Source organism: Paraburkholderia sp. 31.1 (assembly GCF_014397645.1).
In the GTDB taxonomy this organism is placed as follows: domain Bacteria; phylum Pseudomonadota; class Gammaproteobacteria; order Burkholderiales; family Burkholderiaceae; genus Paraburkholderia; species Paraburkholderia tuberum.
In genome coordinates this window covers 1-57,671 of sequence record NZ_VZQN01000018.1, presented here as the reverse complement: position 1 = coordinate 57,671, position 57,671 = coordinate 1, and the positions used below count along the sequence as shown (strand labels likewise).

Below are 57,671 nucleotides of genomic sequence, written 5' to 3'. Positions count from 1 at the left end.
GAGTGTCAGATTGTTTTTCACGGTTGTCACGCCCGGCACGGCTTCGGCAACCCCGGCCGCCCTGTCGATCTGCGCTGCATCGGGCACCGTGCCAAACAGCGTCACCGCGCCACCTCTCGCACGGACACTGATGTTTGAAGCACTGATCTCCTTGTCCTTCATGAGCGCAGCGCGTACCTTCCTGCCGAGCGCGCGATCAGCCTGTCTGGAGCTCGCCGAAGCGCCGCTGCCCGGCGACGCCATGACGGTTGACGCTGGCCCACTGCCCGATTCGCCAGGCTGGGACCATGCATTGATCCATGTCGTCACGATCAGTGCGCCGACCGCCAGTTTGAGTGCCCTGATTACCTTCATTGCTTTCTCCAGTCTTCCTAAGTCTTGCGGGATCCCCGTTGGAATCGCTGTTCTGCTACCGCGTGGCGAGCCGGCACGCTTCACCGGCCAGAGGTCTTCATTTCGAGCCCAATACGGAGGATCCCTAGAAGTAGTGGCGTATCCCGAGCATGACCGCCGTCGTCCCGAGGCCCGGCGCGACGGGCTGGCCGTACGTAATCGTCTGCGTCATATCTCCGTGGTTGTTCACCCAACCCACCTGGCCATAGAGCAAAGTGGCCTTGGACAGACTGTATTCGGCGCCTCCGGCGACCTCGAGCGATTTGTTGGCCGAATTGTTCGCGTCCTTCAGGTAATACACGCCACTGGTGAGCTTGAATGCCGGTGAGAACTGATAGCCGAGGCCGGCCGAATACAGGTCGAGGTTGACCAGATTCGCGTGCGCCGGATTCCTGCCGTTGGAATATGACGCGGAAATGGAGAAGGCGTGATAGGTGTACAGCGCCCCGAGGTAGTAGAGGCGGTTGTTGGCGAGTCCGGTGGGCACCGTCGTCGGTCCGGGATTGGTGTCGTGACCGTTGTAGTAGACGGCTCTCAGATTGAGGCCATAGTTCGAGTATTTGAGCACGGCGGACTCGCGCGTGCCGCCCTGGAAGCTGCCTGCCACACCGCCGGGCGCATATTCGAGCGCTGCGGACACGCCGGCGAATGTCGGCGACTCGTAGACGATCGCATTGCTGTCGTACAGCGCGCCGATCGGTCCGTTGGTGCTGGTGCCGGACCAGCCTGCGGCCTGGTTCATGCCCAGCCATGCCGTCAGGATGCTGCCGAAATACTGGCCCGCCCGCACGTCGGTATCGGCCATCGCGTAGGCCATCGGCACGATCTGGCGACCGAAGTTCACCGTACCGAACGGTCCCGACACGCCGAGCGTCGCGAACTGGTTGAACTGCGCCACCGCGCCCGGCGTATCCGCCAGGCCGAACTTGCCGGTGCCGCTGTCGAACGACCCCTGCAGCTTGAAGTTGACGTGATAGCCGCCGCCAATGTCCTCGGAACCCTTGAGCCCCCAGATACTCGCGTAGATCCCGCCGTCCTTGTAGCGATATACCTTGCCCAGATTCTTCGCCGTCGGGCTGAACGAGGCCGCCGAGGTACTTTGATATAGCAGACCGGAATCCACGACGCCGTACAGCGTCACCGACGACTGCGCATAGGCCGGACTTCCAAGGACGGCCACCGCGGCCGCAGCTACCCATTTCAGTTTCATTGCGTCTCCAGTTTTGTTGCTTTAATCCACCCGTAACGACGTACGTTCAAGACGTACGTTCAATACTCAACACGCCAGGCCACCTGCTTCCTTAAGTCGGCAACAGATAGTCCTGAAACGCTTCGCGCAGCTGGTTCTTCAGCACCTTGCCGGTAGCGCCAAGCGGCACCGCATCGACAAATACGACTGCATCCGGCGTCCACCATTTCGCGATCTTTCCTTCGAAGAACGCCAGCAATTCTTCGGCTGTGACCTGTGCACCGGGCTGTTTCACGGCGACAAGCAGTGGCCGCTCGTCCCACTTCATATGCTTCGCCGCAATGCAGGCCGCGCTCGCTATCGCGGGATGCGCGGCTGCGAGGTTCTCGATCTCGATCGAGCTGATCCACTCGCCGCCGGACTTGATCACGTCCTTGCTGCGATCGGTGATCTGCATGAAGCCGTCGGCGTCGATGGTCGCGATATCGCCGGTCGGGAACCAGCCATGCGCGTCGGCATCGATCCGCAGCGGGTTGCCACCTTCATTGCGGAAGTAGTTGCGCACCACCCATGGGCCACGCACCAGCAGATCGCCCGAGCTCACGCCGTCCCATGGCAGTTCCTGGCCGTTCTCACCGAGGATCTTCATATCGACGCCAAATACCGCGCGCCCCTGTTTGGATTGCAGGGCGCAACGGTCTTCCGGACCCAGTGCGAGGTGCCTTGCTTTCAACGCGCCGATGGTCCCGAGCGGACTCAGTTCGGTCATGCCCCATGCGTGCAGGACCTCCACGCCATACCCATCCTGGAACGTGTGAAGCATTGCGGGCGGGCAGGCTGCGCCGCCAATGACGGTGCGCTTCAGGGTCGAGAAGTTCAGGCCACCTTGCTCGAGCCAGGTCAGCAGGCCTTGCCATACTGTCGGCACACCAGCCGCGAAGGTGACCTGCTCGGCTTCGACGAGCTCGTAGAGCGCTTGGCCGTCCAACCCGGGGCCGGGGAAAACCAGCTTGGCCCCGACCATGCACGCGACATACGGAATGCCCCACGCATTGACATGGAACATCGGCACGACCGGCAGGATCACGTCGCGCGCCGAGCAGTTCAGCGCATCCGGCAGTGCGGCAGCGAAGGTGTGAAGCAGCGACGAGCGATGCGAGTAGAGGACGCCCTTCGGGTTGCCGGTGGTACCGGACGTGTAGCACAGCGCACAGGCGGTATCCTCGTCAAAATTCGGCCACACGTAGGTCGACGAGCTGCGCTCGAGCAGATCTTCGTAGCACAGCAGGTTGGCAATGCCGGTATCCAGCGGCATATGCGCGAGGTCGGTCATCGCGATAAACGCCTTGACAGTCTTGCAGCGGCCGGCAATGGCCTTGACCAGCGGCAGGAACGTCAGATCGAAGAACAGGACCTGATCTTCCGCATGGTCGACGATGTAGGCGATCTGGTCTGCGTGCAGGCGCGGATTGATCGTATGCATCACTGCGCCCATGCCGGATATGCCGTAGTACAGCTCCATGTGGCGATAGCCGTTCCAGGCGAGGGTGCCGACACGGTCGGACGGCCTGATGCCCAGACTCGTGAGCGCATTGGCCATCTGTCGCGCGCGCCGGTGACAGTCGCGGAAGGTGTAGCGATGGATGTCACCCTCTACCCGCCGCGACACGATCTCCGTATCCCCATGATGGCGATCGGCATGCACGATCAGCGAGGAAATCAGCAACTGCTTTTGCAGCATCAAACCGTTCATTTCGTCCGTCCATTCTTTAATGCAGAGTCACGAGCCGACATCGCCCACGGCAGCATTCGAGCCATTGGGCACCTGCGGTCTTTTACCGCCGGTCAGTCGTCTTTTGTCAAAGCCGATCTCCAGAAGCGTTCACAATCCTATTCGCAGAACTGATTGTTATGGCAGATGCTGAAGAGGTCGATGCAAGGATTTTCAGGCGTGATCGCTTCAGGTCACGCGGCGCATCCGGTCATATCACCACGCCGCCATTCGGGCTGATCACCTGGCCGACCAGGTAGTGGTCGCCGGCCAGATAGGTCACCGTCGAGGCGTATTCCTCCATCGTGCCCAGGCGTCCGGCTGGCACCACTTGCCAGAACTGGTTGCGCCTTTCCTCACCGGCGGCTTCGAAGTATTCCGTGAATTCGGGAGTGGCCACCCCCCCTGGCGCCATCGCGTTGACGAAGATATTGGCACCCGCGACTTCGGCTGCGACCGACTTCGTGAAGGCAACCACCGCGCCCTTGGTGGCGCTGTAGTGCGGGCTATGGGCGCTCATGGCCGAGATGCCCGCAATCGACGCGATGTTGATGATCCTGCCGTCGCGCTGCGGCTGCATCAGCCTGAGCGCTTCGCGGGTGCAGTAAAAGAGGCCGTGCACGTTGACGTCCCAGTAACGATGCCACTCCTCGTCGCTGATGCTGCTGGTGAAAGCCAGCGATTGCCGCTGCACGGGCGTGGTGAGATAGGCGTAATGCCTGTTGCGGCGCGCCGTATCGATCGGCGTGTTCGGCACGAGCGCGGCGTTGTTGACGAGAACGTGCAACGTCCCAAAACGCTCGACGATCGCGGCGAACAGGTTGGCGACTTCGCTGCTGGACGAGACGTCGCAGCGCAGCGCCAGACACGGCGCGCCGGCCGCTTCCACGGCAGCGCGCGTTTCTTCGAGGGCCGGCATGTCGATATCGCAGATCGCGACCCGTGCACCGGCGCGCGCCAGATCCACGGCGATGGCACCGCCCATCCCGCGACCGGCACCGGTGACGAGGGCGACACGCCCTTCCAGATTCCGACGTTGGTCTTGCATGTCCATTACCTCACAGGTTGTATGTTGTGCAGCGCGAGCGCACGCTGCCTGCGCGAGGCGCGCGCCGCGAGGGCGAAAAACAGCGCTGAACTGATCGTCAGCACGTCAGTGGCGATCAGGACACCCGTCAGCGGAGCGGTGGCGCCAGCCTTGATGAAATGGTCGGCGGCCATCCCGATGACCACGGTGCCGATGGCAAGGGCGAATACGTTGATCGAGAGCATCGTGAAACCGAAGATCGTCGAGCGCATCTTCTGGGGTGCCATGCTCATGATCGCCGCCGCCCCCGGGCCGTACACCGCCAGCGGCAGGAAGAATCCCGCGCACATGCCGATGTAGAACAGCGGCGAACTGACCGGGACGAAACGACAGGCCAGCATCAACGGTGCGCAGATCACGACAAGGAGCGCCATGAAGCTGGCGTGTCCGCCGCGCAGTTTGCTCGCCACACGATCGCCCATGACGCCACCCATCACCGCGCCCAGCGTGCCGAACACCAGTTGTAGCGCGCCGATCCTGGTGGCAATGCCAGCCGCGTTCATGCCGCGCTCGTTGACGAGCCACAACTGCGAGAAGGAAAAGCTGGCAAAAACGAGGTGTACCAGTACGAAACCAACGATCACGAAGCCCAGCGCACGGTTGCTGCCGACGGTGCGCAACACCGCGAGCGCCTGGGCTACGAACGGTGCGCCGCGTTCCTGCGGTGCGAGCTGGCTACGGTCTTCCTTGAGCAGCGCGAGCGGCAAGGCAACGGCGACGCCGATGATGCCAAGGACATAGAACGTGGTCCGCCAGCCATGCGTGGCGCCAAAGCTGCCGGCGAGCAGGAAACTGCAGCCGACGCCCATGGGTATCCCCATGAAGAACAGCCCCATTGCCGTGCCTCGTCGCTTCTCCGAGAAGAGTTCAGCCAGCAGGGCCACCGCGGCAGGTACCAGCGCCGCCTCGCCGCTGGCAACGAAAAAGCGCGCCACCACCATCTGCTCAAAGCTCTGGGCATGGCCCGAGGCCAGCGTGCAGGCGCTCCAGATCAGCACGCCGGCGGCGATGACCCGGGTGCGGCTGAAGCGGTCCGCAAGGGTGCCCATGAACATCGCCATCACGCCGAAGCTCAGCACCCATACCGCGCCGACCAGAAAGCCGTATTGCGTGTTGCTGAGTGCCAGGTCTTTAATGATCTGCGGCGAGAAACCGAGCAACATATTGCGGTCGATGTGGGCCAGCAGGTGGATCACCAGTAGCGATGCCAGAACCGCAGAGGGGCTTTTCTTCCAGAACATCATCTGTCTCCATGCCTGAGAGGGTTCAGAGCGAGGCGCAACGCCATACGCTGCCGCGTTGCGCCCCGTTATCCCCGCTCAGGCGACCTTGCGTGCCGGCACGTCGCGCCGGCCGGACGTGCGATTAGGTACCATGCGCAGGTTGTCCAGCGTCTCGTCGACCGAACCCCACCGGGTGCCGATCTGGTAGATGCGGTGGGCATCCTCGCCGCTCGCGATGTCGCGATTGAGCTCGCGCGCAATGCGCACCATCTGCTCGATCTGCTGCACTGAAGTCGCCCGCTCGCCGTTCGGGCCGAACAGCGTGTCTTCGATACCGACCCGTACATGCAGGCCCAGCGCAATCGCCAGCGTATTCATCGGCACCACGTTCCGGTTCAGCGTTTCGAACGTAAGCACCGCGCCCTCCGGGGTGCGGCGGGCAAACTCGATCATGTCGGCGGGATGCAACCCGGCCGCGCCGCCGCCAATTGCCACGTAATTGATATTCAGCGGACCGCTATACGCACCGTTGCGAATCAGACGCTCGACCGTTTCGAGTTGCGTCAGATTCCCCAGCATGAACTGCGGCTGGATGCCGTTGGCGACGAGACGCCTGATGTGTTCGACGTGCCATGAGGGATTGGACGGCACGATCATGTCGCGATAGGCAGCCTGCAGCGCCGGGTTCATGAGCGAGGTACCCGCGATGTCGGCCTCGGTCATCAACTCCATCACGTTCATCTGGCTGGTGTTGATTGCGACGGTGACCTGATCCGGACGGGGGTTCAACTCCGCGAGCATGTGACGTGTGTCATCGTTTTGCCATTGGGCCGCTTCGCCTTCATTCTCCGGCGCGAATGAGATCGAGCCGCCGACCTGCAGCACCATCTTCGGCACCGCATCGCGCAGACGGGCAAGCATGTCGTTGAACTTCGACAGGCGCTTGCTGCCCTTGCCGTCCTCCTCGCGCACGTGCACGTGCAGCACAGTCGCGCCTGCGTTGTAGCAGTCGACGGCCTTCTGCACCTGCTCGTCCATCGTGACCGGGATATCGTCCGAATCGCCGGGGATCCATTGCGGCCCATAGGGCGCCACCTGGATCACGAGTTTTTCCTGGTTTTCAGGCAGCAGGGAGTCGTCAAGGAAATGCATGGTCTGTGTTCCTCTTTGAAAATTAATGAAGTGACGGCGCTGACGTCAGGCAACGGCCTGCGCAGCGTCGACGTTTGCCTTCTCGAAGGCGGCCAGTTCTTCCAGCAGGATCGGCGCGCCGAGACTGGAGGAATGAATGCCGAGGACGCTGACCGCCTGTAAGACCGCAGCGATTTCTTCCCTGGTGGCGCCCAGTTCGAGCGCGCGGCGGATGTGACGGCGTGTGCCCGGCGCATACATATGAGTGCAGGACGCGTCGACCGCGATGGCGAGGAACTCCAACACCTTCGGTTCCAGCACACCCGACATCACGGTGTGCATGCCCATCGCCATGAATTTCTCGGCCCAGACAGGATCGAGTTCTGCAATCGCATCCCAGGCGGGATTCCAGTTGCCGGTTGCGCGCAGCTGATCGCAGACCGGGGTCGCGCTGCGGCTCGTCTCATTGCTCATTGTTTCGCCTCCTCTCGAACTTCTCGAATTCCGTACGCGTTGGTCATCACGCGTCTCTGGAGGCAAGTATCGGATACTGGCAAATAGCGGTTTGACAGATTGAGGCAAAAAATTTACATTTTGATGCACGAGGGAAAACCATATGTCCTATCTGCTTCGCAGTGCCTCCCTGACCAGTTACGTCGAAGTGGCCCGATCGGTGGGCCTTGATCCTTACCAGCAGTTAAGTGATGCCGGCATTGACCGTTCCGCGTTGCTGAACCCCGACATCATGATTCCGGCCGAGGCAGTGGCGCGGTTGCTGGAAACCTCCGCCCGGGCCGCTGCCGTCGAGGATTTCGCGCTGCGCATGGCCGAGACCCGCCACCTCTCCAACCTTGGCCCTCTCGGTTTCGCGATGCGGGAACAGCCGACGTTGCGCCGCGCGCTCGAATCGATGGCGCACTATCTGCGCCTGCAGAACGAAGCGGTGGTGATGCGCGTCGAGGAAACGGCAGGACTCGCCATCATCCGCGAAGACCTCATGGGCGGCATGCCTGGCTCGATGCGCCAGGCAACGGAGTTGATACTGGGCGTCCTGTACCGGACGCTGGGCCTGGTGCTGGGCGCCGCCTGGAAGCCGCGCACCATCTGTCTCACGTACAGCGCTCCAGCCAGCCTCGCCATGCATGCGCGTGTATTTGGCGCGCCCGTTGAGTTCAACCAGGATTTCGACGGCATCGTGTGCCTCGCAGCGGATCTCGACGCCGCGATTCCAGCTTACGATCCGGTCATGGCGCAGCAGGTGCGCCAGTATCTGGATTCGATGCTGCTTCAGTCCAACGCAACCATGTCCGACAAGGTCAGGAAACTGGTCATTGCGCTTTTGCCGTCTGGCACCTGCTCGGCCGACCGGATCGCGCAGCATCTGGGCGTGGATCGCACGACCGTGAATCGCCACCTCGCCCGTCAGGGTGACAGCTTTCTGTCGATTGTCGATGCGGTGCGGGTTGAACAGGTGATGCGGTATGTCAGTAGCGGCGACCGGCCGCTGTCTGAAGTGGCTACGCTGGTAGGCTTCTCATCGCTGAGCGCGTTTTCCCGCTGGTTCAACGGCCGCTTCGGCTGCAGCGTTTCGACGTGGCGCCGCAAAAATGCACAACGAAGTGCTGGGGCCCGCGATGCATCGCCTGGCTAGCCAGCGCGTTGGGCCGCTGATTCTCTACCCTTGCGCCCCAGTGCCAGCGATCGTGACTATCGTTTGCGATTGCGCCCATGCCGCACAGGGCATGGCCAGAAGGATGATCCAGGCAGACTGGATAAGCCTCGCGCGAATGGAGCAATTCATCGCCGACCTCCCGGAGTTGTCCCGCCCAAATGATTTTCACGACAGCATCTGCGTCGTGTCGAGTTCCACCCTGTCGACAAGCCTTCGCCATCTACTGACCCAGTTGCCACCGCAGCACGGGGTGCGTTGCTCCGGCGGGCATGGCCCATACCCCGCCAGGTCCGAAGTCGTATGTGGGACCGAAGCTGACGGGGTTGCTCATCTGAGCGGTGGTCAGGCCCTGGGCGTTGCCAACCTGGGCGCCATGAGCCACACTCACTACAGCGACGGTGGCGCCGGTCGTCTGTGTATTCCAGAACACGTCGCTGCTTATGGTCACTGGCCCGTAGTTGAAGCCCGCGATGCCACCTCCGCCTCCCTGCCCTTGAACGCTGCCAGTGGCAAATGATTGCTCAACACTGCTATATAGATTCACTCCCACTAGCGCTCCCGCGGCTGCATCAGTCGCGCTGACTGCACCCGTCGCGTACGACTGCGTGATCGTTCCTGCGTTTTGACCGGCCAGCCCGCCGGCATAGGCCGAAGTGCCCACAACGCTCCCCGATGCGAAAGACTGCCTGATGACTCCCCCGTTGTAGCCGACGAGTCCACCATCGGAGAAACCTTGAGACGACGACACGTCAGCATTGCTGGAGGACCGTGTGATAGTGCCATCGGACCAGCCGACGAGGCCGCCCGCCTCTTGAGCGTTCTCGACCGCGACCGTACCACTGGTGTGGACGGACGCAATGGTGCTGGTGTTGAGCCCAGTTTCCAACAGGCCGGCCAGAATCCCATAGTAGCCGGCGTTAGCCGTGCCACTGACCTCGCCTTGCACCGTCAGGTCGCGTACGACACCGCCAGATCCTATGGCGGAAAACAAACCTACGCCCGGGTCGATGTCCGACGGTGATGCCTGAATCTTGAGGTTGGATATCGTATGGCCCATGCCATCGAACTGTCCGGTGAAAGGACTCGCTGGGAAAGCGCCAATCGGCGCATTGAACGTGCCCGACGGCGGCGTTGCATCCACGTCCTTGCCTAGCGCGTAGATGCCCGAAAGGTCCTGGTTGATTTTCTGGAGGTCGGCGAGCGAGTTGATAAGTTCATAGGCGGTCGACTGCGTGACGAGACCGCTGTCAGGTGGCGCCGTCCACGCCTGATTCAACAGAATGGTTCCCGCGCTGTAGTTGCCCCCGATGTCGTACAGCGCACTGACGATACCCGTGCTTGCCGACCAGTCGATGATGCCGTTATTCGCGATGCTGCCTCCATTGTCGCTGCCCGTTGCGTCGGCGCGCACGGTCAGATTGCCGGTACCGCGGTTCGCTATCGTCGTGCCCGTCGTCACTGAGACGTTGTGGTACGCGGCAAGCGTCAGCGAAGCCGCTCCCTCCCAGATAAGGCTGGATGCAATGCTCAGGTCGCCCGTTGCGCCATTGACGCCCGTCGTCGTGACCGCGACCGATGTGCCCGAATTCAGGCTCTGCTGCAACGCCCGGGTGGCCGCACTATCGATTGTGAATGTGGGTGTCAACAGGTTCCATTGGCCCGCGTGAACGGCTGCATGCCTGCCGAATGCGAGTTGTGCCGCTTGCGTGTCGACCGTTCCGCCGCTGCCATCCGCGTTGCTCGCGGAGATCTTGCCGAGTTGACTGACACGGCCGCCATCGGCGACGAGCCACACGTGACCGTCACGATCCGCCGTGCCCGTCGCGCGGATGCGCGTGCCGCCGCCAGCAAGCGCATAGACGTTCCCATCGGCGGCCTGCAGGCTGATCTGCGCGGCGTTTATGCGCCCTTTGTTGACCACGGTACCCTGGCCGCCCGTCTGCACGAACACCTGTCTGCTGCTGCCCGAATCCTGTAACAACACCTGTTCGCCTGCAGCCAGTTCGGCCGTACCGTTGGGCGCTGTGATAGTGCCCGCGTTGATCACGGCGTGTCGCGCAATCAGGAACACATCGCCGCTGCTCGAACTGATCTTGCCCAGGTTGATCACGCTTGCGTTCGGGTCGCCCGACAACGTAAGGGAACCACCGCCCTGCATGAACGCGTCGTTGCAGACATCGAGCGTTGACGCGACGAAACGGCCACCGGTGCTGATCACGCCCGATGGCCCCACGACGATGCCTTGCGGATTGATCACATACAGACTCCCCGTTGCACTGAGCCTGCCGAAGATGGCGGACGGCGAGCCGCCCGTCACGCGGTTCAGCGTCGCGCCCGAGCCGTTGTCGAACGTCACACTGTTGTTCCTGCCGATCGAAAAACTGTTCCACTCGATCACGCCGCGCGTCGAACCCGGTTGCGTGATCACGAGGCCGTTGGCCTGGCTTGCTATTGCGCCCGTGCCGGCCACGTAAGTGCCGCCTTGTGGAAGTTTGCCCGCCGCGAGCGTCGCATGGGCAAAGCACAGTCCGGTGAGCGCGCTGCCGATGACGAGCCACCGGCGTCCGGCTGACTGCCGACGACGCAGTGCGCGTCGCGCGGGCCGAGGTAGTTCTGGACGTGACATACACCCCCCTTTCCGCGTGGGGCGCGGAATGGCTGACGACGACCCGCAGAGCCGACCTGAAACGCGTTAGTCGAAGCGTCTGAAGAATAGCCGCTGGAGTGGCGGATGCATGCCGATACCTCTGCTTTTTGCGCCTTTTTGACCGGGCGTTTGTGGCCGCTCGTCCTGTGGGGACCCTTCTGACGCGCTTCTTCTATCCCTCAGGTTGTGCGTTGTTCAAGTGCCCAGGACTAATATTTTCCCGATGAAATATAAACGGTCTCGTAAGCGATTCTTGAACTGGACTCTAAGGCTTGCTAAATTTCAGGGACACTTCCAATGTAAGTTGATGCGGCGATCGATAAGCAAAGGGGAAAGATCTATGGCTGTCGTCGTTCACAACATCGCTGTGGGTCATTCGAGCTGGAGCGTGGCGTGATGCCGAACCAGCCAGCGCCCGGTACGTGCGCCTATCAGCATATCGTGCGCGCCCAAGGTATCAGCCTGTCCTACGGCAAGATACGGGCGCTGTCCGGCATCGATCTGGCCATTGGGCGGAACGAGATCGTCGGCCTGATCGGCGATAACGGCGCGGGTAAGTCGACGCTCATCAAGGTACTGACTGGTGTCGTGCGGCCGAGCACGGGCAAGCTGTTCATCCGGGACAAGGAGGTCGACTGGAACCGCTTTTCGGTGCGCGAGGCGCACCGACTGCGCTTCGAGACGGTCTATCAGGAAAAATCGCTGGGCGAGAAGCAGCCGCTGTGGCGTAATTTTTTTGTCGGCCGGCAGATCACCAACCGGTTCGGCTTCATCAAAGTTGCCGAACAGCGGCGCATTGCCAACGATATTTTGAAGCGCCAGCTCGGTTTCCGCGGCGTGGGGATCGACGCGGATTCGCTGATTGCGAAACTCTCCGGTGGCGAGCGCCAGGGCATCGCGATCGGACGGGCGATGTATTTCGACAGCGATCTGATCATTCTCGATGAACCAACGGTTGCGCTTGCCATTAGCGAGGTACGTAAGGTTCTCGACTTCGTACGGTCGATCAAGGAGTCCGGCCGCGCCTGCATCTACATCGAACATAACCTCGCCCATGTGCACGAGCTCGCCGATCGGCTCGTCGTGCTCGATCGTGGCCGGATCGTCGCGGATATGAAGTCGGGTGAGATGAGCCTCGAGGAACTCACCCGGTTCTTGATTTCGCTACAGCAGAGCGGGCACGGGCCGGCGCCGGCTGCGGGGCAAGGACGTGAGTGATCCGATAAAAGACGAACAGCCGGCGCGGCTGGTGCGTTTTCGCCTGCCGGATTTTGCACGCATCGAGGGAGTGCCGAGCCTGGTCGTGTTCGCGTTGGTGGTCGGCCTGTTCATGGCAACCGCACCGCGCGTCTTTTTAGGCTGGCCAATCTACTTCTCCTTCCTGACCACCGTGCCACCGCTGGCGGTGTTGGCGATCGGGCTCACTCTGGTGGTTGCGGCGGGGGAAATTGATCTGTCCTTCCCCTCCGTGATGGCATTCTCGGGCTTCCTGTTCGCCTGGTGCGTGAACACCACCGGATCAGCCTGGTTAGCCGGGATCGCGGCATTGGCGGGCGGCGCGCTGGTCGGCGTGGTGAACGGGGTGCTGGTCGCGGTGGTCGGTGTGCCTTCGATCATCGTGACAATCGGCACGCAGTTCCTCTGGGCTGGGGTTGCTTCGATCCTGTCCGGCGGGCTCTCCAATGCGCTACAGGAGCTCGCCAACGGTTCAGCCTATGCAGTATTCGCGGGCACGTTGTTCGGTGTGATCCCGATGCAAGCGCTCTGGGCGCTCGGGCTCGCAGTGTTCATGTGGTTCATCCTCAATCGTCACCGTTTTGGCGAGCACCTGCTGTTCATCGGAGACAACCGAAACGTGGCGAAGGTCGTGGGCATCAATGTCGTGCGTGAGACGGTGAAATTGTTCACGCTGATGGGTGTGCTGGCCGGTTTCGCCACGGTGCTGCTCACGCTCGAGAATCTGAACTATTTTTCAACCCAGGGGCAGGGCTATCTGCTGCCGGCGCTGGCCGGCGTGTTCATCGGCGGAACCTCGGTGTTTGGTGGCACGGCGACGATCGTGGGTACCTTCTTCGGCACTTTCGTGATAGGCATGCTGGAGGCCGGAATCGTTGCGACAGGTATCGCCGGCTTCTGGGTACAGGCGATCGAAGGGGTGGTGTTCATCGTCGCTGTGACGCTGCATCTGTTGGTAGAGAATCCCGCCAAGCTGCGCGTGTTGCGCGAAAGATTCAGGCTTGGGGGGCGATAAAGCCGTTAAATCAGGAGAAAGGAGCAGAAATGATCAAGATCATGACGGGATCCCTCCTGGGGGCGAGTATTCTCGCGTTTGGCCTCGCGCAGACGGCCGCTGCCACTGAGCCGACCACGACGGGGCCGCTCGGCGCCGGTATGACAATGTATATGCAGATGGGCGGAAACCCTGGCGACGGCGCGACGCTGCCACGTCAGACCGGGGCTGCGGACGCGGGGCATGCCTTAGGCATCAAGGTGATCGAGCAGTTCTCGGCCTGGAGCCCGGAGACAATGCTTGCGCAGTTTCGCCAGGCGATGGCGGCGCATCCGACGTGCATCGGCATCATGGGCCATCCGGGCGATCCAGCCTTCGCGCCACTGATCAAGCAGGCGGTAGACCAGGGCATCATCGTTACCGTCGGCAACACACCGCTACCCGAGAACCAGAAACTTTACGACGCGAAGGGCTTCGGCTACGCCGGCGTCGAACTCTACGTCGGCGGGCAGATCACCGCGCAGGCGATGCTCAACGCTGGGATCAAGAAGGGCGACGAGGCGCTGGAATACGGTGTGTTCAACGAGAGTGTGCGCAGTCAGTCTGACCGTGGTCTTGCCGAAACGCTGGAGAAGGCCGGCGTAAAGGTGACCAGGCTCAATATCTCACCTCAGGTGGATTCCGATTCATCGCTCGCCGTGCCGATCCTGGTCGCCTTTATCCAGGCGCACCCTAATCTGAAGGCGATTGGGACTCAGCACGGCGGTGTAACCGGGTTCATTCCGCAGGCGCTCCAGCAGGCTGGCAAGAAGCCGGGGCAAATCATCATTGGTGGCATCGATCTGGCACCGGCCACGATTTCGGGGCTGCAGAGCAAATACATTACCGCGACGCTCGACCAGCAACTTTATCTGCAAGGCTTCCTGCCGGTCACGCAATGCGTGCTCTCGGCTGCCTATCATTTCGCGGGACTGACCATCAACACCGGCGCGGGTGTCCAAACACCTGCGACGATCGACTCGCTCATTCCGTTGATCAAACGCGGAATTCGCTAAGGTCGGATGATGCGAGATGGAATGGCGTGTGCGTTGCCGTCACACACGGATCAGGGTTGGCGTTTGCCGCGGTCACCAGCGGGTTTGCCAGCCGGCTTACGTGAACCCGCAACTGGCTTGCTGGCCGGTTTGCTGCGTGGCTTTTGCACGCTGAACGGGCTACCGCTGGACAAGCTTGTGCCTTTACCCGCGGCCACAGCGCGTTGCGCTGCAGGCTTGCGTTTGTTTTCGCCACTTTGCGGGCGCGGTTTTTTGCTGAGCACCTGCATGGCGCCCGGCGCAGCTTGCGGCACTTCGGGCTTCTTAGGCTTTTTGGGTTTCTTGATGATCTGGCCCGTCGCGCTAGTTTGCGGCACGCGGTGTTCGGCTTCAAAACCCGGCTCTTCTTCACGGCGCAGCGTTTGCCGGATCAGCGCTTCAATCGCGGCCAGTTGCGGGGCTTCATCGGCGCACACAAGGGACACCGCCACGCCGCTGGCGCCCGCTCGACCGGTACGGCCAATACGGTGCACATAGTCTTGCGCCACGATCGGCAGATCAACGTTGATCACCAGCGGCAGATCGTCGATATCCAGCCCGCGCGCAGCCACATCGGTAGCGACCAGCATATGTACTTCGCCCGTCTTGAAGCGCTCCAGCGCACGCAGGCGCGCGGGTTGCGGTTTGTCGCCGTGGATGGTGTCGACCGCATAGCCCGCTTCATCCAGCATGGCCGCCAGGTAATCCACGCCATTGCGGGTTTTGACGAACACCAGCGCGTGCTTCCAGTCGTTCTCAGCCACAAGATGCATGAAGAGGTCGGGCTTGTTCTTTTTATCCACCGGCACCACCCACTGCTTGATCTTGCTGGCCGTGGCATTGGGCGGGCTGACGCTGATATTGACCGGGCCGCGCAGAATGCCCGCCGCCATGGCGCGGATCTCATCGGTAAACGTGGCAGAGAACAGCAGGGTCTGGCGCTGAGCGGGCAAGGCAGCAAAGACGGCGTTGAGCTCGCGCGCAAAGCCCAGATCCAGCATGCGGTCGGCTTCATCCAGCACCAGCGTTTGTACCTGATCAAACTGCACTGCGTTCTGGCGATGGAGATCTAGCAAACGGCCCGGCGTGGCGACGAGCACGTCCACGCCTTTGCGCAACTTCATCATCTGCGGGTTGATACTCACACCGCCGTAGGCGGCCAGAAATCGTAAGTCGAGGCCTTTGCCGTAAGCGATAAAGCTTTGCAGCACTTGTTCAGCCAGTTCACGCGTGGGCACCAGCACCAGAACACGCGCGCGGTTGCTGGACACCGCAGGGCCGTGTTGCACCAGCCGTTGCAACAGCGGCAGCGCAAAACCCGCCGTTTTGCCAGTGCCGGTCTGTGCCCCAGCCATGACGTCCTTGCCACTGAGCACAGCAGGAATCGCCTTGGCCTGCACCGGCGTAGGTGTCTGGTAATTGAGGTCCTGCACATTGCGCAGCAAGGGATCGATCAGGCCAAGCGAGGCAAAAGACATTGGCGTATTCCGGGCTAAAGCCGCAATTCTAGCGGTTACCGCCTGAACCGTCGGTCTCTGGATGGCCCCTGCAAATCCCGCCGGAATGATATATGATAGTCATCATGAAAAATCCACCCATCACCCGGAAGCCAGCCAGCCGCAAGGAAATCACGCATGAGCGCATCGTCGAGGTCGCCGCACGCGCGATTCGGCGCAGCGGCTACGACGGCACGGGCGTGGCTGACATCATGAAGGAGGCAGGTCTGACGCATGGCGGCTTCTATGCCCATTTCCCGTCGCGCGAGGTGCTGCTTGCCGAAGCCGCTGACCGCGCCGGAGCTGAATCCGTGGCGCTGTCGGAGCGTATCGCCGCGTCCGTGCCGCCGGAACAGGCGTTGCCGGCGATGATGCGCGCCTATCTGTCGAAGGAGCATTGCGAGAGCATCGAGACAGGTTGCCCGATCTCTGCCCTCGGCTCGGAGATGCCGCGCCAGGCGCCGGCCGTACGGCGCGCGGCCACCCGCCGCATCAAGGAGATGATCGATGTCGTTGCGCGCCAATTGCCCGATTGGGGTCAGCCAGGCGCGCACGAACAGGCGCTTTTGATGGTCGCCACAATGGTTGGCACGATGGTGATGGCGCGTGCCGTCGACGACCCCAAACTATCGGAGAGTTTTCTTGAAGCGGCATTGAAAAAACTCGCACCGACTGATGCGTAAATACGCCGGCCCTGTGCCGGTTTTCGTTGGACCGCAAATATGACTGTCATCATATTTGAGTGAAACGAATGCTCAACCACCCACGCAAAGACATCTTGGGAAGAACATCATGCAAACCAAAATAGCGCTCGTGACGGGCGCCTCGTCAGGAATCGGCGAAGCCACGGCAAAGCGGCTTGCGAAGGCCGGATACAAGGTCTACGGCACCAGTCGGCGCGGCCAACGAGCCGGCCAACAGTCGTTCGACATGCTGCCGCTCGATGTGACCAGCGATGCATCCGTTGCAGCCGCCGTCAGCGAAGTGCTGCGCCTGCAGGGCCGCATCGACCTGCTGGTGAACAATGCCGGTTTCGGCGTCGCCCCTGCCGCCGCGGAAGAGAGTTCGATCGACCAGGCACGTACGATCTTCGATACGAACTTCTTCGGGATCATCCGCATGACGCGTGCTGTCGTGCCTCATATGCGGCGACAACGCAGCGGCCGCATCATCAACATCGGTTCCGTGCTCGGTTTTCTGCCAATGCCCTATATGGCGCTGTATTCCGCCACCAAGCACGCGGTGGAAGGTTATTCGGAGTCGCTCGACCATGAGTTGCGTACGCTGGGCATCCGCGTATCGGTCATTGAACCTGCCTACATCAAGACGCCTTTCGACGCGAACTTCATCGCGCCCGACGCCCCTCTCGACGAATACCGCGAGGTGCGCTCGGCCGTGGACAAGCGGGTGAAGGAAGTGGTCGAGGGCGCCGACGGTCCCGAGGTCGTGGCCGAAACCGTACTGCAGGCCGCCATCGCGGCTCGTCCGAAACTCCGCTATACCGCTGGCGGACTCGCCGCCCGTCTGCGATTGCTGCGCAGATTTGCGCCCGCTGGACTGGTGGACGCCGGTATCCGCAAAGATCTGCGGCTGGCAACGTAGACGACGTGACTGTCTCCTCCCTGTTCAAAGGCTCTGCATCCGTGCTATTGCCAGCGAAACAACCAGACTTAACGAGCCACTGACAAGGAACCATGATGCAAGCATTCGTCGTCGATCGATATGGACGCAAGAATGGCTTACGATCCGACGATATGCCGGCTCCAGAGCCGCGCGAGGACGACGTATTGATCCAGATCCACGCCGCGGGCGTGAACCCGCTCGATGCCAAAATCAGAGACGGAGAGTTCAAGCTCATTTTGCCCTATCGTTTGCCGCTGATTTTGGGCAACGATCTGGCCGGGGTTGTCGTGCGCGTCGGCTCGCGCGTGCGGCGATTCAAGCCCGGCGACGAGGTCTACGCGCGCCCGCACAAGGATCGCATCGGCACTTTCGCGGAATTCATTGCGGTCAAAGAGGATGGCGTGGCCCTCAAGCCGACAGCGCTCACGATGGAGGAAGCGGCTTCAATCCCGCTGGTGGGATTGACCGCCTGGCAGGCGCTGATCGAAAAAGGGCAATTGAAGAAAGGGCAGAAAGTGCTGATACATGCCGGCTCGGGCGGTGTCGGCAGCTTCGCCATTCAACTGGCGAAGCATGTGGGCGCGACCGTCGCGACAACAGCGAGCGCGCGGAATATCGAACTGGTGAAGCAACTCGGTGCGGATATCGTCATCGATTACACGAAAGACGACTTTGCGACCATCCTGAAGGACTACGACCTGGTACTGGATACGCAAGGCGGCAATGCGCTCGAGAAGCCGCTGCGTGTGCTCAAGGCCGGCGGCAAGCTCATTGGGATCGCCGGTCCGCCTGATGCCGAATTTGCGAAAGAGATCGGTGCGTCGTGGTTCCTGAAAACGGTGATGCGCTTTCTGAGTTATCGCATCAGGAAGGCCGCGAAACGTCATGACGTCAGCTATACATTTCTCTTTATGCGGGCCAGCGGAGAACAGCTCAGCCGGATTGCCGCACTGATCGACGCGCGAGCGATACGACCCGTCATCGATCGGGTCTTTCCGTTTGAGTCGACCCAGCAGGCTTTGGCTTATGTCGAAACCGGACGTACCAAGGGTAAGGTTGTCATCAAGATCCGATAGTCAGCGTGAAGCAGGGCAAATGGCAAAAGAGGCGCGATCAAAAAGATCGCGCCTCTTTTTTCAGCGGACCCCGATCGCCATCACGTCAATCGATCGCCCTACCCGCGGTCTCTCGCATGAACGGCAACGGCAGCAACGACACGACGCTGCAACCGATCAGATACCACGCCGGCGCGAGATTGCTGCCCGAAATCTGGATCAGCCAGGTCGCGAAAAACTGCGCGAAGCCGCCGAAGACCGACACGCCGAGGCAGTACACGATCGACATGCCGGTCGCGCGGATCGCGCGCGGAAACAGTTCGGGCAGCATCACGATATTGGGCACCGCGGTGAACGTGACGAGCAGCGCGAGGCCCGCGACCACCGCAAGCAGCACCGGCACCGTCGGCGACGCGTTGATCGTCATGAAGGCCGGGTAGACGGCGAGAATCAGCAGCACGCGCGATACCCACAGCACGCGCTTGCGGCCGACCCGATCCGACAGCGCGCCCGCGAACGGCGAGCAGATCACCGTGACCACCGCGCCGGTCCACGCGGCCCACAGCGCGGTCGCCATCGGCAGATGCAGGATGCGGATCGCGTACGTCGACAGGTAGAACAGCACGATGTAGTTCGCCGCGGTGCCGCCGATCGTCGTCAGCACGCCGGTCGTGATCGAGCGCGCGTGGTCGCGGAACAGGTCGCGCACAGGTAGCGACGGAACTTGCGCAGCGGGCTTCGCAACGGTATCCGAAGCAGCCTGCGCAACAGTGCCGCCAGACGCTGCCGTGCCATCTTCAACACCCGGCAGCGTCTCGTCGAGATGCCGCCGGATATAGATGCCGACCGGCCCCATCGCCATGCCGATCACGAACGGCACGCGCCAGCCCCAGCTTTCGAGCGCGGCCGGCGACAGCGTCGCGGCCAGGGCAACGCCGAGCAGCGACCCCACCACCGTGTTCATCCCCTGGCTCACGAACTGCCAGCTGCCGTAGAAGCCGCGCGTGCGATCGCTGCCGTATTCGAGCAGCAGCGCCGTCGAAGCGCCCACCTCGCCGCCCAGCGCGAAACCCTGGATCAGCCGCGCGAGAATCACGAGCAGCGGCGCCGCGACGCCGATCGCCGCATAGGTCGGCGCGAACGCGATGATCGCGGAACCGAGCGTCATCAGCCACAGCGTCAGGCTCATCGCGGCCTTGCGTCCGGCGCGGTCCGCGTAGCCGCCCAGCACGATGCCGCCCACCGGCCGCATGATGAAGCCGACGCCGAACGTGCCTACCGCGAGCATCAGCTGCACGAGCTGACCTTCGACCGGGAAATACAGCTTGCCGATGATCGTCGCGAAGAAGCTGTAAATCGTGAAGTCGAAAAACTCGAGGCCGTTGCCGAGCGTGATCGCGGCGATCGCCTTCGCGTGGCCGACGCGCTTTTTAGGTTCACCGGCGAGGCGCTGCGCATCGAGCGCATCGAGCCCATTGGCGCTCGCGGACCGCGGTGTGGCTGAATAGTCCATCTGTGTCTCCGTCATTATCTTGTGGCTGCTACGGCAAGGCGCTCGCGCGCCGCCGCCGCGTCAAACGAGGAACGTCTGCGCGAGCTTGGTCCAGTAGGCCGCGCCGGTCGCGAGGCAAGCGTCGTTGAAGTCGTAGCCGGGGTTGTGGACCATGCAACCGCCCTCGCCGTCGCCATTGCCGATGATCAGATAGCTGCCCGCGCAGCGTTCGAGCAGGAACGCGAAGTCCTCGCTGCCGGTCAGCGGTTGCATGTCGTGAATCAGCCCGTCGACGCCCAGCCAGTCGAGCGCGACCTGGCGCGCGAGCGCGGTCATGGCCGCATCGTTGACGAGCACCGGGTAGCGGCGCTGATAGTCGACCTCGGCACGCGCGCCGAACACGGTCGCCTGCCCGGTCGCGACCTCGGTGATGCGCTGCTGCAGATGGTCACGCACTTCGGGCCGCAGCGCGCGCACCGACAGGCGCATCTCGGCGGTTTCGGGGATCACGTTCGGCGCTTCGCCCGCGTGAATCGCGCCGACCGTGATGATCGCCATATCGAGCGGCGCGATGTTGCGCGACACGATCGACTGCAGCGCGAGCACGATCTGCGCGCACACGACGACCGGATCGACCGCCTTGTGCGGCACCGCGCCATGGCCGCCGCGGCCGATCACCTTGATGATCACCGTATCCGACGACGCCATGAACGACCCCGGCATGAAGCCCAGCTTGGCCGTAGGAAAGCCCGGCATGTTGTGCATCGCGAACACGGCGTCGCAGGGAAACTGTTCGAACAAGCCGTCGTCGAGCATTTTCTTCGCGCCGGCGAGCCCTTCCTCGGCCGGCTGGAAGATCAGGTTCAGCGTGCCGTCGAAGCTTTTTTCGCGCGCCAGATGCCTGGCGGCGGCGAGCAGCATCGCCGTATGGCCGTCGTGACCGCATGCGTGCATCTTGCCGGGCAGCTTGCTCGCGTACGGCAGGCCAGTGGTTTCGTGGATCGGCAGCGCGTCCATGTCGGCGCGCAGGCCGAGCCGGCGCGTGCCGTGGCCGAGCTTCAGTTGCCCGACCACGCCGGTCTGCCCCAAGCCGCGATGGACGCTGTAGCCCCACTCCCGCAGGCGGTCGGCGACCAGATCGCCGGTTGCGAACTCCTCGTAGGCCAGCTCCGGATGCGCGTGGATGCTGCGTCGCAGCGCGATCATTTCCTGTTCGACTTCGGCGATGCCCGCCGGAATGACCATCGTGTTCATGCCATCTCCTGTCGATCGGACCTGGCGCTTCAGCGCTTGGTCCGATCCCATGCAACTGGTTGCGCCCCTGTCAGCGTGAACCCAGCATAGCGGCGCCGATATTCGGGCGGCAGGCGTAGAATCGTTGCGGTGCCAACCCTTGGTTGCCCCCGTCTCGCCTCTCATTCGAATGAAACTGCATCAGCTCAATACCTTGGCGGCGATCGCCGATACCGGAAGTATCCGGGCGGCCGCCCGCTCGCTGGGGCTTTCCCCGGCCGCCGTGACCAAGGCGATGCGCGAGCTCGAAGCCGATCTGCACGCGCCGCTCGTCGTGCGCAGCGCGAGCGGTGTCGCGTTCACCGAGTTCGGCCGCGCGCTCGTCGTGCATGCGCGGCTCGTGCTCGGCCAGTTGCAGCGCGCGCAAGCCGAGATCGAGGCGTTGCGCGGAGCCGCCGCCGGCAAGCTGTCGATTGGCGTCACGCCGTGGGTCGCGCTGACTTTTCTGCCGCCTGCCGTGCGGCGTTTTCGCGAGCGGATGCCGGAGGTGCAACTGGAATTTTTCGAAGGCCTGCTCGCGGTCGTGCAGCCGCGTCTGCGCGACGGCAGCCTCGATTTTTCGATCGGTCGGCCGCCGCCCGCGTCGCCGCAGTCGGAGTTTCAGAACGCGCCGCTCTTTTCGACGCATGCGGCGGTGGTCGCGCGGCGCGACCATCCGAAGGCCGGTTGCCGCACGTTGCTCGACCTTCAAGACGCGGAATGGATACTGAACTGGGACCCGGCGAGCCGCGAGTCGATGTCGAACAATCTGTTCGTCAAGCGCGGCATGCCGGTGCCGCACACGATCGTGCTCGCGCATTCGCTCGCGATCGTGCTGGGCCTGCTCGCGCACACGGATATGGTCAGCATCTTTCCGTGGCCGCTCGTCGAGGTGATACGCGCGAAGGAAAACCTGTGGGCGCTGCCGCTGCGTGAAACGCTGGACGAAACCATCATCAGCATCACGTCGCGGCGTGGCGCGCCCACGAGCCCGGCGGCCGCCTGCTTTCTCGACTGCCTGCGCGAGACGATCGACGAAGGCGCGCGCTCGCAGGACCCGGAACAGCGCCGCCTGTTTCATTCGATTGAGCTGTTGCTGTAACGGCTGGCGCGGTTTTTCATGCGGCCCGCCGCGTGGTCAATCGAGAAACTCGCCCGCCCGCTTTCTAAGCATCGCGCTGAAATCGTCGAGCCAGCCGATCGACAGACGCCAGCTCTGCCAGTACAGATCGACGTCGATATGCTTGCCCGGCGCGATCTCGACCAGTTCGCCGCGCTGCAGATGCCCGGCGATCATCCGCTCGGGACACATGCCCCAGCCGAGGCTCATCACGCACGCGCGCAAAAAACCGGCGACGTGCGGAATCCAGTGCAGCGGCGGATCGAGCTCCGCGCGCGTAATGCGCCGCATGAAGCGCTTTTGCAGCTGATCCTTTGGATTGAAGTCGACGCACGGCGTGCGCCGCAGGCTGTCGCGCGTGACGCCGTCGGCGAAATAGCGCGCGAAAAACGCCGGCGAGCACACCGCCAGGTATCGCATGCGGCCGAGGCGCGTCGAGCGACAGCCCTGCACCGGTTCGGCCTGCGTCGTGATCGCGCCCTGCACGCTGCCGTCGCGAATGCGCTGCGCGGTGTAGTCCTGGTCGTCGATCACGAGGTCGAGCAGCATTTCGCGTTCGACGCAGAACGGCGCGACCGCGTCGACGAACCAGGTGCCGACGCTGTCGTCGTTGACCGCGACGCGCAGTGCCGGCCACTGCTCGACGAGCGCGCCGGGCAGTGCCGGCATGCGGCCGTTCAGCTCCGCTTCGAGCAGTTGCACGCGTTCGGTATGGCGGCATAGCAGCGCGCCCGAGGTGGTCGCGACGCACGGCTGCCCGCGCTTCACGAGCACGCTGCCGACGCGCTCCTCGAGCAGCTTGACCCGCTGCGACACCGCGGACGGCGTGATATTGAGCTCGCTCGCGGCACGGTCGAACGAGCCGTGGCGGACCACGGCGGCCAGCGCGTCGAGCAAGGCGTAGTCGAGCATTAGCGTTCCTTAATCGGCATTAAGCAAATTAGCTTCTCTTATGAGATGCCAACCCGCAGACTAGCGCTGTTGGATTTTCCCGTCTATCCCCGCTGCTTTCCTTTTTCCGGACCATTTATGAACTGGTTGTCTTTTTCCCATGGCGCGGCGCTGTGCGCGTCGCTGATCGTTACGATCGGCGCGCAGAACGCGTTCGTGCTGCGGCAGGGCATCATGCGCTCGCATGTCGGCAAGATCGTGCTGTTGTGTACGTTGTCCGATTTCATTCTGATCGGCGCGGGCGTCGGCGGCGCCGCGGTGCTGATGGAGCGTTTCCCGCGCTTCGTGCACGCGATGCTCTATGTTGGGCTCGCGTATCTCGCCTGGTTCGGCATCAGCGCGCTGCGCCGCGCGGTGCGGCCCGGACACGCGGTGCTCGATGGCTCGGCCGGCGCGTCCCGCGATCGGGCGCCGCCTGCGCAACGCGCACTGCCGATCATCCTGATGGCGCTTGCGTTCACGTGGCTCAACCCGCACGTCTATCTGGACACGTTTCTGTTGATCGGCACGGCCGGCGCGCGTGAACCGGAAGGCGCGCGAGTCGCCTTCGCGCTCGGCGCGATGACGGTCAGCGCGGTGTGGTTCGTCGCGCTCGGCTATGGCGCTCGCATGCTCGCGCCGCTGTTTCGCCGCGCAACTGCGTGGCGCGTGCTGGATGGCGCGATCGGCAGCATGGTGTTGCTGCTCGCGTTCACGCAATTGCGTTGAGCGTTCGACGCGGGCCTGATTTCAGCGCGGATTCTTGCGGCTCGCCTCGCGCGGCGGGCGCTTCGGCTTCGTCGCGCGGCACGAGGTTCATCAGCCGCGCGAGCATCGGCCACTTCAGCAGCGACTGCTGGTCAGCCTCCTTCGCCTGGGCATCGGAATAGCGCCCCGTCTCGACCTCCGGCAGACGCAGCGCGAGGCCGCCGATGTCGTCGACGGGCCAGCCGCCGCGCGCGGCGGACCGCTGCGCTTGGCGGGCGGCGCTCGTCGGCTATCTGATCGTGAATCGCTGGAACGTCGGCGGCAATCAAGCGATGGCACATCTATTGCTGAAATCCGCTCGCCGGCATCTCACCCGTGAAGCCGCGTGACGTACGCAACGGGGCGCCGTTCAAACGTCATTTCAACAATCCACCGGTGGAGGCACCATGCTTCGATACGCTGTGATTTTCTTCATCATCGCCATCATCGCCGCGGTGTTCGGCTTTGGAGGCATTGCCGCGGGCGCAACCGAAATCGCCAAGGTGTTGTTCTTCATCTTCCTGGTGATCTTCCTCGTCACCCTGCTGATGGGCGTGATCCGACGCTGACGGCTGCATACAGCGTTCGGTGAATTCACGCCTCGCCCGATGCGAACTGGCCACGCTGCGTGGGTCCCGCGTCGAGGATTGCGCGGCCGCTGTCGCCGTTGCAATACTTGCCGCAGCATATTGCAATAGTTGCCGAAGCATCGGGCGCTTCAATTCTGCTTTCCTTCCGCTTCTTCTTTCCGTATGCCAGAGGCGTATGCGGCATCGCTTCAGGCCGCATACGCGATCTGCGGCGTCATGGAACGCGATCAGTAACGTGCCGATGCCGCGCCCCTGCCATGCGGGATCGACCGCGAACTGACGCAGGATCGCGACATCGCCGTGCCGGTATAGCTCGCACGATGCTTCGCCATCCGAAGCATAAAGCGTCATCGAGCCATAGCGGACCGGAACGGATTGCGGATGGCTTGCGCGACGCTTCACGTTGAGCACCTCGTACTGACTGGATGCCCGAAGTGTAGGGTTGGCCCTGTCGTTCACGAGATGTTTTCGGCCTCGTACAGACGACGGCCCGCCGCATCCTTGCTGCCGAGGATGGGCTGAAAGTCGATCGGCCACTGGATGCCGATGTCGGGATCGGACCACAGCAGGCAGCGCTCGAGTTCGGGGAACCAGTACTCGGTGGTCTTCCACATGCATTCGGCGACATCGGACAGCACGACGAAGCCGTGCGCGAAACCGGGCGGCACCCAGATCTGCCGATGGTTGGCTTCGCTCAGATACTCGCCGCTCCATTTGCCGAAGTTCGGTGAGTTCAGGCGCACGTCGACCGAGACGTCGAAGATCTCCCCGCGCACGACGCGCAGCAGCCGCCCCTGGGGACGCTGCACCTGGTAGTGCAAGCCGCGCAGCACGCCATGCACGGCGCGCAGATGGCGGTCCTGCACGAAGTTGAAACCTTGCGCGACGTCGTCCGAAAACTCGTCCGCGCTGAAACTCTCGAAGCAGAAGCCGAACTCGTCGATGAACACTTCCGGCTCGATGAGTTTCACCTCCGGCAATGCCGTCGCCATGACCCTGTTGCCCATCGCCACTGTGCTCGTAAAAAGGCTGGCCAGCGAACATACGGCCGCTCTCGCGACCGCGTCCGACAGACGAGGTGCGCCCGCAACGCGGGCGCCCTAACGCATGCTAAAGATACATGCTACGCCTCACTGGCCGCCCGGCTGCGGGCGCGATACTCGGTTGGCGACAAAGCCATACGCTTGCGGAAAATTTTCGCGAGACGATCGCCGTTGCCGGTGCCGCTGCGACGCGCGATCTTGTCGACCGGCAATTCGGTCTCGGTCAGGAAGTTGCACGCGATACGCAGCCGCACCTGCAGCAGGTAGTCCGACGGCGTGATCTGCATCTCGTGCTTGAAACGGCGCAGGAAATTGCGCTCGCTCATTGCGGCGACCTGCGCGGCATCGGCGACCGAGACCGGACGGTCGCAGTTGGCCTCCATCCAGCGCGCGGCCGCGCGAATCTTTTCGGCGACGCTCAGCGTGCCGCCCTCGGCCGGCAGCGGCACCCACGTCGCAGCCATGCCGGGCATCACGCGATCGGCGACGCTGCGCGCAAGCTCGGCGCCCAGGTCGCGCTTGATGAACATCAGCGCGCTGCGGGCGCAGTCGTGACGGTCGTTGGCCGCGCTGAACGCGCCTTCGCTGGCGCTCGCGCCCGGATAGCGGCTCATCAGGCCGTCATGCTCAGTCGGGCCGGCCGCTTCGAGCACGAGGCGCCCCTCGCCGATCGTTTCGATCGCGCGTGTGCGCGATTGCACGGCGCGCAGCCAGTTCAGCAGGCGTTCGTCGCGCGCGGCCACGTGGGCGCCGTAGCCGCCAGCGATGAACAGCACGTCGAAACCGCCGCCAAAGCGCGTGTCGATGTGGTCAGTCCAGATGCGCGCCGACGACGAACTGGCGACATTGCCGCCGTCCATCGACAGGAACTGCACTTCGTAGGGCGGATCTTCGCCCGCTCGCGTGCCCGCGAACTCATTGGCGGTCTGGAACATTTCCACGACGGTACCGGGGCCGAGCAGCCAGAAGCCGTCGAACAGCAGAATGCCGATTCGCCGCGCTGCAGTACGGACGTTCAAAGCGGGCGTGTGTAGCCACGTAATTCTCGTTGTATCAAGGTGCATGTGCGGCATGATCTTCCCCAAACGGTCATACGTTGCGGACCCCGATTTGCCCCGCCATCAGACGGAACGAGAGAATGCGTTATTACGGCGAAAAAACAGACACACGCCGCATAAAGGATTAAGCGTGATGTTAGCGGAATGGATCGCTATAGTAAATTTGAAAAACGAGTTTCATCAGGACAGCCCATGTCTGAGGAAAAGCGGTTATTGAGCGATTGATATGAGCGCGCGACACGCCGGGCAACTATGCAAGCCGCACGAAGAGCTTGAGGAGATCTTACCGCAAAGCCTTGATGGACGGCACTCTCGCGCATTCGGACAAAGTTGCCGATAATGCGAAGCCCGGCCATTGCGCGTTACCGAGTACGTTTCTTGCGCGGTTCAAAAATGTTTCAATTGTGAACTGCTTATCGCCCTATTATGTCCCGGCAATTCGGTGGTTTATTCGCAAAGCGTAAATTTATTGCCCGCGGCATTAGGCATTTCCGTGGCATTCGCTCCGCACCACAAATTAATATCCAAATGCTGATTTATCAGGGGATCTAAAAATGTTTCTATTTTGAAACATCGCTGGCCTCTTTCGTATGATTTAAACGGGCGCATGCGCCGCATTGATCGAACCTCGGATGATTGGATGCAGCGCAGCAATCATGTGTGGCGGACACGCGACGAGGCGCCGGCCGTTGCAACCTGCGAAGGTTGCAACGGCCGCGCCACCGCTCGTCACCGTGCCTCAGCCATTCGTCCCTTCGCCGGCCAGCGTCGACGTAGCGGCCGTGCGCGCGAGCACCGGCCGCAGAGCCGCGCCCGTGTGACTCGCGGCCACGCGCGACAGGCTTTCCGGATCCGTTGCCGCAACGATCGTACCGCCGCCCACGCCGCCCTCCGGACCGAGGTCGATGATCCAGTCCGCCTCGGCGATCACGTCGAGATCGTGTTCGATGACGACGACGCTATGCCCGCCATCCACGAGCCGGTGCAGCACGCGAATCAGCTTCGCGACGTCCGCCATGTGCAGGCCAACCGTTGGCTCGTCGAGCACGTACAGCGTGTGCGGCGGCTTCTGGCCACGCCGCGTGATGTCGTCGCGCACCTTGCTCAGCTCGGTGACGAGCTTGATGCGCTGCGCCTCGCCGCCCGACAGCGTCGGCGACGGCTGGCCGAGCGTCAGATAGCCGAGCCCGACGTCTTTCATCAGTTGCAGCGGATGCCCGATGTTCGTAATCGACGCGAAGAACTCGACCGCTTCGTCGATTTCCATGGTCAGCACGTCGCCGATGTTCTTGCCGCGCCACGTGACCGCGAGTGTCTCCGGATTGAAGCGCTGGCCGTGGCAGACGTCGCACGGCACCTTCACGTCGGGCAGGAAGCTCATGCCGATCGTGCGCACGCCCTGGCCCTCGCATGCGGGGCAGCGGCCCTCGCCCGTGTTGAACGAGAAACGCGACGCGGTATAGCCGCGCGCGCGTGCCTCCAGCGTGCCCGCGAACAGCTTGCGGATCGCATCCCACACGCCGATGTAGGTGGCGGGACACGAACGCGGCGTCTTGCCGATCGGCGTCTGATCGACTTCCAGCACGCGGTCGATGCTCTCCCAGCCGGTGACCGAATCGCAGCCCTGCCATATGTGCATGACGTTCAGCGGCGCGCGCGGCGCCGAGCGCGCGAGCACGCTCGAACGCCGGTTCGCGGCCGGCTTCTCCCCGGCGGCCGCACGCGCGCGGCGCGTGGCCGGCGACGACAGCACCGAGCGCCCGACCGCATCGAGCAGATTGGTCATCAGCACGTCGCGCGCGAGCGTCGATTTGCCGGAGCCGCTGACGCCCGTCACCGCGACGAGCCGCGCGAGCGGAATGCCGACCGTCACGTCGCGCAGGTTATGCAGCTTGCCGCCATGCACGGTGAGCCAGTTCTCCGGCACCGCGGCCGCACGCTTGCCCGGCGCGACGACCTCGCGGCGCGGCTGCAGCGGATGCACGATCGGCTGCGCGAGGAAACGCCCGGTCAGCGAATCGGGCTGCGCCGACAGGTCCGCGACGCTGCCCTGGGCGATCAGCGTGCCGCCGCGCTTGCCCGCGCCCGGCCCGATATCGATGATGTGATCCGCGCGCCGGATCGTATCTTCGTCATGCTCGACGACGACGAGCGTATTGCCCTTGTCGCCGAGCTTGCGCAGCGCGTTCAGCAGAATCTGGTTGTCGCGCGGATGCAGACCGATGGTCGGCTCGTCGAGCACGTAACACACGCCCTGCAGATTGCTGCCGAGCTGCGCGGCGAGCCGGATGCGCTGCGCTTCGCCGCCCGACAAACTCGGCGCCGCGCGATCGAGGCTCAGATAGCCGAGCCCGACTTCTTCGAGGAACTGCAGCCGGCTGCCGATTTCGCTGACCACGTCGCGCGCGATTTCGGCGTCGCGGCCCGTCATCCGCAGCGTGTCGATCCACGCGCGCGTGTCGGACACGGTCCATTGCGCGACGTCGACGATCGCCTGCGAGTCGAACGTGACCGCGCGCGCGACCGGATTCAGACGCGTGCCCGCGCAATCCGGACACGGCTCGTCGACGAGTCCTTCCGGTTCCTGCTCCTCCGAGGGCAGGCTCTGCTCGCGACCGCGATTGTCGTCGACGACGATCGTGTCGTCGTACGCGGCCCGCTGCTCGCGCGTCAGCGACAGCCCCGTGCCGACGCAGCTCGTGCACCAGCCATGCTTGCTGTTGTACGAGAACATGCGCGGATCGAGCTCGGGGTAGCTCGTGCCACACGCCGGACACGCGCGCTTGGTCGACAGCACCTTCACGTCGCCGAGCTTCGCGGTGGACTCGCCGCCGTTGAGCGCGTCGTGCAGACCGTCGAGCGGCGCGAGCAGATGCATGATGCCTTTACCGATGTCGAGCGTCTGATCGAGCGCTTCGCGCAGCTCCGCTTCATGATCGGCCGAGATGACGAGGTCAGCGACCGGCAGCTCGATCGTGTGCTCGCGGAAACGGTCGAGCTTCGGCCACGGATCGACCGGCACGAACTCGCCGTCCACACGCAGATGCGTATTGCCGCGCGCTTTTGCCCATTTCGCGAGGTCCGTATAGACGCCCTTGCGGTTCACGACGAGCGGCGCGAGGAAGCCGACATGCTGGCCCTTGTGATCGCGCAGCAACTGCGCCGCGATCGATTCGGCGCTTTGCGACGTGACCGGCGTGCCGTCGTGAATGCAGTGCTGCAAGCCGAGCTTCACGTACAGCAGACGCAGGAAGTGCCACACCTCCGAGGTCGTGGCGACGGTACTCTTGCGACCGCCGCGCGAGAGCCGCTGCTCGATCGCGACGGTCGGTGGAATGCCATACACCGCGTCGACTTCGGGCCGTCCGGCTGGCTGCACGATCGAGCGGGCATACGCGTTCAACGATTCGAGGTAGCGCCGCTGACCTTCGTGGAACAGGATGTCGAACGCGAGCGTCGATTTGCCTGAGCCCGATACGCCGGTGATTACGTTGAACTTGCCGTGCGGAATGTCGACGTCGAGCGCCTTCAGGTTGTGCTCGCGCGCGTTGACGATGCGCACGACGTTCTCGCCTTCGATCGCGCGACGTGCGCGGGCCGCGCTCAGGGCCTTCTGCAGCGGGATGCCCTGGGGCTCCGCCGCGGTTGCGGTGTCCATCGCGCGGTCGTATTGCAGCAACGCCTCGCCAGTATGCGATTCGGCGCACGCTTTCACTTCGTCCGGCGTGCCCGCGCACAACACGCGGCCACCGCCGTCGCCGCCTTCGGGACCGAGGTCGATGATCCAGTCGGCCGCGCGGATCACGTCGAGATTGTGCTCGATCACGATCAGCGAATGACCGCTCGCGAGCAGCTTGCCGAACGCCTGCATCAGCTTCGCGATGTCGTCGAAATGCAGACCCGTAGTCGGTTCGTCGAACATGAACAGACGCTTCGCGATCACCTGCTTCGCGCCGCGTGCGCCGCGCGCCTGTGCCGACTCCGCGAGAAAGCCCGCGAGCTTGAGCCGCTGCGCCTCGCCGCCCGACAGCGTCGGCACGGGCTGGCCGAGCTTCACGTATTCGAGCCCGACGTCGACGATCGGCTGCAACACGCGCAATACTTCGGCGTCCTGCGCGAAGTACGCGGCAGCCTCGCTGACGGTCAGTTCGAGCACGTCGGCAATGCTCAACCCGCGTGCCGGCTGGTCGCGCTCGATCTTCACCTCCAGAATTTCCGCGCGATAACGACGCCCGTCGCAATCGGGGCAGCGCAGGTACACGTCGGAGAGGAACTGCATTTCGATGTGCTCGAAGCCCGAGCCGCCACAGGTCGGGCAGCGGCCGTCGCCCGAATTGAAGCTGAACATGCCGGGGCCGTAGCCGCGCTGTAGCGCGAGCGGTGCCTTCGCGAACAGCTTGCGGATTTCGTCGAACGCGCCGACGTAGCTGGCCGGATTCGAGCGTGCGGTCTTGCCGATCGGCGACTGGTCGACGAACACGACGTCGGTGACCTGGTCCGCGCCGTTCAGCGCCTTGAACGCGCCCGGCGCTTCGGTGGCGAGCCCGAAGTGGCGCGCCATCGCCGGATACAGCACGTCCTGCAGCAGCGTCGATTTGCCGGAACCCGACACGCCGGTCACGCAGACGAGCCGCTGCAATGGAATTTCGACCGTGACGTCGCGCAGATTATGCTCGCTCGCGCCTTCGAGCACGATGCGCGGCGTGCTCGCGTCGACCGCGCGACGCGACCAGCGCGCGGCATCCGCGACATGGCGCCGGCCGCCGAGGTACTCGCCGGTCAGCGTGCCGGTCGAGCGGATCGCCTCGGGCACGCCGTCGAAAATGATCGAGCCGCCGCGCTCGCCCGGTCCCGGACCCATGTCGATGAGCCGGTCCGCCGCGAGCATCACCGACGGATCATGCTCGACCACGACCAGCGTATTGCCCGCGTCGCGCAGCCGGTGCATCGCTTCGACGATGCGGTTCAGGTCGCGCGGATGCAGGCCGATGCTCGGCTCGTCGAGCACGAACAGCGTCTTGGTCAGCGACGTGCCGAGCGCGGTGGTCAGGTTGATACGCTGCACCTCGCCGCCCGACAGCGTGCGGCTTTGCCTGTCGAGCGTCAGATAGCCGAGACCGACGTCGCATAGATACTTGAGGCGCGTGCGCACTTCGGCGAGCAGCAGCTTCAGCGCGTCGTCGAGCAACGCGCTCGGCAGCGTGATGCCGTCGAAGAAGCGGCGGATGCGCTCGATCGGCATCAGCATGAGATCGTGCACGGTCAGGCCCGGCAACGCCTCGAGCTGCGCGCGCGACCACTTCACGCCGCGCGGCATGAAGCGCTGCGCGGGCGCGAGCACGTCGTTCGCATTGGCCTTGCTGCCGAGGCGCCACAGCAGCGATTCGGTTTTCAGACGCGCGCCGCCGCAGGTTTCGCACGGCGTGTAGCTGCGGTATTTCGACAGCAGCACGCGGATATGCATCTTGTACGCCTTCGATTCGAGATAGTCGAAGAAGCGTTTGACGCCGTACCAATGCGTCTGCCACTTGCCGTTCCAGTCCGGCGAGCCGTTGATGACCCAGTTGCGTTCGCGCTCGCTGAGCTCGCCCCACGGCGTGTCGCGGCGGATGTCGGCTTTCGCCGCGTAGCGCATCAGGTCGTCCTGGCACTCCTTCCACGCGGGCGTCTGCATCGGCTTGACCGCACCTTCGCGCAGCGTCTTGCGCGCGTCGGGGATCACGAGACCGAGGTCGACGCCGATCACGCGGCCAAAACCACGGCAGGCATCGCAAGCGCCATAGGCCGAGTTGAACGAGAACAGCGCGGGCTGCGGGTCGGCATAGCGCAGATCGCTTTCAGGGCTGTGCAAGCCGGTGGAGAAACGCCAGATGCGCGGCTCGGCGGCTTCGGCCTGCGGCTCGTCCGAGGTAGCCGGCAGCACGTAAATATTGACGCGCCCGCCGCCGCGCTTCAGCGATGCCTCGATCGCCTCGATCGCGCGTGCTTTATCCACCGAGCGCAGCCGGAAGCGGTCGGCGACGACGTCGAGCAGCTTGCGCTTGCCGGTCGGCGAATCGACTTCGCGCTGCGCCTGCACGCGCGTATAGCCGCTCGCCGACAACCACTGCTCGACCTCCTGCGCGGACGCCGACTCCGGCAGCTCGACCGGGAACGTGACGACGAACCGCGGCTCCTCCTGCGCGGTGCGCTCGAGCAGTTCCGCGTAGATCGTCTCCGGCGTGTCGTGCCGCACCAGATACGCGCTCTGGCGGTCGAACAGCTCGGCCGCGCGCGCGTACAGCAGCTTCAGGTGATCGTTGAGCTCGGTCATCGTGCCGACCGTGGAGCGCGAGCTGCGCACCGGGTTGGTCTGGTCGATCGCGATGGCGGGCGGCACGCCGTCGACGCGGTCGACCTGCGGCCGATCCATCCGGTCGAGGAACTGGCGCGCGTACGCGCTGAAGGTTTCGACGTAGCGGCGCTGACCTTCCGCATACAGCGTGTCGAACACGAGGCTCGACTTGCCCGAGCCGGACGGCCCCGTGACGACCGTCATTTCGCCGGTGCGCACGTCGAGGTCGACGTTTTTCAGGTTGTGCTGGCGGGCGCCGCGAATGCGGATCGTGCCCTGGATCTTGTTGCCGCTCGGGTTGCCGCCTTGGGGAGTGTCAGCGAGGGTGTCAAGGGTTGCGTCGTTGGAGGACAATTTTTCCGACCGTCTGAAGGAGTGGGTCACCTCTCACGGCCGGCTCTCGCGACCGCGCAAGTTCGGTGCAGCCGGGTCGGCGCGAGGAGCGCCCGGAAGCCTGGCCGTAGGGGGATACTATACTGTATGTTTATACAGTTTTCCATGGCGGGCTCGGGCGCGCATTGCGCCCTGATGTCAGGAACCGGAATTCGTTGGACTAATGTGCAATTAGCTAGACCCTAAAGCACGGAATTGATTGGACTATCGGGAATCCGCAGAAGTCAGTGGCCTACCGCGCGGCGGTTGTCCGCGACATTCTGGTCCGTTGTTTGCGGTGTGCGACTATGGTTTGCATCACGGGCGTTGCGCGCCTTCTTTCGTTCGTTTGTGATTCGGGGCTTTGCACCGTCTTTTCACTACGGCGGAGTTCGGAGCGGGTGCAGTCGGCCAACGCGATTGATTCCGGACACAGATCGGTCGTTCGCCCCAGCGCTCGGATTGCCGACAAACCAAACTCAACAACTCGAAAAGCATGGCAAAAGCCAATCTCAGTGTCGAACAGATGCGCGCCGCGATTCCAAGACTGCAAAAGCGCATGGCCGAGCTTCAGGCGGTAGAGGCCAACGATCCTGGAATTAGCTCCCTTGAAAATAAGCTGGGCGACGTTCTGTCGGAACTGTTCAGCGGCACTCAGACTGGCAACGCTTCCGTTGTCATGCGCTTATCGATGGGAGCTATCGCATCGAGTAGCCGCTGCTGCATCGGTCATGGCATGGATCCAGACGAAGCGTTTTCAGGAACTCGCCGCTTCGTACACTTTGACGGCACACGAGATTGGATTGCTGCGTATTGCCCTGCCGACGCCTCCGGCCGAGGATAAGTTCTCGGTCTATGTGGGCGATGCTGAAAACGCGTTCTCTCGCGAGCACACGCAATGGCAAGCTCGTCGCGACGCCGATTGAAGGCGGAGGCCCGTCCGAATCGTTGAACGGCCGTCTCGGCGTTGAAATCGATGAATCTGCAAAGGCCGAAAACTTCGCGTTGGAGATCGGGCGGTTTTCGGAGTCAAGCAGTCGTTCAGATGAACACTCAGCTTGCAGGGCGAGCCGCGAAAACTGGCCGACCTGCTGCCCGCTGGCGTCTCAAGCTAGGACCGCCTTGCCGCCGAGCATTTGCATCAACGACCTTGCGTTACGCTGCCCCTAATCCTCGTAATTGTTGTTCTCTACACCGACAAGCGTTGCCCGCGACAGCGAGGGACCGCGAGCGAGATAGAACAGTCATCCCATCATCCGCAACGGCTGCAACGGCCGCCACGCGCTCGACACTAGCGATCTCGTCAAAGCGGGCAGCGTTCCGAATCAATCGGCCGCCGAGATGGATGCGACATAGTCGCTCGCCGTTAGTAACTGCGCAGTGCACATAAGATCCTGACTAGCTCGTCGACACACGTTGATGGGTTCGTGAGCCCGCGGCCTTGCCCATGCGCCCGTAGCCGTTCCGCATTAGCGTATGCCCGATCAAGATGCTGCATCGTTGCCTCGAAAATACCGTGACGTCCCTTCTCGTAGCCTTGCAAGTAGCGATCGCGGAGTAGGCGAAACACGTCGGTGCGGTGTATGTGGGCCTCATGTGCCTGGAAATGCAGCAGAAACCACAGTTCGAAGCACGGATTGGAGGGGATCGCGGAAAACACGATCGGTTGTCCAAGATCATTCGGGTATTTGCCGTCGAGGGTTTGCGCCGAGTTCAGCGCTTCGACGTACCGTTGATGGTCGTCGCGGTCGATGACACAAAACACGCGTTCCCACTCGAACGTTTCGCGGCATCGGTCGCGTGCATATTCCACCACCTGCAACGGCGTCGTTCCATAGGGGCTGTTACAGACCCGTATGTGTGCGGAACTTAGACGGTAAAAACGCCTGATCTCTTCAAAATAGTTAACCTCGGTCTTTTCTCCCTCGGTAACAATCAAAATTCGATCATAGGCGGGCCGTTGTGGCTTCTTTCGTTGAAGCTGGCTCGCTCGACGTTGCCGCGGATGATTGTCACGCCCCAAGACGTTCGTCTCCCGCAACGAATTCCGACGTCAGCGGCAGCGCACCATATCGACCCTGTAGGTAACCCCGCCCGAGCGCTTCGTTCTTGCGGGGTGAGAAATCAGTGAGCGGCACGAGCGTACTCGCCTGATCGCGGCCCTTCTCCATCAGCCAGATCTGATCCCGCCGGAAGATTCCTGCATCGAGTAAGGCTGTATCGTGCGTGGTAAAAATCAGCTGTGCCGCACGACGCCCTTCGGGTGGCCGATGGTGGAATAGACCAACCAGGAACTGCACGATTTGCGTATGCAGGCTTCCATCCAGTTCGTCGACAACGACGGTTCGACCGGTCTGGAGCGCTTCGACCACCGGGGCGGCAAATGAGAACAGTCGCTGTGTGCCGGTCGATTCTTCCTCGTATTGAAGCAAAGCCTGCCCGTTTGGTCCCTTATGGACGAACACCGGGAATTGAACCTCAGATTCTGAAACAGCGTGCTCCGGCCGGTCGTTCCGGATTTCGACATTGAATCGATGTTGTTTACGTGTCTGGACGCTCAGATCCGAGATCCCAAGGTCAGCGGACGCCAGGAAATTCAGGAGCATCGGTTTCGCTACATCATTGGTGATCCAGGCGGTCGATTGGTCAGGGGTCGGCTGCATGTTTGCGCCGATGACCAGGAGGTCCTGCACAATCCATTTATACACAGGTAGCAGGCTTTCACTATTGAGCTGGGCTGAGGTGGACAGAAACAACGCGTTGCGTCGCGTTGCGTCCTGCCAGACCTTTTTCTTGCCCGTCAGCGATGCGCCGAACTTGTATGTCGCGACCTTCGACGTAGCGTCGTAAGCTCGCTCAAACCACACCTGCGACTTGTGTGTCTTATAAACAAGCAACCATTCTTCGGTTACGCCGGCCGAATCGGCAGCGAAGCCGTATTGGTAGCGCGTCCCATCGAGGACGAATGTGAACTCGAATTCCGAGGGAGCCGAGGCGGAGTTCGTGTCCAGCTTGAACGGAAAGTGATTGAGAGGTTGGCCTGGCATCAGCGCCGCAGACGTCGCCACAAACGACTGAGCATATTGCATCGCACCCACCAAAGCAGATTTTCCGCTTGCATTGGGGCCATAGATCGCTGCGCTGCGTAGCAAATCCGGCGCGCTGGCAGTCCCCGACGGCACCGTGTTCGCGTCCCTTTTTTCCTGATCCGTGCTCGCAGCCATGCTGAGACACAGATCGTCCCGAATCGACCGAAAATTTCGGACGCGAAATTCGACCAACATGATCGCCTCCGTAGTATGAAGGAGGATTTTGCACGAAATCCGCAAAAAAACAATCCATTTTTATCATGCAATGCCTTTCGGCGATCTTTTTGCGAGGAGGGCTGACTGGCGGACGCCGGGATGACTAAACGACACACCGAAGGACAGCAGCCAATGCAAGGAAAGATCCGTCACAGCAACAAGCGTGGAGGCGTGTTTGAGCGATTGTTCGACCCGGCGCGAGAATTTCAGGCAGTGCAATCAATCGTGGACTCGACGGTCCGCAACCTCAGGTCAGGGACCAGTCATCCAGCGCACCAATGCTAACGTCTCGTCTTGGCCGATGCTGTTGAAAAAGTCGGCCATCGTCTAAATCGCGAGGTTTTAATGGGCCGCTTTACCCTTACCCAAGGGCTTCGGGCGGCTTGTAGGCCGATCTGAGAGGTCGATTTTTTTGCTGTTGCTCGACAAACCGTCAGTCGCGACTTTTTCAACGGCATCGGCCGCAGGCAGCCTTTCGCTTAGCGTGCGATTCGGGCTGATCTTACTTTCGGTTGGTCCAACCATGTCCGACGCAATTCCCGCAAATTCAACGTATTCCGCTCCGCGTCAGCGATGAGCGTGGCCGAATTCGTTAGCAACTCGTTGATTTCCAACGAGGCCCAGTCCAACGAATTCAGTTTCCTTTCACCCGAAACGGCGGAACGACGAAATCGCCGCGCCGCGATCACGGCGCCTGGCTAGCCGACCGCGCTTTCCACCTGCGAGCACCCGGCCGCATCCCGCGTCGCGCAACCCGCCGGAGTGCCACGTGCGACACCGTCGCCAAGCGCATACGCAACGCAGCGCCTCGCCAGCACCTCGGTCGGATCGACCAGCCGCACCACCCGCCCGCCCGGACACGCGAGCACCGGTTCGCGCAACAGCAACGGCAACTCCGTGCACGCGAGCACGATCACCTGCACGCCCTGCGCGAGCAGATCGTCGATGGCCGCCGCGAGGTCGTCGCAACAGTCGCCCGACGTGTGCCCCGCCTTCACGCCGCGCGGGCCGTAGATCGCGTTCATCAGACGCGCTTGCGCAGTGGCGGACGGCGCGATCTGCACCAGGCCGCGCGCGTCGAGCGCCTGTTCGTAGACGCGGCTCGCGAGCGTACCCGAGGTGGCCAGCACGCCCACTTCGCGCAGACCCGGAAAGGTCTCGCGCAGATAATCGGCGGTACAGGTCAGCATATTGACGATCGGCACGCGCAGCGCCGGCTGGAGCCGCTCGACGAACGCATGCGCGGTATTGCACGGAATCGCGATCAGATCCGCGCCGCCGTCCTCGAGCGTCTTGCAGGCCGCGTACAGCGCGAGGGTGGGATCGTCGCCGCGCTCGAGCAGCGCCGCGGTGCGGTCGGGGATCTGCGGGTTCTGCTCGACCATGATCCGGATATGGTCCTGGTCGCGCGCGGCCGGCGTGTTGCGCACGACCTTGGCCATGAAATCGACGGTCGCGGCCGGCCCGATGCCGCCGACCACGCCGAGGCGGAACGCCCGCTCCGGCTGCGTGTACTGCGCCGCCGCGACATAGCGCGCATACACCTGGTTCGTATCGACGAGCGGCACCTCGATGCGCCCGAGCGCGCGCAGCACGAGGCCGATCTCCGCGAGCCCCGGCACGATCACGTCGACGCCCTGCGCGACCAGATCCGCGCACGCCGCGCGCAACAGCTCGACGGGCCGCCCGTGCAGGCGCCCATCGCGGATGCCCCCGACACCAAAGACGGCGCTCGTCACGCCGTCGAAACCGGTGTCGTTGCGCGGATAGCACACGTCGAACTGCCCGGCTTCGAAGTAGCGCTCGAACAGGCCGTTCGCGCGAATCGCCGCCGACGTCAGCACGCCGATTCGGCGCGCCGACGGATAGGTGCGCCGCACGTGTGCGGACAGCGCGGTCATGATGTTGGCGACCGGCACGCTGACGTTGGCCGCGAGTTCGTCGATGAAGGTGTGGCTCAGAAAGCATGGCAGCACGATCGCGTCGACGCCGCGTTTTTCGAACGCGCGCATCGTGTCGAACACGTGGATCTTGAACTGCGGGTCCGTCGCCTCGGGCGCGGCGGGCCCCTGCCACGCGCGCGGTTCGAAAATAAGATCGAAGGGGCGCGCGGCGCCTGGCCGGCGCGACGCCATGCTCATCCGGCTGAGGATGTCGGCACTGGCGAACTGCGCCGCGCCCGTCGCCACACCCAGCGAACGAAAACGATTCATGATCAGATCCCCCGGTCGTTCTGTGCGTCCACCCTCGATCACGGGCGGCTTTCTGCGCTCTTGAGAATGACATTATGCGAGGCGCACATGTCCAGGCGTTAACCACGAAAACGCATTCCTTTGCGTTTTTCGCTCCCTCAGCTCACCAGCTCGAAAATCTCCCGCAGCCACTGCGCGAACACCCGCACGCGCGACGACAACTGCCGGTTCTGCGGATACAGCACCGACACCGGCATCGGTGGCGGCGGATAGTCCGCCAGAATGACCCGCAGCCGCCCCGCCGCCAACTCGCCATCCACGCGGTAACGCGGTACCTGCACGATGCCGAGCCCGGCGACGGCCGCGCCCGTGTACAGTTCGGCGCCGCTGACCGACACCGCCGACGGCAGCACGAGCGCGGCATCCCGCCCGTCGACGCGGAATTCGAGCGGCACCGGCTTGCCGGTCGCGCTCGACACGTAGTTGACCGCGCGATGCGTCGACAGCGCGTCAGGATCGGCCGGCTCGCCATACGTGGCCAGATACGCGGGACTCGCGACCGTCACCTGCTGCAGTTGCGCGACGCGCCGCCCGACCATCGACGAATCCTGCAGCACGCCCGCGCGCAGCACGCAATCGATGCCCTCGCGCACCAGGTCGACGAGCCGGTCGTCCTCGCCGATCATCAGCTCGATGTCGGGAAAGCGCGCGAGAAACGCGGGCAGCGCCGGCACCACGAAGTGCCGCGCGAGCGTGCCCTGCACGTTCACGCGCAACAGCCCCTTCGGCGCGGGATTGGAAAACGCCCCCTCGGCCTCCTCCAGATCGGCGATCAGGCGTACGCAGCGCTGGTAGTGCGCTTCACCGTCGGGCGTGAGCCGCACCGTGCGGGTCGTGCGTTCGAGCAACCGCGCGCCGAGCCGCTGCTCGAGGCGCTTCATCAGGTTGGTGACGGTCGCGCGCGGAATTTGCAGATCGTCGGCGGCGCGCGTGAAGCTCTGGCGCTCGGCGATCCGCACGAATACGCGCATTTCCTCGAAACGGTCCATAGCGGCGGATTATTAAAGCAAATGGAATGATGATGGCGAGTGTAATCTGATTATCTCTGCGCGCAAAGCGTTCATGATTCACCTCACCGATCCACCACCTTCTATGAGGAAACCAATCATGAGCACGAACCCACAACCGAAAGTCGCCATCGTCACGGGCGCATCGCGCGGCATCGGCACGGTGATCGCACAGCGGCTCGCGAAGGACGGCTACGCGGTCGCCGTCAACTACGCAGCGAGCGCGGGCGAAGCCGGCGCGCTCGTCAGTGCGATCCGCGAAGCTGGCGGCAAGGCGGTCGCGGTGCAAGCCGACGTGTCGAAGCCCGGCGACGTACGTCGCATGTTCGAGATCACCGAACGCGAACTCGGCAAGGTGGATGTGCTCGTCAACAACGCGGGCGTGATGAAGCCCACGCCGCTCGCCGACACGCCCGACGCACTCTACGACCAAACCTTCGACATCAACGTGCGCGGCACCTTCAACACGCTGCGCGAAGCGGCCGCGCGCCTGAACGACGGCGGGCGCATCGTCAATTTCTCGACCAGCGTGCTCGCGCTGAACCTGCCCGGCTATGGCATCTACACGGCGACCAAGGCAGCCGTCGAAGCGTTCACGCGTGTGTTCGCGAAGGAACTGCGCGGGCGCAACATCACAGTGAATGCGGTCGCGCCGGGACCGATCGCGACCGCGCTGTTCCTCGAAGGCAAGACCGACGAGCAGATCGAGACGTTCGCGAAGATGCCGCCGCTGCAACGCCTCGGCGAGCCGGAAGACGTGGCTGGCGTGGTCGCGTTTCTGGTCGGCCCGGATGCGGGTTGGGTCAATGGGCAGGTATTGCGGGCCAATGGCGGTTTGGCTTGACGGGATGCGCTGGTCCAGCGTGCGGCCGCGCTGGACCAGCGCATTGCGCCGGCTGCGGCGCCTGGAACGTGGTCGACCCGCCGCTCAAACCGCCTTTGGATTGCGTTCCGCGAAGCCTTCCTGATGCCAGTACGGATACGCGGGCCGCACCGTGCTGGCCGCATCGAGCTTCGCGACCTGCTCCGGCGTCAGATTCCAGCCGACCGCGCCGAGGTTTTGCCGCAGTTGCTCCTCGTTGCGCGCGCCGATCAACAGCGTCGCGACGGTCGGCCGTTGCAGCAGCCAGTTCAGCGCGATCTGCGGCACGGTCTTGCCGGTTTCGGCGGCAATTTCGTCGAGCGCGTCGAGCACGCGGAACAGATAGTCTTCCGGCACCGGCGGCCCCATGTCGGCGGTCTTGTGCAGACGGCTCGTCTCCGGCAGCGGCTGGCCGCGCTTGAGCTTGCCGGTCAAGCGGCCCCAGCCGAGCGGGCTCCACACCACGGCACCGACGCCCTGGTCGACACCGAGCGGCATCAGCTCCCACTCGTAGTCGCGCCCGACCAGCGAGTAGTAGGTCTGATTCGCGACATAGCGCGGATAGCCGTAACGGTCGGCGATATCGAGCGACTTCATCAGATGCCAGCCGGAGAAATTCGACACGCCGATATAGCGGATCTTGCCCGCGCGCACGAGGTCGTCGAGCGTGGACAGCACTTCGGGGATCGGCGTTTTCGCGTCGAAGCCGTGCAGCTGGAACAGGTCGATGTAATCGGTTTGCAGACGCTTGAGCGCTGAATCGACCGCCTGAATCAGATGGAAGCGCGACGAGCCGACGCCGTTCGGATCGTCGTCGAAACGAAAGGTCGCCTTGGTCGACAGGATCGCCTTGTCGCGCTTGCCCTTCAGCGCCTCGCCGAGCACCGACTCGGACGCGCCCTTCGAATAGATGTCGGCGGTGTCGAACATCGTGACGCCCGCGTCGAAGCAAATGTCGATCAGACGCCGCGCTTCGGCGACGTCGGTCGCGCCCCACGCCTGGAAAAATTCACCCTTGCCGCCGAACGTACCGGTGCCGAGACTCAGCACCGGCACCTTGAAACCCGATGCACCCAGATGTCTGTATTCCATTGAAGAACTCTCCGTGACATTGCCATCGATGAACGGAGGTTCAGTCTACGCGTGTCCGCCCAAAGGCGTCACGAAGGCGGGGCGCTCAGATCCCCCAATGCATCGCGCACGGCATCGATCACGCCGCCCCAATCGCCGAGCGCCGGTTGACGGAACAGACGTGCACACGGATACCACGGCGTGTCGCTGCGTTCGAGCAACCAGCGCCAGCAGGTGTCGAAGCGGTTCAGGATCCAGACGGGTTTGTCGAGCGCGCCAGCCAGATGCGCGGTGGACGTGTCGACCGAAATCACCAGATCGAGACTGGCGACGAGCGCGGCGGTATCGGCGAAATCGTGCAGCAGCCCGGTGTAATCGGCGACGCGTTCACCGTAGGCGCTTTCGGCTAATTGCGGCGCGGCCGCGCCCTTCTGCACGCTGAAGAAGCGAACGTTCGGCACCTCGAGGAGCGGCGCGAGTTGCTCGAACGTGAGCGACCGACGCGCGTCGATCTTGCGCAGCTCGGCGATATGCGCGCGGTTCTCGCCGGCCCAGACGAGGCCGACTTTCAGCGGCCTGATTGCGTCGGCATCCGCGTTGATGTTGCCGTCGTGTTCGATCCGCTCACGCCATTCGCTGACGGCCGCCGGCTGCGCAAAAAGATACGGCGTCGCCGCCGGAATGCTCGCTTCGTTCGTGCCGAACGCAAGCGGCAAGCTCAGCAGCGGGCAATGACAATCGAACGGCGGCAACGGCTGCCCCGCTTCGATCAACTGATCGACACCATCGAGCGTCGACAGCAATCGCAACAACGCGCCCGGCACTTCGAGCACGACCTTCGCGCCGAGCTTCGCAACGAGCGGCGCATAGCGGCAGAACTGCAACGTGTCGCCCAGGCCCTGCTCCGCATGCAGCAGAATCGTTTTGCCGTCGAGCGGAACATCGCCGAGCCACAACGGCTGCGCGAACGCGCGCCTGCCGGCCTTGATGCGGCTGCGCTCCCAACGCCATTCGTATTCGCGCCAGCCGGTATCGAAGCGGCCCATTTGCAGCAGGCACAGCGCCTGGTTCCAGTGCGTTTCGACGGACGCCGGATTCAACGCAAGCGCGCGCTGATAGCTCGACAACGCCTGTTCGCGCTGATTCAGATCGATCTGCGCGAGACCGAGGTTGTTCCATGCATCGACGAAAGCAGGCGCAAGTTCCAGCGCGCGTTGGTAGCAGTGTTGTGCTTCGTGCGGCTGGTTCAGATCGCCGAGCACGTTGCCGCGATTGCTCCACGCATCCGGATAGTTCGGCTGCAACGCGAGCGCCTGGTCGCAGCTATCGAGCGCATCGGCATAGCGGCCGAGATCGCGCAGCACGCATGCGCGATTGTTCCACGCCGGCGCAAACTCCGGCACGAGCGAAAGCGCGCGTTCGTAGCTCGCGAGCGCATCGAGCGGACGGCTCAGCGCCGCCAATGCGTTGCCGCGATTGTTCAACGCATCGGCGAATTTCGGCTGCATCGCGAGCGCCCGCTCGGCACACGCGAGCGCTTCGTCGTGGCGCTGCAACGCGTTCAGCGCATAGGCGAGATTCGAATGCACGGCCGGCTGTCTCGCGTTGACCACGAGCGCCTTCTTCAGCAGATCGATGCCTTCCTGCAAGCGGCCCGTTTGCAGCGCGAGTTCGCCGAGCCAGCGCAACGCATCGCCATGCTTCGGCTTCAGTTCGAGTATCTCGCGATACATCTCCTCGGCTTCGACGAGCGCGCCGTTCTGCTGGAGCGCGACGGCTTGTCGAAGCAGATGGTCCAACTGTTGCGGCAGACTGGCGTGCTTGCTCATGCGGTACCTGGAATCGGAGGCGCGAAGAATCGTCGGAAGAAGCGCACGATTATCGCCGAAAAGCCCGGGTTCGAAGTACCGCCGCCTGCCGCGTAGCGACGTGACGCCGCTTATTGCGCGGCCACGGACAGATGCTTGCGCTTCGCGAGATCCTGCGCCATCGCATAGTGCTGCTGGATCGTCGGCAGCGCCTGTTTCGCGGCGGCCGTCAACTGCTCGTCGCGGCCCGCTGCGATTTCCGCCTGGAAAGCGGACAGTGCCTTCTGTTCACCCGCGAGCGCGACCTGCTCGATGTACACCTTGTCGAAGTCCGCGCCGCGCAGATGGTTGATGCTTGCGAGCACGGCCGCATCGGGATCGTTCTTCGGCACGTCGACACCGCGCGGACTCGCCGCGCGCAACGCGTCGGTGATCCTGGCGTCGTCGCTCGACACGCGCTCGGCAAAGGCCTTCACGTCGCGGTCGGCCGAACGCGCGGTGGCGATACGCGCCGCATCGCGCTGCGTCGCGACGGCTTGCGTGCCGTCCGCGATGAAGGTCTGGTCGGCGGCATGCAGGCGGCCCGTGTCCGTGGACGCGGCGCTCTGCGCGCTGGCCACCGAGGCGGCCGTCAGAAGACCACCGAAGCAGGCAACGGCGGCGATGCGGGCCAAAGCGACGGAAGGGACGGAAGGGACGGAAGGCAGGCGGATCATACGTTCTCCTTGAGGTGAAAGCATCTGAAAGCAAAACGACGGACACGTGTGCGCCGCGAACGAAGCGTGCGATGCAAAACGCTGCGGACTGCTTGCGAGCCCAGCGCGACGCCACGCTTTTATCGCTGCCGATTCTAGAAGCCACGACGTCGGGCAGGTGAAACCCTGCTGTCGCTTCTGTAACCTTAGGTAACCCTCATATGAATGCGCACACGTTTGCCGTATTCGCGTGAATCGCGCGCGCCGCTCGACACTGCCACGCAGTGCTGAATTTTTCGCCATCGGCGCCGATAACCAGATACAGGCAACGCTCAGCACCGCTCAGCACCGCAATTCTGGAGAACGATTCCGATGGCAGACGACCACCGTGCCAATCACGAGCGCCACACCGAACGCAGCAACCTGACGAGCTCCAACAAGTTCGAGCTGCTGCTATACCGCCTCGGCCACGTGCCGGGCAGCGACGCGCACGAGTTGTATGGGATCAACGTGTTCAAGGTCCGCGAAATCTCGACGATGCCGACCGTCACGCCGATCGCCGGATCGTCGCCTTACGTGATGGGCGCGGTCGACATTCGCGGGCAGATCATCCCCGTGATCGATCTGCCGCGGCTGATGGGCTGCGAGCCGACGCGCGGCCTGAACATCCTGCTGGTCACCGAATTCGCGCGTTCGACGCAGGCCTTCGCGGTCGAGGAAGTCGACGACATCGTGCGACTCGAATGGAACCAGGTGCTGTCGGCCGATGGCTCGGCGGGCGGCAAGCTCGTCACGAGCATCGCGCGCATCGACGGCAATACCGGCGACTCGCGCCTCGCCCAGGTGATCGACGTCGAGCAGGTGTTGCGCGACGTGTTCCCGTCGCAGCATCCGAGCGTCGATCCGGCCTCGGTCGGCCAGGCGCTCGGCATCCGCCGCGGCGCGAAGATCCTCGCCGCCGACGACTCCGGCTTCGCGCGCAAGCTGATCGAACAGGCGCTCACCGCGATCGGCGCTGACTACATCATGACGAAGACCGGCGAGGAAGCGTGGCAGACGCTGCAGCAGGTCGCGCGCGAAGCGCAGAAAAACGGCGCGCGCGCGAAAGACTCCATCGCGCTCGTATTGACCGATCTGGAGATGCCGGAGATGGACGGCTTCATGCTGACGCGCCAGATCAAGGCCGATGAACGCACGCGCGATATTCCGGTGATCATTCACTCGTCGCTGACGGGCGCGGCCAATGAGGCGCATGTGAAGAACGCGGGCGCCAACGGCTATGTCGCGAAGTTCGCGGCGAGCGAGCTCGCCGACGCGATCCGTGATGCGCTGGGTGCCGCGCCGGCGAAGGCGGCAGCGGCTTGAGGTCTGGAGTGTCGAGCAGTGAATCGGGTCGCCGCGCTCAACGATGCGCGGCAAGCTCGATCGAGAAGTCCATCCGGCCGATCTCGACGCCCATCGTGTTGAGCCGCTGCGGCGCATCGACGACCGAGACGTGCGCGAGATGCGTGTTCTCGACGGATTCACCACGATAGATCGTCGCCGCGACCGGCGCGGCGGGGTGCAGTTCGGACTGGCTCATGCGGTTCGTCTCCTCGTCGTGTCATGGATCGGGCGATGGCGCCCAGGCCCTGGCAATCAGGCGCTCGCCGCGAGCGCCTCTTCGCGCTCGAGCGTGCGCGTGTGCCGCAGTTCGGGAAAGAACCGCATCCACAACAGCGCGATCGCGATCGTCGCGACACCGCCGACCAGCACCGCCGGCTGCGCGCCCCACCATCCCGCGGTCAGGCCCGATTCGAACTCGCCCAATTGATTCGACGTCCCGATGAACAACGAATTGACCGCGCTGACGCGGCCGAGCATTTCATCGGGCGTGCGCAATTGCACGAGCGACAGCCGCACCACCACGCTGATCGTGTCCGACGCGCCGAGCACCATCAGAGCGAACAACGACACGAGGAACTGATGCGACAGCCCGAACACGATCGTCGCGATGCCGAACACGATCACGCCGCCGAACATCGCCGCGCCGGGCCGGTTGCGCAATGGAAAATGCGCGAGCCAGATCGTGCCCGCGAGCGCGCCGATCGCCGTGCCCGAGCGCAACAGGCCGAGACCGAGCGGGCCCGCGTGCAGCACGTCGCGCGCGAAGATCGGCAGCAACGCGGTCGCGCCGCCGAACAGTACCGCGAACAGATCGAGCGACAGCGCGCCGAGAATCACCGGCTCGCGACGAATGAACGCGATGCCCGAAAAGATCGATTCGAGCGTGACGGGCGCGCGGCTCGCCGGCTTCATCTGCAACGGAATGCTCCACACCGACGCGGCCGCCGCCGCGAACGTCAGCGTGCACGCGAGATACGCGGCACCGGGACCGATGCCGTACAGCAGACCACCGAGCGCGGGCCCGGCGATCTGCGCGGTCTGATTGGCGGACGTCGCCCACGCGGTCGCCTTCGGCAGATAGCCGCGCGGCACCACGGCCGGCAGCAGCGACGCCACGGCCGGCGATTCGAACGCGCGCGACGCGCCGACGCAGGCAGCCAGCACGTAGATGACCGGCGCGCTGATCCAGCCGCCGAAGGTGCCGATCGCGAACAGCAATGCAGCGACACTTTCGAGGCTCTGGCAGACGGCGGCGATGCGGCGGCGATCGTAACGATCGGCGACATGGCCGACGACGAGCGTCAGCAGGAACATCGGCAGAAACTGCGCGAGACCGACGAGGCCAAGTGCGAACGCGCTATGCGTGAGCGCGTAGACATGCCAGCCCATCGCGACCGCGAGCATCTGGAACGACAGCGACGACAGGATGCGGGTGCACCAGAAACGCTGGAACGGCGGGTGTTTCGGCAGGCTGAAATGCGGGGAATCGGCGGGATCGATGGAGGCTGGGGGCATCGGTTGTTGCTCGTGACGGGGCGCATCGGGGCGTGGGTTGGGCGGGCGCTAGTTTAGAGCAAGACCGGAGGACATGCACAAAGGAGGCTGGCACGGGCGGCGTGATGGCGGACGGCCCGTGCCGGGGCGGGCGCGCTCGAACGCATGCTTTGGGCGCAGGCGGGTCGTCAACCCGGTGACTGTGCGCGCGAGACGCGGACAAAAGGTTTCGACATGCACTGTCCGCGAACTTGCCGAAGCAGGCCGCCTTCGCCTGCTTCGGCGCCACGCATGACTCAGGGCCGCAACGGCCGGCCTTCCGCGCGGCCGAAGTCGACGAAGTGATCGACCGGGTCGACGCCCGCCGCGCCGACGTCGGGATTCGCTTCGAGGTAAAGCTTCGGATCGAAACCGTCAGGCAGTTGGGCAAGCCGCGCCTTGCGTTGAAACGATTCGGCGCTGCTCAACGGGCGACCTTCGAATCGACCGTAGTAGATGTAGTGCTGCAATGCATTGCCGCCGCTCGCGGCGACGTCCGGATTGGCCTCGAGGTACGCCTCGCCGTCGAAGTCGACGATTGGCGTCAGGCTCGACGGCATGCCGGTCAGGTCGTGATAGCACAAACAGCCATCCGCGAAAAAATGGCAAACCAGTGCCTTGCGACTCACGTGCTCCGGATCGCGCATCTTGCTGCCGCCGTGCAGCAGGTTCGCATGCCACAACAGCACATCGCCCTTTTTCGGGTAAAAGTGCTGTGGGCCCGATGAACGTTCAGCGATGAGCTTCTGAATCGCGGGTTCGTAGATGTCGTGATAAGCGGAATACCCGCAACCGAACGGCATGCCCAATTCAGTCGACATCAGATACGGCAGCTTGTGCGTGCCGGGGTGATAAACGAGCGGCCCGGAGTCGGGATGAATATCCTCGAAGGCGATCCAGTTCGCGACCAGATACCCGTTCGGATAGGTCGACATGTGAATCGAATCGGAATGCTCGAGTTGCTCGCTGCTCTTGTGACCGCCGATCGTCTGGAACGGCGCCGATTTCGCGCCCAGCAGCAGACTCACGATCTCGTTCATGCGCGCGTCGAACAGCATCTCGCGAACAGCCGGCACGTTGAAATGCGGATTCAGCGTGCGCCCAGGCAGCGTATCGCCTTCGAAAAGCGGCTCGGGCGGCGGCCGCAGCGTGCCGTCGGCAATCGCGTTTTCGTAAGCTTGCCACGTCGCATCGAGCTGTTCCGTCTTGAAGAAACCCTCAATGATCAGGTAGCCGTCGCTCACCCATTTGCGGCACCATTCGGCCTGCTGCTCGCTAATTACGCCTTGGGACAACAGCTCGGCAACCCGCTCCAGCGCATCCGGTCGATCGAGCCAGGGAACGGGGCCCGCCGCGGGAAATTTTTCGAATTTGAAGACCTGGGTCTGATTGTCGATCGGAACGTCCGCGACGACGGGCTTATCGAAAAAGCGATGATTCTCGAGAGTATTCATTTTCGGGAAACTTTCCGGGTTCGCGTTTTGGGGTAACTGGCTTGAACACGACGCTGGCTGCGCGGTGTCGATCACTCGAACGAGCGCCCTTCCGCACGGCCATAGCGGACGTAGTGTTCCGCGCCAGAGCTGATGTGCTTGTGCGCAACGGCTTCTGCTACGTCGGGGTTGCGCTGAAGATAGTGCGCCTCGTTGAAATGCGGAATGCGAGCAGCGTAAAGAAGAATCGACGGGCCGGCCGGATGTTGTTCGCGATCGTCCACGCCGACGATCACCGTCATGCCCAGTGCGTCGAGGACCGCCATCAGGCTTTCGCGGGTCATCCAGTTGGCTTGCGGAGCAGTCCCGCCGATGAATTTTACGTTGTTGATGCTGTCGAGATAACTATGTCGGTGGAGATGCACTTCGCGTCCGCGAAACTCCGAGACGGTTGGCGTCGGATCGACGTGCGTTTGCAGGTTCGCATTCGTCCGCGCGACTTCGGCATCGTAATAGTGCGTCCAGATGCAGATCGAATCTGACGCATATGCCATATCTTCCAGTAGCGATACCGGATCGATCATGTGATAGAGCACGCCGCTTGCAAGAATCAGATCGAATCGCTGATCGCGCTTTTTCAGCAATTCTCTGAAATCGCCATACATGAATTCGGCATTGAACTTCAATGCATTCTGCACGAGCAGGCATTTGAGAAAGGACTTCGAATTCGCCTCGATAGCAAGGACACGTGAGGCGCCGGCTTTGGCCATCATGAACGTATGGCCGCCTTCCATCGGTCCGAGTTCGAGCACGCTTTTTCCGGAAAAGCCGCCGCACATGATCTCGAACCAGTGGAGACGCCCATCGTCGAAATGGGGCGCCATACCTAAACCGTAGCCCGGCACATCGGACACCCATGTGCCATCGAAAAGATTGAAAGCCAAAGTATGGCCTGGCTCTTCAGTTGCATACAGATCCAGTTCAGTTCCTTTCAATTTGGCGCCTCGATTGATCGTCAAGTTTGCCGATTATGGTGCATCAGCGCGCCGTATGTCACGCGACGGGCGTTAAATCGAACGCGCGTCCGCATCAATGGGCATGATTGGGCATCAGTCGGGCTCGCCGCGCGCCGGCGCTTCGCGGTGCGTATATTTATGCTTGATGTATCGATGTGAATTGCCGGGCTGTTTGCGGCTATGATTGTGCCCCGTGGGCAGCCGCCCGGCTGGTGGCACGCCGGCCCAGTCTCACCGGCCAGCCACACCGTCTAACACTCGAACTCCCGGAGGGCATCGAATGGTACTGGGGTGGCTCGTCCTACTTCCGTTCATGGCCGCGGCGCTCATTGCGCTCACGAGGCCGCGCGCCGCCGCGCTCTGCACCTGGATCGCGTTCGCGACGGCGCTGTTCGGCTGCGCGCTGCTGCTGAGCGAGCGCGTGGGCATGGGCGACCACGACGTGCTGCAATGGCGCCATGAATGGATGCCCGACATCGGCCTCGCGCTGTCGCTGCGCCTCGATGGCCTCTCGTTCATGTTCGCGTTGCTCGTACTCGCGATCGGCCTGCTCGTCTTCATCTACGCACGCTACTACCTCGCCGGCAGCGATTCGTTGCCGCGTCTGTACCTGCTGCTACTGCTCTTCATGGGCGCGATGCTCGGCATCGTGCTGTCGAACAACCTGCTGCTGCTCGTCATCTTCTGGGAACTCACGAGCCTCGTCTCGTTCCTGCTGATCGGCTTCTGGCCATCGCGGCCCGACGCGAGGCGCGGCGCACGCATGGCGCTCACCATCACCGGCGCGGGCGGTCTCGCGCTGCTTGCGGCCGTGCTGTTGCTCGGCCACGTATGCGGCAGCTACGAGCTGAACGACGTGCTCGCCCAGCTTGACAAGGTGCAGCACGATCCGCTCTACCCGGCCATTCTGCTGCTCACGCTGTTCGCGGCGTTCACGAAGTCGGCGCAGTTTCCTTTTCACTTCTGGCTACCGCACGCGATGTCGGCGCCTACACCCGTGTCGGCCTATCTGCATTCGGCGACGATGGTGAAGGCCGGCGTGTTCCTGCTCGCGCGTCTCTATCCGGTTTTCGAAGGTACCCACCTGTGGGCTTACACGGCGACAGTGGCCGGGCTCGTCACGCTGGTGGGCGGCGCGGGGTTGGCGTTGTTGCAGCGCGATCTGAAGGGCCTGCTCGCCTATTCGACCATCAGCCATCTCGGCCTGATCGTGCTGCTGTTCGGCCTCGACACGCAGCTCTCGACTGTCGCCGCGCTCTTTCACACGGTCAACCACGCGGTGTTCAAGGCGTCGCTCTTCATGGCCGCGGGCATCGTCGATCACGAAACCGGCACGCGCGATCTGGGCCGTCTGCGCGGCCTGCGCAGGTACATGCCGCATACGGCCGTGCTCGCGAGCGTCGCGTCGCTGTCGATGGCCGGCGTGCCGCTGCTCAACGGTTTTCTCTCGAAGGAAATGTTCTTCGGCGAAACACTCGCGCAAAGCATGTTCGGGCCGCTGAACCTCGCCGTGCCGGTCATCGCGATCGTGGCGGCGGCGCTCTCCGTGGCGTACTCGCTACGTTTCGTCTGGGGCGTGTTTTTCGACGGCGAGACGCCGCGCGATCTGCCGCACTATCCGCCGCACGAGGCGCCGCGCTTCATGCGGCTGCCGGTCGAGATTCTCGTGGCGCTGTGCCTGCTGATCGGCCTGTTCCCGCAGCAAAGCATCGGCAGGCTGCTCGAGTCGGCCGCGTGGGTCACGCTCGGCGGCAAGCTGCCCGACTACAGCCTGAGCCTGTGGCACGGCGTCAATACGCCGCTCGTGATGAGCGCGGTGTCGTTCGCGGCGGGTGCGGCGCTCTTTTTCCTGCGCCGCAATGCGTTCCGCCACCGTCGCACGGCGCTCACCGAGTTGAACGCGAGCGAAATCTTCGACCGCTTCGTGCAGCGTCTCGAACAGTGCGCCGGCGTGATCGTGCGCTTGTTCGAGACGCGCTCGCTGCCGGCCTACCTCGCATGGATGATCGCGGCGATGCTGATCGTGCCGGGCGTGCCGCTCGTCGCGCTCGACACCTGGAGCGGCAGCCACACGCGCCTGCCGCCCGATCCGTTCACGCTGGGCGGCCTCGTGCTGATGGCGTTGCTCGCCGTCGGCGTGGTGTGCGTGCGTGCGCGCACCCTTTACGCGCTCGTGATGCTGAGCACCTGCGGCCTGCTCGTGTCGCTCGCCTTCGTGCGCTTCTCCGCGCCCGATCTCGCGCTCACGCAGATCTCCGTCGAACTGGTCACGATCCTGCTGCTCGTGCTGGCCGTCTATTTCCTGCCCGCGCTGCAACGCGCCGTCGAGCCGCTCCCCGTCCGGCTGCGCAACGGCGTGCTCGCGCTCGCGGGCGGCGCGCTGCTCGGCGCCGTGTCGTACAGGATCATGACGAGCGCGCCGCTGCCAGGCATCGCTCCGTACTTCCTCGCCAATGCGCTGCCCGGCAGCGGCGGCCACAACGTCGTCAACGTGATCCTCGTGGATTTCCGCGGCTTCGATACGATGGTCGAAATCAGCGTGCTCGTGGTCGCGGGGCTCGCCGTCAAGGCGCTGCTGCGCGGGCTGCGCCTGAAGTCGCCCGATGCGGGGCCGGATGGCCGGCCATGGTCGTCGCAATCGCATCCGCTGATGCTCGCGATCCTCGCGCGGCTGATGCTGCCGCTCACCGTGCTCGTCGCCGTGTTCGTGTTCCTGCGCGGCCACAACCTGCCGGGCGGCGGCTTCATCGCGTCGCTGATCCTCTCGATCGCGTTGTTGCTGCAGTACGTCGCGAGCGGGGTGCTGTGGACCGAGTCGCGCATCCACCTCAACTACCGCGCGCTTGCGGGCTTCGGCATTCTGATCGCCGCGGCCACGGGGCTCGGCAGTCTCGCGTTCGGCCAGCCGTTTTTGACCAGTGCGTTCGGGCACCTGCACGTGCCGCTGATCGGCGAGATCGAACTGTCCACGGCGATGCTGTTCGATCTCGGCGTAACGGGCGCGGTGGTCGGCACGACGCTCACGATCGTCTCGCACCTCGGCGTACGCGACAAGGACATGCAGTCCGTGGAGAAAAGCTGATGGAAGCCGCCTTTGCCATCGCGATCGGCGTGCTTTGCGCGTGCGGCATCTACCTGCTGCTGTGCGCACGCGTGTTGCCGGTGATTCTCGGCATCACGCTGTTCTCGTATGCGATCAACCTGTTCCTGCTCGGCATGGGCCGGCTTGCGATCGGCAAGCCAGCGGTCATCGCGGCGGGGGCGCAATACGTCGATCCGGTGCCGCAAGCGCTCGTGCTGACGGCCATCGTGATCGGCTTCGCAATGACGGCCTTCACCGTGGTGCTCGCGCTGCGCTCGTTTTCGATCACGGGCAACGATCACGTCAATGACGAGGAGGCGCCCGTCGAATGAACCACGTTCTCCTGCTCCCGATCCTGATTCCGCTCTTTTCCGCGGGCGTCATCGTCGTGCTGCCGCTGCGCGCGAAACGCCTGCAACGCGCGCTGAACGCGCTCGCCATCATCGCGCTGCTGCCCGTCGCGTGCCTGCTGATGGCGCGCGCCGCGCAAGGCGAGATCGCCAGCTATGCGCTCGGCGCATGGCCCGCGCCGTTCGGCATCGTGCTGGAACTCGACCGGCTCGGCGCGCTGATGCTGGTGCTCACCGCCGTGCTGGCGGTCTGCTGCCTGCTCGGCACCTCGAGCGAGGACGCGAGGCGCGGCCGCTATTTCCGTGCGCTGTTCCAGTTCGAGCTGATGGGCCTGAACGGCGCCTTCCTCGCGGGCGATCTCTTCAACCTGTTCGTGTTCTTCGAGCTGCTGCTGATCGCGTCGTACGCGCTGCTGCTGCATGGTGGCGGCGCGCGACGGGTGCGCAACGGGCTGCACTATCTGTTGATGAACCTCGTCGGTTCGTCGTTCTTTCTGGTCGCGATCGGCGTGCTCTACGGCGTCACGGGCACGCTCAACATGGCCGACATGGGCGAACGTCTGGCGCGTCTAGGGCCGGAGTCGCTGCCGCTCGCGCAGTTCGCGGGCGCGACGCTGATGCTCGTGTTCGGCCTCAAGGCCGCCGTGTTTCCGATGTCGTTCTGGTTGCCGCAGGCCTACCGCAGCGCCATCGGCCCGGTGGCCGCGCTGTTCGCGATCATGACCAAGGTCGGCATCTATGCGATGCTGCGCTGCGACGCGCTCGTGTTCGGCGCGGCGGGCGGCGTGCTCGATGCGTTCATGCATCAGTGGGCGTGGTGGCTCGCGATCGCGACGATCGTGTTCGGCGCGCTGGGCGCGTTGGCGGTGTCGAGTCTCAAGACCACGACGGGCTATCTCGTGCTGGTTTCGGTGGGTCTGCTGATCGCGGCGATCGCACTACAGACGCCGCTTGCATGGAGCGCGCTGCTCTACTACCTGATCAGCACGACGCTCTGCACTGGCGCGCTGTTCCTGCTCGCCGACACGCTCGAACCCGAGCAAGCCCCGACCCCGCACGCCGCCCATGCCGCCGTTTCCGCCGATGCCAATTCGATCGAGCCCGGCTCGCTCGAAGCGCTCGACGACGCGGCCGCGGCGGCCATCTCGCCCGCCCCGGACGGCGAAGCGGTGGCGACGCTGGCGCGGGTGCAGCCGCTGCAGGTCGAGACGGCCGGCGCGCTCGCCGTGCTGGTCGGGGAACCGGCTCACACCGAAGCCGAAGCTACGGTCGAAGCGGTCCCGCGCACGCATGCACCGTGGCCGTCGAACCTCGCCGCGCTGCTCTATCTGATCGCCGCGGTGGGCGCCGCGGGCCTGCCGCCGCTGTCCGGGTTCCTCGGCAAGGCGATGGTGCTGGCCGCCACGCCGCTCGGCGCGGCAGTCGTGCTGTGGCCGGCCGTACTGCTGTCGAGCCTGCTCTCGATCGTCGCGCTGAGCCGCACGGGCACGCGCCTGATGTGGGCCGCGCCGGCCGCGCGCGCCGCCGCCGGCAAAGAGGAGCGCGCACCGCGTGGCAGTAATGCGAAGCTCGCCGCATGCGCGATCCTGCTCGGCTGTGTCGTGGCCATCACGCTCGGCGCGGGCGCGGTGCGGCACTATCTCACCGATACGGCGACACAGCTATTCGATCGCGCCGCCTACGTGCACGCGATCCTGCCCGCGGCGCGCTCCTCGCCACCAGCGGCCGCCGCGACCACGGCCGACGCACAAGGGAACTGACGATGTTGAAAAGGCTCTTCCCCCACCCGTGGCTCGCGGTCTTGCTGATCATCTGCTGGGTGCTGCTGATGAACGACGTCTCGCCGGGCAATCTGCTGCTCGGCGCCGCGCTCGGCTACGTGATCTCTTTTCGCGTCGCCGAAGGCTTGTGGCTGCGACCGGTGCGCTTCGGCCGACCGTGGCTGCTCGTGCTCCTCGCCTGGCATGTGTTGGTCGATATCATCGTGGCCAACGTCGAGGTCGCGCTGCTCGTGCTCGGCCCGACGCGGCGGATGCGCCCGGCGTTCATCGAAGTGCCGCTCGACAGCACCCACGAGATCGCGCTCACGGTGCTTATCAGCGTGGTCTCGCTGAGCCCTGGCACGCTGTGCGCCGAACTCAGCGACGACCGCACGCGCCTCTGCGTGCACGTGCTCGATCTCGGCGACGAAGCGGCACTCATCGCGCTCATCAAGTCCCGTTATGAAGCCCCATTGATGGAGATCTTCGCATGCTAGCCATCGTGATTCCGATCTCGCTCGCGATCCTCGGCATCGCGTTCCTGCTCGCGCTGTGGCGCCTCGTGCGCGGGCCGTCGCTGCCCGATCGCATCGTCGCGCTCGACACGCTCAACATCAATGCGATCGCGTTGATCGTCGTGTACGGCATCAGCTTGCGCTCGACGGTGCTCTTCGAGGTTGCGCTTCTGATTGCCGTGATGGGTTTCGTGGGTACCGTCGCGCTCACCAAGTACCTGCAGCGCGGCGACATCATCGAACTCAACTAGCGTGGGGTATGCCGATGGAAACTTTTGTCGAAGCGATCGTTTGTTTGCTGCTGCTGGCCGGCAGCCTGTTCACGCTGGTCGGGGCGGTCGGGCTCGCTCGGCTGCCCGACTTCTTCATGCGGCTGCACGGTCCGACCAAGTCGACCACGCTCGGTGTGGGCGGCATCGTGCTCGCGTCGGTGGTGTATTTCAGCGCGCATAACAACTTCGCGAGCCTGCATGAGTTGCTGATTCCGGCGTTTCTGTTTCTCACCGCGCCGATTAGCGCACATATGCTGGCGAAGGCTGGGATTCAGCAGGGAGTGACGTTGTCAGAGGCGACGCGGGGGCGGCCGCCTGTTACGGGCGCTTGCGCGGAACGGGGGAATACGGGGGAGTTGCGGGAGGGGGATGAGGGGTGAGGCTTGTCGAAGCTTCGCGCCTCTCGGGACGATCCCGCGTGCACAAAATTCTCGTTGACCGGGTTTTGTGTTCTGTCCCGGCGGAGCTATGCGCGCGACCTCGCAGCGCGCGCTCGCGCATTCCGCGGCAAACAACGTTGAGACGGCCGCTCACCGAACGGACCTGCTGGAACAACGACGCGCGACGACGGGAGCATGGCCAAACCATATGTCCACGCTGCGCTATACGAGCGCTGCCTTGCTGAACGGAACCGTTCTTGTCCAGACTGTCCATACGCGCTACGGCGAGGATTCCGGCGCGCACAAATGTTGACATTCCGTTGATCGCAGCGGAAGCCTAAAATCATCCATCGCCCATTCCATACCCCTGTGGACGCCTGCTAGCGTAGCAGCCCCAACAGCTACAGAGGACACCGGAATGTCGTATCAACAGAATTCGGACGGCGTGCGCGTGGTGCTCAGTGCGCCGCAACTAGCGGCAGTGCTCTCCCGTCAGTCGATCAGCCCTACCGAGATGCGTTCCAACCGGCTATGGGGCAGCTTGCAGGTTGTCGGCGGGGTGCTGGAAATGGTCGGGGCGGCAGCGCTATGTGTGCTGCCGGAACCGACGATGGCGAGCAAGGCCGGATGTGTTGTGTTCGGCGTACATGGCTCAGATACGGCGTCGGCAGGTTTGCGTCAAATCTGGACGGGCCGGGATACGGTCACGCTGACCCGGCAAGGTACGGCGAAGCTGGCCGAGGCGATGAAAGCCAGTCCTGACATGGCGAACAACATCGGCCTGTCAGTTGATATGATCGTGCCGTTCGGGTTCGCTGGCTCGATCAAGGCTGCACGCGTGGCCAGCGTTACGATGGGCCGGATCGATCTGCAAATGCATGAAGCAAAAGCGCTCAATCCGAGGCTGGGAGGGCACACACTCGAAAAGCACGTGGGGCGGACCGAAGCGCAATTGCGCGAAAGACTGAGACTTGAACCCATAGCGTTATACAGAAGTCATTAGCCGAGCCCTTCGCGGAGCGCGCGTAGCGTGTCAGCGGCAGCGAGTACCTGATCGAGCCCTCGCCAGATGGTCTTGGCGCCCGGCTCACCGTCACTCTTTCGGCCGAGGAAACCACCGATTTGCGCAATCAGCCGCACGACCTCATTCACAGTGGGCGGCGTCGCCGGCATCTTCTTTTTTGCCAGCAGATGGGCGCCACGAATTTCGTCCGGATCGAAGAACAAGGCGGCATCCAGATCCGGGCAGGTTCGGCCTTTGCGCATCAAATACGTCACGCGCCAAGCCACCACCAGGAACAAGGCCAGCGCGCGCTCAATCCGGTCGACAGCGGCCAATTGCAGGGTCTCGACTTCGCAGCCATTCTTGAGGACATGGAAATAGATTTCGATTTCC

At 63.6% G+C, this 57,671-nt stretch carries 46 protein-coding genes and 2 pseudogenes (1 of these 48 running past the window's edge); 21 read left to right on the top strand and 27 right to left on the bottom strand.

The window, feature by feature from the left end; translation table 11 throughout:
• The 7 genes from F6X37_RS15910 to F6X37_RS15880 all read right to left on the bottom strand — a co-directional run.
• Positions 1-354, bottom strand: partial view of a BON domain-containing protein gene (locus tag F6X37_RS15910; RefSeq protein ID WP_187611993.1) — the 5' portion only. 21 nt of this gene lie to the left of the window's left edge; 354 of the gene's 375 nt are visible here — the first part of the coding sequence; the start codon lies at positions 352-354; its stop codon lies off the left edge, out of view.
• A gap of 124 nt (positions 355-478) precedes the next feature.
• A complete protein-coding gene (locus F6X37_RS15905) occupies positions 479-1,603 on the bottom strand; it encodes a porin (protein ID WP_090803927.1) in 1,125 nt (374 codons plus the stop codon).
• Between the two features lie 91 nt (positions 1,604-1,694).
• Positions 1,695-3,335 carry a 3-(methylthio)propionyl-CoA ligase gene (locus F6X37_RS15900; protein ID WP_187611992.1) on the bottom strand — a complete coding sequence of 547 codons (1,641 nt, stop codon included), beginning with the start codon at positions 3,333-3,335 and terminating at the stop codon, positions 1,695-1,697.
• A 229-nt stretch (positions 3,336-3,564) separates the two neighbouring features.
• Complete coding sequence (locus tag F6X37_RS15895; RefSeq protein WP_187611991.1) at positions 3,565-4,401, bottom strand: SDR family NAD(P)-dependent oxidoreductase; 837 nt, start codon at positions 4,399-4,401, stop codon at positions 3,565-3,567.
• 5 nt (positions 4,402-4,406) lie between these two features.
• The gene (locus tag F6X37_RS15890) at positions 4,407-5,684 is read right to left on the bottom strand and encodes an MFS transporter (protein WP_262419940.1); all 1,278 of its coding nucleotides are present in this window, start codon (positions 5,682-5,684) and stop codon (positions 4,407-4,409) included.
• A gap of 75 nt (positions 5,685-5,759) precedes the next feature.
• On the bottom strand, positions 5,760-6,815 hold the full coding sequence (locus F6X37_RS15885) for a 3-keto-5-aminohexanoate cleavage protein (RefSeq protein ID WP_187611990.1): 1,056 nt from the start codon (positions 6,813-6,815) through the stop codon (positions 5,760-5,762).
• Between the two features lie 45 nt (positions 6,816-6,860).
• Entirely contained in the window at positions 6,861-7,268 is a 408-nt protein-coding gene (locus tag F6X37_RS15880; RefSeq protein ID WP_187611989.1) for a carboxymuconolactone decarboxylase family protein, read from the bottom strand.
• A gap of 142 nt (positions 7,269-7,410) precedes the next feature.
• On the opposite strand from F6X37_RS15880, the gene F6X37_RS15875 reads away from it, so the two are divergent.
• Positions 7,411-8,445 (top strand): AraC family transcriptional regulator, encoded by a 1,035-nt coding sequence (locus F6X37_RS15875; RefSeq protein ID WP_187611988.1) that lies wholly within the window; start codon positions 7,411-7,413, stop codon positions 8,443-8,445.
• 241 nt (positions 8,446-8,686) lie between these two features.
• Here F6X37_RS15875 and F6X37_RS15870 read toward each other — a convergent pair whose 3' ends face one another.
• Positions 8,687-11,092, bottom strand: a complete 2,406-nt coding sequence (locus F6X37_RS15870) for a filamentous hemagglutinin N-terminal domain-containing protein (RefSeq protein WP_187611987.1) — start codon at positions 11,090-11,092, stop codon at positions 8,687-8,689.
• A gap of 417 nt (positions 11,093-11,509) precedes the next feature.
• Here F6X37_RS15870 and F6X37_RS15865 point away from each other — a divergent pair, with 417 nt between their 5' ends.
• Genes F6X37_RS15865 through F6X37_RS15855 form a run of 3 tightly spaced genes read left to right on the top strand, consistent with a single transcriptional unit; the run spans position 11,510 to position 14,398 of the window.
• Positions 11,510-12,331 carry an ATP-binding cassette domain-containing protein gene (locus F6X37_RS15865; RefSeq protein WP_187612040.1) on the top strand — a complete coding sequence of 274 codons (822 nt, stop codon included), beginning with the start codon at positions 11,510-11,512 and terminating at the stop codon, positions 12,329-12,331.
• Complete coding sequence (locus F6X37_RS15860; RefSeq protein WP_311734821.1) at positions 12,324-13,364, top strand: ABC transporter permease; 1,041 nt, start codon at positions 12,324-12,326, stop codon at positions 13,362-13,364. The genes F6X37_RS15865 and F6X37_RS15860 overlap by 8 nt, the downstream gene beginning before the upstream one ends.
• Positions 13,365-13,393: 29 nt before the next feature.
• On the top strand, positions 13,394-14,398 hold the full coding sequence (locus F6X37_RS15855; protein WP_187611986.1) for a substrate-binding domain-containing protein: 1,005 nt from the start codon (positions 13,394-13,396) through the stop codon (positions 14,396-14,398).
• A gap of 50 nt (positions 14,399-14,448) precedes the next feature.
• Here F6X37_RS15855 and F6X37_RS15850 read toward each other — a convergent pair whose 3' ends face one another.
• Positions 14,449-15,894 carry a DEAD/DEAH box helicase gene (locus F6X37_RS15850; RefSeq protein ID WP_187611985.1) on the bottom strand — a complete coding sequence of 482 codons (1,446 nt, stop codon included), beginning with the start codon at positions 15,892-15,894 and terminating at the stop codon, positions 14,449-14,451.
• A gap of 92 nt (positions 15,895-15,986) precedes the next feature.
• Between F6X37_RS15850 and F6X37_RS15845 the strand changes: the two genes are divergently transcribed.
• The 3 genes from F6X37_RS15845 (at position 15,987) to F6X37_RS15835 (ending at position 18,611) form a co-directional block, all read left to right on the top strand.
• Positions 15,987-16,595, top strand: coding sequence for a TetR/AcrR family transcriptional regulator (locus F6X37_RS15845; protein WP_187611984.1), 609 nt, complete (start codon positions 15,987-15,989; stop codon positions 16,593-16,595).
• A 109-nt stretch (positions 16,596-16,704) separates the two neighbouring features.
• The gene (locus F6X37_RS15840) at positions 16,705-17,514 is read left to right on the top strand and encodes an oxidoreductase (protein WP_184044334.1); all 810 of its coding nucleotides are present in this window, start codon (positions 16,705-16,707) and stop codon (positions 17,512-17,514) included.
• A gap of 95 nt (positions 17,515-17,609) precedes the next feature.
• Positions 17,610-18,611, top strand: coding sequence for an NADP-dependent oxidoreductase (locus tag F6X37_RS15835; protein WP_187611983.1), 1,002 nt, complete (start codon positions 17,610-17,612; stop codon positions 18,609-18,611).
• Positions 18,612-18,696: 85 nt separating this feature from the next.
• On the opposite strand, the gene F6X37_RS15830 is transcribed toward F6X37_RS15835, so the two are convergent.
• Both F6X37_RS15830 and F6X37_RS15825 read right to left on the bottom strand, forming a co-directional pair.
• Positions 18,697-20,103 (bottom strand): MFS transporter, encoded by a 1,407-nt coding sequence (locus F6X37_RS15830; RefSeq protein ID WP_187611982.1) that lies wholly within the window; start codon positions 20,101-20,103, stop codon positions 18,697-18,699.
• 60 nt (positions 20,104-20,163) lie between these two features.
• Complete coding sequence (locus F6X37_RS15825; RefSeq protein ID WP_187611981.1) at positions 20,164-21,336, bottom strand: M20 aminoacylase family protein; 1,173 nt, start codon at positions 21,334-21,336, stop codon at positions 20,164-20,166.
• 169 nt (positions 21,337-21,505) lie between these two features.
• On the opposite strand from F6X37_RS15825, the gene F6X37_RS15820 reads away from it, so the two are divergent.
• Positions 21,506-22,456 carry a LysR substrate-binding domain-containing protein gene (locus F6X37_RS15820; protein WP_184032685.1) on the top strand — a complete coding sequence of 317 codons (951 nt, stop codon included), beginning with the start codon at positions 21,506-21,508 and terminating at the stop codon, positions 22,454-22,456.
• A 36-nt stretch (positions 22,457-22,492) separates the two neighbouring features.
• Here F6X37_RS15820 and F6X37_RS15815 read toward each other — a convergent pair whose 3' ends face one another.
• Positions 22,493-23,386: a LysR family transcriptional regulator ArgP gene (locus F6X37_RS15815; RefSeq protein ID WP_187611980.1), complete on the bottom strand. Its 894-nt coding sequence runs from the start codon at positions 23,384-23,386 to the stop codon at positions 22,493-22,495.
• A gap of 117 nt (positions 23,387-23,503) precedes the next feature.
• Between F6X37_RS15815 and F6X37_RS15810 the strand changes: the two genes are divergently transcribed.
• The 3 genes from F6X37_RS15810 to F6X37_RS15800 all read left to right on the top strand — a co-directional run bounded on the left by F6X37_RS15810 (position 23,504) and on the right by F6X37_RS15800 (position 24,720).
• Complete coding sequence (locus F6X37_RS15810; RefSeq protein ID WP_187611979.1) at positions 23,504-24,133, top strand: LysE/ArgO family amino acid transporter; 630 nt, start codon at positions 23,504-23,506, stop codon at positions 24,131-24,133.
• Between the two features lie 203 nt (positions 24,134-24,336).
• Positions 24,337-24,501, top strand: a complete 165-nt coding sequence (locus tag F6X37_RS15805; RefSeq protein WP_184062126.1) for a hypothetical protein — start codon at positions 24,337-24,339, stop codon at positions 24,499-24,501.
• A gap of 57 nt (positions 24,502-24,558) precedes the next feature.
• Positions 24,559-24,720, top strand: coding sequence for a DUF1328 domain-containing protein (locus F6X37_RS15800; RefSeq protein WP_013089029.1), 162 nt, complete (start codon positions 24,559-24,561; stop codon positions 24,718-24,720).
• A 476-nt stretch (positions 24,721-25,196) separates the two neighbouring features.
• Here F6X37_RS15800 and rfbC read toward each other — a convergent pair whose 3' ends face one another.
• From rfbC to uvrA, 3 genes are all read right to left on the bottom strand, one after another.
• Entirely contained in the window at positions 25,197-25,748 is a 552-nt protein-coding gene (rfbC, locus tag F6X37_RS15790) for a dTDP-4-dehydrorhamnose 3,5-epimerase (protein ID WP_090803902.1), read from the bottom strand.
• A 116-nt stretch (positions 25,749-25,864) separates the two neighbouring features.
• Positions 25,865-26,857 (bottom strand): GlxA family transcriptional regulator, encoded by a 993-nt coding sequence (locus tag F6X37_RS15785; RefSeq protein ID WP_090803900.1) that lies wholly within the window; start codon positions 26,855-26,857, stop codon positions 25,865-25,867.
• Positions 26,858-27,581: 724 nt separating this feature from the next.
• On the bottom strand, positions 27,582-33,530 hold the full coding sequence (gene uvrA, locus F6X37_RS15780; protein ID WP_187611978.1) for an excinuclease ABC subunit UvrA: 5,949 nt from the start codon (positions 33,528-33,530) through the stop codon (positions 27,582-27,584).
• Positions 33,531-34,279: 749 nt separating this feature from the next.
• Between uvrA and F6X37_RS37955 the strand changes: the two genes are divergently transcribed.
• On the top strand, positions 34,280-34,474 hold the full coding sequence (locus F6X37_RS37955; protein ID WP_090803897.1) for an SLATT domain-containing protein: 195 nt from the start codon (positions 34,280-34,282) through the stop codon (positions 34,472-34,474).
• A 440-nt stretch (positions 34,475-34,914) separates the two neighbouring features.
• Here F6X37_RS37955 and F6X37_RS15770 read toward each other — a convergent pair whose 3' ends face one another.
• The 4 genes from F6X37_RS15770 to F6X37_RS15755 all read right to left on the bottom strand — a co-directional run bounded on the left by F6X37_RS15770 (position 34,915) and on the right by F6X37_RS15755 (position 40,094).
• Positions 34,915-35,571: an RloB family protein gene (locus F6X37_RS15770; protein WP_187611977.1), complete on the bottom strand. Its 657-nt coding sequence runs from the start codon at positions 35,569-35,571 to the stop codon at positions 34,915-34,917.
• Entirely contained in the window at positions 35,561-36,832 is a 1,272-nt protein-coding gene (locus F6X37_RS15765; protein WP_187611976.1) for an AAA family ATPase, read from the bottom strand. Before F6X37_RS15765 ends, F6X37_RS15770 begins: the two co-directional genes overlap by 11 nt.
• A 719-nt stretch (positions 36,833-37,551) precedes the next feature.
• Positions 37,552-39,066 carry an amino acid racemase gene (locus tag F6X37_RS15760; RefSeq protein ID WP_187611975.1) on the bottom strand — a complete coding sequence of 505 codons (1,515 nt, stop codon included), beginning with the start codon at positions 39,064-39,066 and terminating at the stop codon, positions 37,552-37,554.
• A 137-nt stretch (positions 39,067-39,203) separates the two neighbouring features.
• Positions 39,204-40,094 carry a LysR family transcriptional regulator gene (locus F6X37_RS15755; RefSeq protein WP_187611974.1) on the bottom strand — a complete coding sequence of 297 codons (891 nt, stop codon included), beginning with the start codon at positions 40,092-40,094 and terminating at the stop codon, positions 39,204-39,206.
• A gap of 118 nt (positions 40,095-40,212) precedes the next feature.
• Here F6X37_RS15755 and F6X37_RS15750 point away from each other — a divergent pair, with 118 nt between their 5' ends.
• Positions 40,213-40,956, top strand: a complete 744-nt coding sequence (locus tag F6X37_RS15750; protein WP_187611973.1) for an SDR family oxidoreductase — start codon at positions 40,213-40,215, stop codon at positions 40,954-40,956.
• Positions 40,957-41,040: 84 nt separating this feature from the next.
• Here F6X37_RS15750 and F6X37_RS15745 read toward each other — a convergent pair whose 3' ends face one another.
• The 3 genes from F6X37_RS15745 to F6X37_RS15735 form a co-directional block, all read right to left on the bottom strand.
• On the bottom strand, positions 41,041-42,066 hold the full coding sequence (locus tag F6X37_RS15745; RefSeq protein ID WP_090803887.1) for an aldo/keto reductase: 1,026 nt from the start codon (positions 42,064-42,066) through the stop codon (positions 41,041-41,043).
• A gap of 68 nt (positions 42,067-42,134) precedes the next feature.
• Positions 42,135-43,874, bottom strand: a complete 1,740-nt coding sequence (locus F6X37_RS15740; protein WP_187611972.1) for a tetratricopeptide repeat protein — start codon at positions 43,872-43,874, stop codon at positions 42,135-42,137.
• Between the two features lie 110 nt (positions 43,875-43,984).
• Complete coding sequence (locus F6X37_RS15735; protein ID WP_187611971.1) at positions 43,985-44,569, bottom strand: DUF4142 domain-containing protein; 585 nt, start codon at positions 44,567-44,569, stop codon at positions 43,985-43,987.
• A gap of 351 nt (positions 44,570-44,920) precedes the next feature.
• Here F6X37_RS15735 and F6X37_RS15730 point away from each other — a divergent pair, with 351 nt between their 5' ends.
• The gene (locus F6X37_RS15730) at positions 44,921-45,913 is read left to right on the top strand and encodes a chemotaxis protein (RefSeq protein ID WP_187611970.1); all 993 of its coding nucleotides are present in this window, start codon (positions 44,921-44,923) and stop codon (positions 45,911-45,913) included.
• A 100-nt stretch (positions 45,914-46,013) separates the two neighbouring features.
• Here F6X37_RS15730 and F6X37_RS15725 read toward each other — a convergent pair.
• The 4 genes and pseudogenes from F6X37_RS15725 to F6X37_RS15710 form a co-directional block, all read right to left on the bottom strand.
• Positions 46,014-46,130 (bottom strand): annotated as a pseudogene (locus tag F6X37_RS15725) (asparaginase); the annotation flags it as partial.
• Between the two features lie 56 nt (positions 46,131-46,186).
• Positions 46,187-47,449, bottom strand: coding sequence for an MFS transporter (locus F6X37_RS15720; RefSeq protein ID WP_187611969.1), 1,263 nt, complete (start codon positions 47,447-47,449; stop codon positions 46,187-46,189).
• A gap of 275 nt (positions 47,450-47,724) precedes the next feature.
• The gene (locus F6X37_RS15715) at positions 47,725-48,921 is read right to left on the bottom strand and encodes a phytanoyl-CoA dioxygenase family protein (RefSeq protein WP_187611968.1); all 1,197 of its coding nucleotides are present in this window, start codon (positions 48,919-48,921) and stop codon (positions 47,725-47,727) included.
• A gap of 71 nt (positions 48,922-48,992) precedes the next feature.
• Positions 48,993-49,919: a class I SAM-dependent methyltransferase gene (locus F6X37_RS15710; RefSeq protein ID WP_187611967.1), complete on the bottom strand. Its 927-nt coding sequence runs from the start codon at positions 49,917-49,919 to the stop codon at positions 48,993-48,995.
• A gap of 277 nt (positions 49,920-50,196) precedes the next feature.
• On the opposite strand from F6X37_RS15710, the gene F6X37_RS15705 reads away from it, so the two are divergent.
• The 7 genes and pseudogenes from F6X37_RS15705 to F6X37_RS15675 all read left to right on the top strand — a co-directional run.
• Positions 50,197-52,998, top strand: coding sequence for a monovalent cation/H+ antiporter subunit A (locus F6X37_RS15705; RefSeq protein WP_187611966.1), 2,802 nt, complete (start codon positions 50,197-50,199; stop codon positions 52,996-52,998).
• Positions 52,998-53,330: a Na+/H+ antiporter subunit C gene (locus tag F6X37_RS15700; protein ID WP_187611965.1), complete on the top strand. Its 333-nt coding sequence runs from the start codon at positions 52,998-53,000 to the stop codon at positions 53,328-53,330. The genes F6X37_RS15705 and F6X37_RS15700 overlap by 1 nt, the downstream gene beginning before the upstream one ends.
• Positions 53,327-55,108: a monovalent cation/H+ antiporter subunit D gene (locus F6X37_RS15695; protein WP_187611964.1), complete on the top strand. Its 1,782-nt coding sequence runs from the start codon at positions 53,327-53,329 to the stop codon at positions 55,106-55,108. Before F6X37_RS15700 ends, F6X37_RS15695 begins: the two co-directional genes overlap by 4 nt.
• A gap of 2 nt (positions 55,109-55,110) precedes the next feature.
• The gene (locus F6X37_RS15690; RefSeq protein ID WP_090803872.1) at positions 55,111-55,605 is read left to right on the top strand and encodes a Na+/H+ antiporter subunit E; all 495 of its coding nucleotides are present in this window, start codon (positions 55,111-55,113) and stop codon (positions 55,603-55,605) included.
• Positions 55,599-55,874 carry a K+/H+ antiporter subunit F gene (locus F6X37_RS15685; RefSeq protein WP_018418609.1) on the top strand — a complete coding sequence of 92 codons (276 nt, stop codon included), beginning with the start codon at positions 55,599-55,601 and terminating at the stop codon, positions 55,872-55,874. The genes F6X37_RS15690 and F6X37_RS15685 overlap by 7 nt, the downstream gene beginning before the upstream one ends.
• Positions 55,875-55,882: 8 nt before the next feature.
• Entirely contained in the window at positions 55,883-56,275 is a 393-nt protein-coding gene (locus F6X37_RS15680) for a Na+/H+ antiporter subunit G (protein WP_090803870.1), read from the top strand.
• Positions 56,276-56,693: 418 nt separating this feature from the next.
• Positions 56,694-57,254, top strand: a pseudogene (locus tag F6X37_RS15675) (hypothetical protein); the annotation flags it as partial.
• A 20-nt stretch (positions 57,255-57,274) separates the two neighbouring features.
• Here the strand turns inward: F6X37_RS15675 and F6X37_RS15670 are convergent.
• Positions 57,275-57,671 (bottom strand): IS4 family transposase (locus F6X37_RS15670; RefSeq protein WP_316251977.1); only part of this gene is annotated, 397 nt, incomplete at its 5' end.

Excerpts from the sequence above, each read along its gene's own strand:
- F6X37_RS15880 (WP_187611989.1), bottom strand. The coding sequence starts at position 7,268 with ATGAGCAATGAGACGAGCCGCAGCGCGACCCCGGTCTGCGATCAGCTG.
- F6X37_RS15890 (WP_262419940.1), bottom strand. The coding sequence starts at position 5,684 with ATGATGTTCTGGAAGAAAAGCCCCTCTGCGGTTCTGGCATCGCTACTG.
- F6X37_RS15895 (WP_187611991.1), bottom strand. The coding sequence starts at position 4,401 with ATGCAAGACCAACGTCGGAATCTGGAAGGGCGTGTCGCCCTCGTCACC.
- F6X37_RS15815 (WP_187611980.1), bottom strand. The coding sequence starts at position 23,386 with ATGCTCGACTACGCCTTGCTCGACGCGCTGGCCGCCGTGGTCCGCCAC.
- F6X37_RS15690 (WP_090803872.1), top strand. The coding sequence starts at position 55,111 with ATGTTGAAAAGGCTCTTCCCCCACCCGTGGCTCGCGGTCTTGCTGATC.
- F6X37_RS15785 (WP_090803900.1), bottom strand. The coding sequence starts at position 26,857 with ATGCCGCACATGCACCTTGATACAACGAGAATTACGTGGCTACACACG.
- F6X37_RS15820 (WP_184032685.1), top strand. The coding sequence starts at position 21,506 with ATGAAACTGCATCAGCTCAATACCTTGGCGGCGATCGCCGATACCGGA.
- F6X37_RS15695 (WP_187611964.1), top strand. The coding sequence starts at position 53,327 with ATGAACCACGTTCTCCTGCTCCCGATCCTGATTCCGCTCTTTTCCGCG.
- F6X37_RS15735 (WP_187611971.1), bottom strand. The coding sequence starts at position 44,569 with ATGATCCGCCTGCCTTCCGTCCCTTCCGTCCCTTCCGTCGCTTTGGCC.
- F6X37_RS15680 (WP_090803870.1), top strand. The coding sequence starts at position 55,883 with ATGCCGATGGAAACTTTTGTCGAAGCGATCGTTTGTTTGCTGCTGCTG.
- F6X37_RS15705 (WP_187611966.1), top strand. The coding sequence starts at position 50,197 with ATGGTACTGGGGTGGCTCGTCCTACTTCCGTTCATGGCCGCGGCGCTC.
- F6X37_RS15740 (WP_187611972.1), bottom strand. The coding sequence starts at position 43,874 with ATGAGCAAGCACGCCAGTCTGCCGCAACAGTTGGACCATCTGCTTCGA.
- F6X37_RS37955 (WP_090803897.1), top strand. The coding sequence starts at position 34,280 with ATGGCATGGATCCAGACGAAGCGTTTTCAGGAACTCGCCGCTTCGTAC.
- F6X37_RS15865 (WP_187612040.1), top strand. The coding sequence starts at position 11,510 with ATGCCGAACCAGCCAGCGCCCGGTACGTGCGCCTATCAGCATATCGTG.
- F6X37_RS15870 (WP_187611987.1), bottom strand. The coding sequence starts at position 11,092 with ATGTCACGTCCAGAACTACCTCGGCCCGCGCGACGCGCACTGCGTCGT.
- F6X37_RS15840 (WP_184044334.1), top strand. The coding sequence starts at position 16,705 with ATGCAAACCAAAATAGCGCTCGTGACGGGCGCCTCGTCAGGAATCGGC.
- F6X37_RS15685 (WP_018418609.1), top strand. The coding sequence starts at position 55,599 with ATGCTAGCCATCGTGATTCCGATCTCGCTCGCGATCCTCGGCATCGCG.
- F6X37_RS15700 (WP_187611965.1), top strand. The coding sequence starts at position 52,998 with ATGGAAGCCGCCTTTGCCATCGCGATCGGCGTGCTTTGCGCGTGCGGC.
- F6X37_RS15855 (WP_187611986.1), top strand. The coding sequence starts at position 13,394 with ATGATCAAGATCATGACGGGATCCCTCCTGGGGGCGAGTATTCTCGCG.
- F6X37_RS15810 (WP_187611979.1), top strand. The coding sequence starts at position 23,504 with ATGAACTGGTTGTCTTTTTCCCATGGCGCGGCGCTGTGCGCGTCGCTG.
- F6X37_RS15905 (WP_090803927.1), bottom strand. The coding sequence starts at position 1,603 with ATGAAACTGAAATGGGTAGCTGCGGCCGCGGTGGCCGTCCTTGGAAGT.
- F6X37_RS15850 (WP_187611985.1), bottom strand. The coding sequence starts at position 15,894 with ATGTCTTTTGCCTCGCTTGGCCTGATCGATCCCTTGCTGCGCAATGTG.
- F6X37_RS15730 (WP_187611970.1), top strand. The coding sequence starts at position 44,921 with ATGGCAGACGACCACCGTGCCAATCACGAGCGCCACACCGAACGCAGC.
- F6X37_RS15830 (WP_187611982.1), bottom strand. The coding sequence starts at position 20,103 with ATGGACTATTCAGCCACACCGCGGTCCGCGAGCGCCAATGGGCTCGAT.
- F6X37_RS15825 (WP_187611981.1), bottom strand. The coding sequence starts at position 21,336 with ATGAACACGATGGTCATTCCGGCGGGCATCGCCGAAGTCGAACAGGAA.
- F6X37_RS15845 (WP_187611984.1), top strand. The coding sequence starts at position 15,987 with ATGATAGTCATCATGAAAAATCCACCCATCACCCGGAAGCCAGCCAGC.
- F6X37_RS15715 (WP_187611968.1), bottom strand. The coding sequence starts at position 48,921 with ATGAATACTCTCGAGAATCATCGCTTTTTCGATAAGCCCGTCGTCGCG.
- F6X37_RS15900 (WP_187611992.1), bottom strand. The coding sequence starts at position 3,335 with ATGAACGGTTTGATGCTGCAAAAGCAGTTGCTGATTTCCTCGCTGATC.
- rfbC (WP_090803902.1), bottom strand. The coding sequence starts at position 25,748 with ATGGGCAACAGGGTCATGGCGACGGCATTGCCGGAGGTGAAACTCATC.
- F6X37_RS15745 (WP_090803887.1), bottom strand. The coding sequence starts at position 42,066 with ATGGAATACAGACATCTGGGTGCATCGGGTTTCAAGGTGCCGGTGCTG.
- F6X37_RS15875 (WP_187611988.1), top strand. The coding sequence starts at position 7,411 with ATGTCCTATCTGCTTCGCAGTGCCTCCCTGACCAGTTACGTCGAAGTG.
- F6X37_RS15765 (WP_187611976.1), bottom strand. The coding sequence starts at position 36,832 with ATGTTGGTCGAATTTCGCGTCCGAAATTTTCGGTCGATTCGGGACGAT.
- F6X37_RS15750 (WP_187611973.1), top strand. The coding sequence starts at position 40,213 with ATGAGCACGAACCCACAACCGAAAGTCGCCATCGTCACGGGCGCATCG.
- F6X37_RS15760 (WP_187611975.1), bottom strand. The coding sequence starts at position 39,066 with ATGAATCGTTTTCGTTCGCTGGGTGTGGCGACGGGCGCGGCGCAGTTC.
- F6X37_RS15885 (WP_187611990.1), bottom strand. The coding sequence starts at position 6,815 with ATGCATTTCCTTGACGACTCCCTGCTGCCTGAAAACCAGGAAAAACTC.
- F6X37_RS15805 (WP_184062126.1), top strand. The coding sequence starts at position 24,337 with ATGTCGTCGACGGGCCAGCCGCCGCGCGCGGCGGACCGCTGCGCTTGG.
- F6X37_RS15755 (WP_187611974.1), bottom strand. The coding sequence starts at position 40,094 with ATGGACCGTTTCGAGGAAATGCGCGTATTCGTGCGGATCGCCGAGCGC.
- F6X37_RS15800 (WP_013089029.1), top strand. The coding sequence starts at position 24,559 with ATGCTTCGATACGCTGTGATTTTCTTCATCATCGCCATCATCGCCGCG.
- F6X37_RS15720 (WP_187611969.1), bottom strand. The coding sequence starts at position 47,449 with ATGCCCCCAGCCTCCATCGATCCCGCCGATTCCCCGCATTTCAGCCTG.
- F6X37_RS15835 (WP_187611983.1), top strand. The coding sequence starts at position 17,610 with ATGCAAGCATTCGTCGTCGATCGATATGGACGCAAGAATGGCTTACGA.